The following is a 55414-nucleotide window of genomic DNA, read 5'->3' on the forward strand; positions in this document are numbered from 1 at the left end:
GTGCGAGGCATAGTCACTTCGCATCAAGGCCCATGAGACCGGGGAATTTCAAGCCCCTGCCTCCTGGGCCTTCGTGCTGGTCGCTGTTCTCTCGCCCGTGGAAACTCTTGGTCAACGAAATAAACGGAGTCCGTCTGATACCGACTCCGATTGAATGGGCTGCAAAGCCCGCTGGGTCCGGGCGGATGCGACCCGGGGCGGCGCCCGCGCTAGCCGCCGAGGTAGGCGTGCAGCACGCGCTCGTCGTTGACGAGCTGGGCGCTGTCGCCCGTGAAGGTCATCTGCCCGGCTTCCAGCACGTACGTGCGGTGCGAGGCGTTCATGGCGAGTTTGGCGTTCTGCTCGACCAGCAGGATGGTGGTGCCCTGGGCGTTCAGGTCGCGGATGATGCTGAAGATCTCGCGCACGATGATCGGGGCGAGGCCCAAGCTGGGTTCGTCCAGCAGCAGCAGCCGGGGGCGGCTCATCAGGGCGCGGGCAATGGCCAGCATCTGCTGCTCACCCCCCGAGAGCGTGCCTGCCAGCTGGTCCCTGCGTTCACCCAGTCGCGGGAACCGTTCGTACATCTCGTGCATGTCGGCCTTCACGCTGGGGCCCCGGCGGGTGTACGCGCCGAGTTCCAGGTTGTCCTGGATGCTCTGCCGGGCCAGTACCTGCCGTCCCTCGGGGCTCTGCGCGATGCCGAGTTTCACGGCCTCGTCGGCGGGCAGGCGGGTGATGTCGCGTCCCCCGAAGCGGATGGTGCCCGACAGGGGCTTCATGAGCCGCGAGACGGCGCGCAGGGTGGTGGTCTTGCCCGCGCCGTTCGCGCCGATCAGGGTGACGACCTCGCCCTCCTCGACGGTCAGGGACAGGCCCCGCACCGCCTGGATGGCGCCGTAGTTCACGTTCAGGTTCTCGATTTCCAGCAGGGCCATCATTCGCCTCCCAGGTACGCTTCGATCACTTTCGGGTCGCGTTGCACCTCGGCCGGGTTGCCCACGGCGATCAGCTGCCCGAAATTCAGGACGGCCACCCGGTCGCACAGGTTCATGACCAGCGGCACGTGGTGCTCGATGACGAGCACGGTCAGGTCGAACTGGTCGCGTACCTGCCGGATGAAGCCGGTCAGCTGCCCCTTCTCGCTGGTGTTCATGCCGGCGGCCGGTTCGTCGAGCAGCAGGACGCGCGGTTCGGTCGCCAGGGCGCGGGCGATCTCCAGTCGGCGCTGGTCGCCGTAACTGAAGTTCGCGGCCAGCTCCCCGGCGCGGTCGCCCATGCCCACGAGGTCCAGCAGCTCCCACGCGCGGGCCTCGACCTTCGCCTCCTCGGCCCTCGCGCCGCCGAACACGCCGCGCCACAGTCCGGCGTCCGTGCGGGCGTGCTGCGCGATCTTCACGTTCTCCAGCGCGGTCAGGCCGCGGAACAGGCGGATGTTCTGGAAGGTGCGGCTCAGGCCCAGCGCGGCCACGCGGTTGGGTTGCAGGCCCGTGACCGTCTGCCCGCGGTACGTCAGGGTGCCGCTCGACGGTGGGGTGAGGCCGGTCATCAGGTTGAACAGCGTGGTCTTGCCCGCGCCGTTCGGGCCGATCAGCCCGAAGATCTCGCCCTCGCGGACGTCGAAGGACACGTCGTTCACGGCGATCAGGCCACCGAAGCGGCGGGTCATGTGGCGGGCCTCGAGCACCACGCTCCCTGAAGAAGTGGCGGCGGTCATGGCGTCACCTCGGCGGGCTTGACGGGAGTGGGCCGCTGCGGCGGTCGGGGACGGCCCAGCCTCTCCAGGGCGCCCACGATGCCCTGCGGCAGGTACAGGCTCGCCACGACCAGCACCAGCCCGTTGATCACGAGGCGCCAGTCCGCGAGGAAGCGCAGCACTTCCGGCACGGCGGTCAGCAGCGCGCCGCCCACCACGGGGCCCCAGATGTTGCGGCTCCCGCCGATCAGCACGAAGGCCAGCGTGGCGATGCTGGCGTCGAAGGTGCCCTGCTTGGCGTTCCAGGTGTTCAGGAACGGGGCGCTCATGGCGCCCACGATGCCGGCCAGGACCGCGCCGATCACGAAGGCCAGCACCTTGTACTGCGTGGGCGGCACGCCCATGGCGTCGGCGGCCAGTTCGTCCTCGCGGATGGCGCGCAGCGCGCGGCCCACCCGCGAGCGTTCCAGCTGCCGCGCGAACAGCAGGGTCAGGATCAGCAGCGGCCCGAAGATGAACACGTACTGCCAGCGGTCCTGAAAGCCGAACGCCTGCGGAATGCCGAAGATGCCGACCGCGCCGCCCGTGAAAGTCAGGTTCAGGGACACGACCCGCAGGATCTCCACGAACGCGATGGTCGCCAGCGCCAGGTAGATGCCGCGCAGCCGCAGCGCCGGGACGCCCACCAGCAGCCCCAGCAGGCCCGCCAGGACCGCCGCGGCCAGCCACGTCAGCGGGAACATGGCGTTCCCCAGCGTGTCGCGCAGGCCCGCGAAGGCCGGGTTGGTCAGCAGGATGGCGGCCACGTACCCGCCCAGCGCGTAGAAACCCGGGCTGGCGAGGCTCAGTTGCCCCGCCTGCAGCGGGAAGTACAGGCTCAGGCCCAGCAGGCCCGCCTGGAGCATGGTCACGATCAGGAACCCGTACGTCGAGAGGAAATCAGTCATGCTTACACCTTCTGGATGGCCGCGCGGCCCAGCAGGCCCTGGGGCCGCACGAGCAGGATGACGAACAGCAGCGCGAACGCCACGGCGTCCTTGTACGCCGAGAATTCCGGCGGGACGAAGGCCTCGGCCAGCCCGATCACCAGGCCGCCCGCGACCGCGCCGGGAATGCTGCCCAGGCCGCCCAGCACGATCACGGCCAGGCCCTTGAGGCCGTACACCACCCCGAAGTACGGGCCGGCCACGCCGAACGCCGTGCCGACCAGCGTGCCCGCCAGGCCGCCCAGGAAGCCGGACAGGAAGAACGTGATCAGGATGAAGCGGTCCACGCTGATGCCCAGCAGGCTGGCGGTCGTGGGGCTTTCCGCCACGGCCCGCAGCGCCTTGCCGATCTTCGTGCGGCCGATCACGTACCCCAGGATGACCAGCATGACCAGACTGACCGCGAAGATGATGACCTGCACGGTGCGGATGATGACGATCTTGCCGCCCAGCGTGAACGACAGCGCGGGCGGCGTGTCCCCGTACGCGTCCGACGGGAAGTTATAGATTTCCGCGCCCACAAGCAGCTGGATCAGGTTCACGATGACCAGCGCCACGCCCAGCGAACTGACCAGCGCCAGCAGCGGATCGGCGCCGCGCGACCGCATGGGCCGGAACGCCAGCCGCTCGATCAGCACGGCGACCAGGCCCGCCAGGGTGGCGCCCAGCAGCGTGGCGAGCGCGAAGGTCAGCGGTTGCCCCGAGAAGGGCGAGCCGTCCGGGAACAGGTTCACGCCCTTGAGCAGGCCGTTGTTCTCGAACTGCCCGACGACCAGCGTGTACGTGAAGTACGCGCCCAGCGTGAACACCGCGCCGTGCGCGAAGTTGATGATGCCCAGAATCGAGAACACCAGCGTGTACCCCAGCGCGAAGATGGCGTACACGCTCCCGATCGCCAGGCCGTTCATGAGGTTCTGAATGAACTGACTCAGCTCCATGGAAGCTCCTTTCAGGAGAACGCCGTCAGCGTCCAGGGGCTGACGGCGGGGAAGGACGTGACCCGGCGGCAGCGGGCCGGCCGGGCCTGAGGCTTACTTCAGGTACACGAACGAGCCGGTCTTGGCGTCCTTCATCCTGATCTGCGCGACGTAGAACTCCTTCTGGATGACCTCGCCCTCCTTGTCGAAGGCGATGGGGCCCAGCGGCGTGTTGTACTTGCCGAGCAGGATCTGCTTGTTCAGTTCGGCACGCAGGTCGTCCAGGTCCCAGGTGTTCAGTTTCTTCTTCCGGTCGATGACCTTCAGGGCCTCGACCATGACCTGCACGCCCGCGTAGGCCTGCGCGGCGAACTGCGGCGGGGCTTTCTTGTACTGCGCGGTGTACTCCTTGACGAACACCTGGTTGGCGGCGCTGGGCTGCGCGGGGCTGTACGCCTGCGCGATGATCACGCCGTCGCAGAGTTTCTGGCAGACGGGGAACATGTTGCTGGTGTTCAGGCCGTTCCCGCCGATGATCAGGCCCTTGTACCCCAGCTGCCGGAGCTGCTTGACGAGGTTCCCGCCGTCCGCCGCGAGGCCGGAGATGATCACGAGGTCCACCTTGGCGTTCAGGACGGCCGTGACCTGCGTGGTGAAGTCCGTGTCGGTCGTCTGGAACTTCTGCACCGTGGCGACGGTCAGGCCCTGGTCCTTGGCGGTCTGCTGGAAGGTGCCGGTCTCGCTGGTCGAGAAGGCGTCGTTCTGCGCGTACAGCACGGCGACTTCCTTGATCTTGGGGTCGAGTTTCAGGGCCTGCCGCACGGCGTTCGGCGCGACGACCGACACCGGCGCGGACACCCGCGCGATGAAGTTCCCGATCTGCGGGATGCCCTTGGCGGTGTTGCTGGGTCCCAGGACCGGTACTCTGGCGCGCTCGGCGATGGGATCAGACGCGAAGGCCTGCTGCGACAGGGTCGGCCCGACGATGCCCAGCACGCGGTCCTTGGTGATCAGGTTCTGGAAGGCGTTGATGGCGCCGGCCTCGTCGCCGCCAGTGTCCTGGAAGACCAGTTTGAAGGGCGTGCCGTTGATGCCGCCGCGGCCGTTCAGGAACTTCTCGGCGAATTTCGCGCCGATCACCTGCTCCTGGCCCAGCAGGGCGGTGTTGCTGGTCTGAGCGACCGCCACCCCGATGCTGATGGTCTCGACCTTCTGCGCCTGCGCGCCGAGGCTCAGGCTGAGGGCCAGCGTGGCCCCCAGGGCGGGACGGATGAACGAGGACAGCTGGGAACGGCGTTGAGCGGGGTGACGCATGGCGACTCCTTGGTACGGGCGCGGGGGGCCGGTGTCTCCGGCCTGCGCTGGAACGCAGTCCGCTGCGGGAGCGCGGCGTCGGTGCCGGGCGCAGCGGGCTTGTGTTGTGGGACAGGGCGAGTGTAGGCTGGGCTCACCTTTCAAGTCAACTGTTCGAATGTTCAGACCATTGAACCCGGTACAAACTTCCTGTGGCCGCGCCGCCCCTTCCCACACGCCCTTCCCGCACCGACCCCCGCTCTGCCAGACTGCCCCTGCCCGCCCCCCCCACCTCGTTCCCCGCCCCCCGCACCCCCCGGAGCGCGCATGACCGCCACCCGCCCCGCCACCCCCGCAGCCCCCGCCGGCCCCCGCCGCCTCGGGCTGCGCACCAGGGCCCTGCTCATCACGGTCCTGCCCGTCCTCACGCTGGGCCTGCTCATCACCCTGATCCTCACCCTGCAGCGCCGCGCGGAACTGGGCACCATCTCCCGCGCCGTCAGCCACACCGCCGCCAGCCTGCTCGCCTCCACCCTGGACGTGCAGGACCTGAACCTCGTCGCCACGCAACTCCGCGCCGCCGTCGCCGCCCCCGACGTGGCCTTCGTGGACGTCCAACCCGCCGGGAACACCCTCCGCTTCTTCACCAGCGACACCCCCGACACCGACTGGCACCTGCGCGACCAGCTCGACACCCACCAGCGCGCCCACCCCGGCCAGACCCACCTGACCCTCCCCGACACCCGCGCCGACGCCTACCAGCGCGCCCTGAACGCCCTGCAACCCGGCACGCCCCCCAGCGTCCGCGACCACCTGCAGGCCCGCCTGGACACCCTGCAGGCCACCGGCGGGCACCCCACCACCTACGAACTGACCACCCTGGACGTGTACGAAACGCCGTTCGGCACCCGCGCCCTGCGCCTCCCCGGCGACCCCGCCCCCCCCGGCCAGCTGCTGTTCCGCCTGGGCATCGGCGTCACCCTGAACGACATGAACCTCGCCCTGCAACGGCAACTGAGCCTCGTGCTGCTCGCCTGCGCCCTGACCGCCCTGCTCGCCGCGTACGCCGCGTGGCGCGCCGTGCGCCGCCCCCTGCACGTCATCCTGGCCATCACGGACGCCGCGCAGCACGCCAGCCTCGGGCACCTGGGCGACCCCATCAGCGTCACCCCCGGCGGCCGCCCCGACGAACTCACGGACCTGGTCACCGCCATCGAACGCCTGCGCGTCAGCCTGCACCTCGCCCTGACCCGCCTGCGCCCCGGAAACCGCCCATGAGCGACCCGGCCCCCACCTTCACCGCCGACACCCTCGAGAAACGCTCCCTGGGCGAACACATCGCCGCGCACCTGCAAGAACTCCTGCTCGACGGCCGCCTGAAACCCGGCGACACCCTCCCCAGCCAGCGGGAACTCGCGCAGCAGTACGGCACCAGCGTCGCCGCCGTCCGCGAAGCGATCTCCATCCTCTCCGCCAGCGGCGTCCTCGACGCCCGCCCCGGCCGCGGCACCGTCATCCTGCCCGTCACGCAGCAGGCCCCCAGCATCAACCTCTGGCTGGGCGCCGTGCACGACGAGGCCGAAGCGCACGCCTTCCTCGACACCCGGCAGGCCCTCGAACACTACACGATTGCCCGCGCCGCCCGGCACGCCACGCCCGAACAGCACGCCGACCTGCTCTCTCACCTGCACCGCATGCGCGACGCGCAGGGCGAACCCGAAGCGTTCATCCAGGCCGACCTCGCCCTGCACATGGCCATCGCCCAGGCCGCCGGGAACCCCGTCGTGCTGCGCCTCCTGCGCGCCATCCACATGCCCCTGGCGAACCTGCTGCGCGCCATCAGCACCGACCTCATGCACGCCGGCCGCTTCCCCGCCCTGTACACCACGCACGAACAGATCATCCACGGCATCATCCGCCGCGACCCCCACGCCGCCACGCAGGCGTTCGACCACATGCTCGACCAGACCACCGAAGGCGGCACCCTGGAACGCGCCCTCGGCCACCCCGAACGGCCCGACCCCCCCCTCGGCCCCCCCTTCCTGGAAGACCTGCACTGGAACCTCACCCGCCTCATCGGCCCCATGGCCGACATCCTGATCCCCGAAGCCGCCAGCGAACTCGGCCTCGACCCCGACGCCCTGACCCGCACCCACCTGCCCCGCTACCTCGGCAACCTCGCCCGGCAACTCCCCGACGGCAAACAGGCCGAATGGGCCGCCCTGAGCGGACTATTGGAGAAGCGGTACGGGTGACCTGCCTGCCCTACGTCATCTGACGCAGGGCAGCGGGAGGGAAGCGCCCTACACTGAACCCATGATCTGGCGCGACGACACGCAGTAGGCCCCACCGGAGGGGGCCTAACATGGCCAGAAGCATCTGGAAGCGGGAGCGCCACGCTCGCCGCATTACCGCCCGTCGCCTCAACCTTCAGCTGTACGGATTCAAGTTCAGAAACTGGTCCTCGCCAGAGGTGGAGCAGGCATGGCCGCGCGCCTGCTGGACACTGATCGGCCAGTTTGATCAGCGCTGGGAGGCGCAGGTGTGCGCCTCACGACACCCGGGCTCCCGGCTGCTCACCATCCGCCGAACTCGCAAGGGTCGAACCCGGATCATCTGCCACCGGGTCGGCTACGTCCAGCGACGGGGAGCTCCCTTTCGCACGGCGGCGATGACCTGGGAACTGCAGGAAGTCCAGCGTGAGTACGAGAATCGCCTCGCGCGGCGCGTTCTTCAGCATGGTGGGCTCAGAGGCGGTGTCTCCGCCGCAACACGAAAGTATCGTCAACGCTGGCGGCGAGCCGGCCGGGAAGCCTGCCGACTGGCCCTGCTGGGCCAGATCGACCGGGCCGATGATCTCGACCCCCAGCCGCGGCGACTGGGGGTGGACTGGGAACTGTAAACGCTTCAGGTTATGAACGTCCCGCCCGCTGCTCCTGCACGAACGTCAGGAACGCCTCGCGCTCCAGCGTGTTCACCACGTGCGCCGGTGTCAGGCCGGCCTTGCGGGCGACCATCACGCCGTATTTCGCGTCTTTCAGGCCGCCCGGCACGTGGGCGTCAGTGTTGATGGCGAACGTCACGCGGTCACGCCACGTCAGGGCGATCCGCCAGTCGATGTCCAGGCGGTAGGCGTTCGCGTTGATCTCGACGACCGTGCCGCGCTCGGCGCAGGCGGCCATGACGGCGTCCATGTCGAGGGCGTAGCCGGGGCGGCGCAGCAGCAGGCGGCCCGTGGGGTGCCCGAGGATGGTGACGAGGGGGTGGCTGGCGGCCCGGATCAGGCGTTCGGTCTGCCGCTCGGGGCTCAGCGTGAACAGGCTGTGGACGCTGGCGACCACGTAATCCAGTTCGGCCAGCACGTCGTCCGGGTAGTCCAGGGTGCCGTCGTCGAGGATGTCCACCTCGGCGCCCGCCACCAGGGGCACGCCCGCCGCCTGCAACTCGCGGATTTCCTTCAGTTGCGCCTGGAGGCGTTCGATGCTCAGGCCGTTCGCGTAGTGCGCGGCGCGCGAGTGGTCGCCGGTGCCCAGGAAGCCGTGGCCCAGGCGGACGGTCTCGGCGGCCATGTCGGCAATGCTGGCCGCGCCGTCCGACCACGTGGAGTGCGTGTGCAGCATGCCGCGCAGGTCGCCCACCGTCACGAGCTGGTCCGGGTGGGGGAGGGCTTCCCACACCCCGTCATGCTCGGGCTCGCGGTACTCGGCGGGCCGCAGGGGCAGCCCCAGGGCCTTCATGACGTCGGCCTCGGTGGGCGTGTCCAGCCCCTCACCGCCGCGCTTCAGGCCCCGCCCGCTCAGGTCGAAGCCCCGCGCCGACGCCTCTGCTCGCAGCGATTCGCGGTACGCGGTGCCCCCGCCCATCATCAGGTCCAGTGCACCCCGGACGCCCGGCGTGGGCGCGTACGCCACCTCGACCGGCACGCCGTCCACGCGGCCCGCGAACAGGGGTTTCTTCTCGACCGGGTCAAGGCCCTCGACCACGCCAGCCAGCCGCTCCTGCACCCCCTCGGGCGTGGCAGTCACGGTCACGCGCGCCACCCGCACCGTGTCCAGACCCCGCCGCACATCCCCCGACACCTGCGGCTCCAGGCCGTCCAGCACCCGGCACAGGCCCTCGGCGACCTCCAGCGCCGTGCTCAGGTGCTGCCGTTCCTGCGCGCCCAGCGCGAACTCCACCGCCTCCAGGAACGACGCCGCACTCTTCGCCCCGAACCCCTTCAGGCCCGCCACGCGCCCGTCCCGGCACGCCTCCCGCAGCCCCTCCAGCGAATCGATCCCCGCATCCCACAACGCCCGGATCTTCTTCGGCCCCAGCCCCCGCACCCGGAACAGACTCAGCACACCCGCCGGAATCAGACTCGCGGCGTCCTCCAGCGGACCGAACACCCCCGTCCGCACGTACTCCAGCAGGTCCGCCGCAATCGCCTTCCCGACCTTCGGGATACCCGCGAACGCCCGCGCGGCGAGCACATCCACCTCATCCTGCACGCCCTCCAGGCTGCGCGCCGCACTCCGGAACGCCTGCGCCCGGAACGGATCATCCCCCACCCCCAGCAGATCCAGCAGATCCGCCGTGGTCTTCAGCACCCCCACCAGGGACTTCTTCGTGACTTCCATGCACCCAGAGTACGGGGGAAGCGGGAGTCGGCGGGTGCGCCGAACGCCTGACCAGCCGGGCCGGTGGGCGACCCCTCAGGCCGCTGCGCCGCCAGCTCCCCTCAAGGGGAGCCAGGAGCTTCTGCCTTACCCGTGCCGGACGCGCCCGGCATACGTGACGATCCGGCCGCCGACGTCGTGAATCTGCTTGATGGCGTCGGTGAAGCGGGAGCCGACCTCTTCAGGTCTGTGGGCGTCGCTGCCCAGCACGAAGGGGATGCCGCGCTCGGCGGCGGCGCGGGTCAGGTCCGGGGCGGGGTACGCCTCGGCGACGGGCTTACGCCACCCGGCGGTGTTGAAGTCCAGCGCGAGGCCGCGTTCGGCGATCACGTCCAGCGCGTGCAGCGCGGCGTACCCTTCGGGGTCGCGGTGCCCGAACTTCTTGGGCAGGTCCAGGTGCCCGATGGAGTCGAACAGGCCGGATTTCGCGGCGCCCTCGGCCAGCGCGTAGTAGTCGCGGTACAGGCCCGCAAGGTCGCGGCTGTCGTACTCCGCGACAAATTCCGGGTTGTCGAAGCCCCACGCGCCGATGTAGTGAATGCTGCCGATCACGTAATCCCACGGGTGCGCGCCCAGCACCTCCTCCACGAAGCGTTCCGTGCCGGGGTGGAAGTCCGCCTCCAGGCCCAGGCGCACGTCCAGCCGCCCCGCGAACTCGGCCTGCACGGCCCGCACGTCCGCCACGTACTGCGCCAGCTGATCCAGGCGCATGCGCCACGGCGCGTCGTACCACGCGGGCATCGGCATGTGATCCGTGAAGCAGATCCCCGCCAGTCCGGCGTCCAGCGCCGCCTGGGCGTACTCGCGGGGCAAGCCGCTCGCGTGCCCGCACAGGGGCGTGTGCATATGAGAATCGAACAGCGGAGCCGTCATGCCATACAGGGTACGGCAGCCCCGTAGGTTCTTCAGGCCAGCCAGCCGCCCGGGAAGCGGGTGGCGGGGTGGATGCCCTGCGCGGCGCGGAGCATGTCGGGCCACTGTTCGGGGCGGTAGCGGCGGCTCAGGTGCAGCAGCGTCAGCGCGGGCAGGCCCGCCGCGTGGGCGAGCGCAGCGACCTGCGTGACGGTGGTGTGCTCGTGCCGGGCGGCGAGGGCGTGGTCTTCGGGGGCGTACTGCGCCTCGGCGTACAGCGTCTGCACGCCGCGCAGCAGGGGAGCGAGGCGGGCCTGCTGCGCGTCGTCCAGCAGGAAGTCCGTGAGGTACGCGAGGCTCTCTCCGGTCTCCCGGTCCATCAGCGCGGCGCGGAGGGCAGCGGCGTCGTGCGACTGACCGTTCACGTCTATCTTTCCGGTCGCGCCACCTTTCAGCGCAGACAGCCAGGGGCCGGGGCGCAGGCCCAGCCCTGCCAGGGCGGCGGTGTTCACGCGCTCCCGGCTTTCCTCCCGCAGGATGAAACCCAGGCTGCGGCCGTGGTGTTCCAGTGCCACGGTCTGCACGCTGATTTGCGGGGTGGTCAGGACCGTGCCGTCGTGCGCCCGGGTGCCCGCGTCGTGGGCCACGGCGAAGGCCTCGTGCGCCTCGAAACGGAAGGACTGCACGTGCGCGTCGTGAACGTCATGCACGAACCACTGCCCGCGCAACTCCGGCGCGTGGTTCCACCAGAACCCCTGAAAGCGGTGCCCGAGGATGCGGGCCGTGCCGGGCGGCCCCCAGGCGTGCGTGGGTGCGGGCCGGTCGAAGGTCGCGCGGAAGAGATCGTCGAAGCCGCCCACGTGATCCATGTGCAGGTGCGACAGCAGCAGGTGGTCGGTGGCCTGCACCTCCGCGAACGGCAGCGTGTCCAGCACGCGCGCGCCGCAGTCCAGCAGCAGGCGCGTCTGCCCCTGCCCGCTGTCCGCCACGACCCACAGCGCGTTGTCCTCTGCTGGCCTGCCCAGCACCCGTGTCCTCAACATGCCGCGCAGCGTACCGGCCGCAGGGTGGGGCGTGCCATGCGCCGGGTGGCCTACGCCGCTGCTGCGCGTTCAGGCCGGGCTGCGTTGCTCCGCCCGGTGCCACCAGCGGCCCCCGAACACGTGCAGGATCAGCCCGGCGAACACCAGGGCCGCGCCGATGGCCTTGCCGGGCGGGAACGCCTCCTGGTACACCAGGGCGCTGGCGATCAGGCCGAACACCGGGACCAGCAGGGACAGCGGGGCGACGCGGGCCGCGCCGTGCCGCTGGATCAGCGCGGCCCACACGCCAAAACCCAGGACCGTGTTGCCCAGCCCCATGAACAGGACAGCGGCCCAGAAGCCCGCGCCGGACTGCGTGAGGGTGCGGGTCACGGCGTCCCAGCCGTCCACGAGGCCCGCCAGGATCGTCAGCGGGACAGGCGGGATCAGGGCGCTCCAGACGACCAGACTGAACATGTTCGCGCCGCCGGACGCCCGCACGATCAGATTACTGACGGCCCAGCCGAGCGCGGCGGTCAGCGTCAGGCCCAGGCTCAGCAGGGTCAGGTCCCCGCCGGACAGCGCGCCGATCACGCCCATGCCCGCGAAGGCCAGCGTGATGCCCGCCACCTGCCACGGCTGCACCCGTTCGCCCAGGAACCGCGCGGCGAGCAGCGCCGTGAAGAACGCCTGCATCTGCATGAGCAGCGAGCCCAGGCCGGCGCTCATGCCCAGCCCGATGGCGAGGTACAGCAGCCCGAACTGCACGACGCCCACCGCCAGCCCGTACCCCCACAGCAGCCGGGCGGGCAGCTGCGGGCGCGGCACGAACAGCACGGCAGGCAGCGCCGCCAGGGCGAAACGCAGCGCGGCCACCAGCAGCGGCGGGGCGCCTGCCACGCTCCACTTGATGACCACGAAGTTCACGCCCCAGATGCCCGTGATCAGCAGCGCCAGCAGCAGCGCGCGGGCATTCAGGGGCGGCAGGGCGGCGGGGGTGGGGGAGTCGCTCACTGCGCGCGAGTGTACGCCCCGGCACGCCGCGCGGCGTGCCGGGTGCGGCGCGGCATCCCGCAGGACCGGACGGCCCGGCCCACGGCCGCCGGGGGGCGGGTGTTACAGTGGACCGGTACCGACCAATTCACCTGCGCGTCACCGGCTGCCCCCACCGGGCCGTTCGTGCCGTGCCTTCACCGGAGGTTTCATGCGTCGATTCACGAATGGCCCGGCCCTGTCCCTGATCCTGAGCTCGTCCCTGCTGCTGGGCGCGTGCTCGCAGACCCCGCAACCCGTGGCGGCCGCACCGGGCGGCGGGACCGGCACCCTGGTCGCCACTGCCGACGAGTGCAGCACCTTCGCGCAGAACCCGGTCGTGGTGTCCCGCATCGAGTTCAGGACGCCGCGCGACTGGCTGGACATCGTGAAGACCTTCGAACCGGTCGGTGGCAGCCTGGAAGAGGGCTTCGTGCTGCTGGACGTCGGCAAGGAAGACTTCGAACGCCTGCGCGTGACCGGCCTGACGCGCGGCTGGACGGTGCAGATCGACGCGAAGGAAACGCAGCGGCACAGCGCCTCCCTGAAAAACCCGCTGGGCGCCCTGAGCATCAGCGGGTATACCTGCTACCGCACCGTCGAGGAGACGTACACCAGCGCCCAGAACCTCGCCGCGCAGTACCCGAACCTCGCCACCTGGAGCAGCATCGGCCCCACGTGGCTGAAAAGCAAGGCGCGCGGCGGGTACGACATGAACGTCCTGAAACTCACGAACCGCAGCGTGACCGGCACCAAGCCCCGCCTGCTGATCACCGCGTCCATCCACGCGCGCGAGTACACGCCCGCCGAACTCAGCACCCGCTTCGCGGAGTACCTGCTCGCCAACTACGGCAAGGACGCCGACGTCACCTGGATGCTCGACACGCAGGAAGTCTGGCTGGTCCTGCAGAGCAACCCGGACGGCCGCAAGAAGGCCGAGGCGGGCGCGTCGTGGCGCAAGAACGTGAACGACACCCAGCCGTGCAGCAACGGCCTGTACGGCACCGACCTCAACCGCAACTTCACCTACGCCTGGGGAACCGGCGGGTCCAGCGCCGACCCCTGCAACGAGACCTACAAGGGCGTCAGCGCCGGATCCGAGATCGAGACGCAGAACCTGCAGAACCTCATCAAGGCCGCCTTCGCCGACAACCGCGGCCCCGCCCGCACGGACGCCGCGCCCGCCAGCACGCCCGGCGTGTACATCGACGTTCACAGTTACTCCAAGCTGGTCCTGTGGCCCTGGGGGGACACGACCACCGTCGCCCCGAACGGCACCGCCCTGCAGAGCCTGGGGCGCAAACTCGCGTACTTCAACGGCTACACCCCCGAGCAGAGCGTCGGCCTGTACCCCACCAGCGGCACCACCGACGACTTCGCGTACGGCGAACTGGGTGTCGCCTCGTACACCATCGAACTGGGCACCGCGTTCTTCGAGCCGTGCAGCACCTTCACCGGCACCACCCTCCCGCAGAACCAGGCGGCGCTGCTGTACGCCCTGCGTGTGGCCCGCGCGCCCTACCAGCTGGGCAGCGGCCCGGACAGCGTGAGCGTCACGGCGCCCGCCAGCGTCGCCACGGGCGGCAGCTTCACCCTGAGCGCCAGCGCCACGAACACCCGCTTCAACACCAGTAACGGCGCCGAGCCCACCCGCACGATCAGCGGCGCCGAGTACTTCATCGACACGGCCCCCTGGGCGGGCGGCACGCCCGTCCCCATGACCGCCACCGACGGCACCTTCGATGCCGCCACCGAGAGCGTGCAGGCCACCGTCTCCGCGGCGGGCCTGAGCGCCGGGAAACACACCATCTACGTCCGCGCGAAGAACAACAGCGGCACGTACGGGCCGGTCTCCGCGCTGTTCGTCACGGTCGGCGCGGCCAGCGGCACGACCACCACGTACAGCGGCTCGGTCGCCGCCGCCGGGAACTCCTACCAGCCGTCCACCACCGGCTTCAGCTACGCCGGCGGCACCCTGAAGGGCAACCTGAGCGCCGCTGCGGGCACCGACTTCGACCTGTACCTGCAGAAACTCTCCGGCACCACCTGGACCCAGGTGGCCGCCAGCGAGGGCAGCACCAGCACCGAGGCGATCACCTACGCGGCCACCAGCGGCACGTACCGCTGGCGCGTGTACGCCTACTCCGGCAGCGGCAGCTACACCCTGACCGAAACGAAGTAAGCGAGGTTGTGGGTGGTCGGTTGTGGGAGGACAGATCTTTTCCCACCGCCCACTGCCTGCCGCCCACAACTCCCGCTGCATGTCCAGTCATCCAGAATGCATATTCATGCGCGGTGAATCCGGGGTGAAACCGACCTGATCTGAAGCGGGTATACTCCTCGCCTATGACGAAAGTCGCCCCGACGAAGAAAACCAGAACCAAGGCCGGCGCTGCCCCGAAAAACACCGGGGCGGCGCGCAAAGCTGCCGCGAAAAAAGATGCAGTTGTCGCGTCGCCCGCAGGGCCCGCACTGCTCACCCCGGACACCCTGCCCCGCCCCGTCCTGGCCGGGCGTGACTTCCTGAGCAACCTCGACATGACCTCCAGCGAACTGCGAGCCGTCATGGACACCGCGCACTCCATGAAACGCGGCGAGTGGCGCGCGGTGAAGCCGCTGGCGGGCCTCAGCATCGCGCTGGTGTTCGAGAAGGCGTCCCTGCGCACCCGCACCACCTTCGACGTCGGCATGTACCAGCTCGGCGGGCACGCCATCACCCTCAGCAACACCGAGATCGGCCTCGGCACCCGCGAACGCGTCAGTGACGTCGCCCGCAACCTGGAACGCTGGGTGGACGCCGTCATGGGCCGCGTGTACCTCCAGCAGACCCTCCAGGAACTCGCGCAGCACGCCGCCGTCCCCGTCATCAACGGCCTGTCGGACATGCTGCACCCCGCGCAACTGCTGGCGGACTACCAGACCATCGAGGAAGAATTCGGCACCGACCTGCGCGGCCGCCGCGTCGTGTACATCGGCGACGGGAACAACCTCGCCAACAGCCACATCCACATGGGCATCCTGACCGGCACCGACGTCACCGTCGTCACCCCCGTCGGCTACGAACCCAACGCCGGGGTCCTCATGGACGCCGTCCGCGCCGGCGTGAACATCACCCTCACGAACGACCTCGCCGCCGTGCAGGGCGCCGACGTCCTGTACACCGACGTGTGGATCAGCATGGGCCAGGAAGCCGAGGCCGACATCCGCCGCCGCGCCTTCCAGGGCTACCAGGTGACCCCCGAGATGCTCGACACCATCGCGCCGGACGGCATCTTCCTGCACTGCCTCCCCGCCCACTACGGCGAGGAAACCGTCCCCGAAGCCACCGAACACCCCAAGAGCCGCGTGTTCGACCAGGCCGAGAACCGCCTGCACGCGCAGAAAGCCCTGATGTACCACCTGATGGGCGACCTGAAGCCCCGCTGGTGAAGGTGCGCCGGGTGATTCATCACCCTGAGCGAAGCGAGCAGGCGCAAGGCCGTCATGACGGAAGTGCAGTCCGTTCGAGTGGTGTTCTCGGACGGACGAAACTGGAGTCATGGCGGCCCCCCGGATCAGCGCATCTGCCGTCACGCGGATGCGCGCCCGCCCGTTTCTCTGGCACGCTGACCCCATGACCATCCTGCACACGTTCCGTCTGACCCTCCGGCCCCTGACGCCGGACGACCTGCCGCGTGTTCTGGCGTACCGGAACGATCCGGAGGTCGCCCGGTATCAGGGCTGGCCGCTGCCCGCCACGCCGGACAGTGTGGCGGGCCTCGTGTCCGGCGCGCCGCTGGGCTCGCCCGGCTGGGTGCAGCGGGCCGTCACGCTGAGCGGCGGTGAACTCGTGGGGGACGTGGGCCTGAACACGCAGGGGCCGCAGGCGGAACTCGGCGTGACACTCGCCCGCCGCGCGCAGGGGCACGGGTACGCCCGCGAGGCCCTGCACGCCCTGATCAAGCACGCCTTCACCGACCTGGGCCTGCACCGCGTCCACGCCAGCATCGACCCCCGCAACCGGGCGGTCGCGGCGCTGCTGACCCGCCTGGGCTTCCGGCACGAGGGCACCAGCCTCCAGAGTTACCGGCACCGGGGCGAATGGACGGACGACGCCCTCTACGCCCTCCTGGCTGCCGAGTGGACCGCGTGACTCCGAGAGACGCGCCGTTCCTGCTGGCCCGCGTCCACCTGCCGGAGGACCGGACGACGTCGTTCATCTACCGGCGCTTCGGGGACAACGTGGGCGCGATGGACGGCAGCGTCTTCCACTTCCAGCGAGGCGGGCACGGCGTGATCCGTATCGTGCCCATGACCCCGGACCTCTGGACGCACCTGAAGCCCGGCACGTCCCTGGCTATGACATTCGAACGCCTGCACGCGCAGGTCACTCAGTCTCTGATGGAGAATCAAGCATGACAGTCCCCAGGGTATTTATTGATGGTGAGGCCGGCACGACCGGTCTGCAGATCCGCTCCCGGCTTCAGGGCCGGGCGGATATCGAGTTGCTGAGCATCGACCCGGCGCGGCGCAAGGACAGCGCGGCCCGGGCGGAACTGCTGAATGCGGCGGACGTGTCGATCCTGTGCCTGCATGACGACGCGGCGCGCGAGGCGGTCACGCTGACCACGAACCCGGCCTCAAGGTTGCTGGATGCGAGTACGGCGCACCGGGTGAATCCGGCGTGGGTGTTCGGCTTCCCGGAACTGAATGCGGGGCAGGCGGACGCGATCCGCGCGGCGCGGTTCGTGGCGAACCCCGGCTGTTACAGCACGGGCGCGATCTCGCTGCTGGCTCCGCTGACGGGCGCGGGCCTGATCCCGGCGGACTTCCCGGTGAGTATTCAGGGGTACAGCGGGTACACGGGTGGGGGCCGGGCGCTGGTGGACGCGCACGAGAGGGGCGAGGATCACCCGATGAAGGGCGGGTTCCTGAGTTACGCGCTCGGGCTGGGGCACAAGCACATTCCCGAGACGATGCGGTACGGGGGATTGAGCCGCACGCCGATCTTCACGCCGAACGTGGGCGCGTGGGCGCAGGGCATGACCGTGACCATCCCGCTGCACCTGCAGGAGCTGGGTACCACCCCGGACGCCCTGCACGCGGCGCTGAAGGCGCACTACGCGGGGCAGCGGTTCGTGCGGGTGTTCGACATGCAAGGCAACCCGGAGGTGCTGGATCCGCAGACCCTGAACGGCACGAACGACCTGGAGCTGTTCGTGTACCCGTCCGCGGACGGCGAGCGGGCGCTGCTGGTCGCGCGGCTGGACAACCTCGGGAAGGGCGCGGGCGGGGCGGCCGTGCAGAACCTGAACCTGATGCTGGGCCTGGAGGGCTGAGGTGGGCTCCGGCGCGAGCAAGCTGGACATCAACCGGGGCACGACGCTGTGCATGAGCGTGTCGGCCCGCCCGAGCAACTTCGGGACGCGTTTCCACAATCACCTGTACGCGGCGCTGGGGCTGGATTTCGTGTACAAGGCGTTCGGCGTGCAGGACATCGCGGGCGTCGTGGCGGGCATCCGGGCGCTGGGCGTGCGGGGCTGCGCGGTCAGCATGCCGTTCAAGGAGGCGGTGATTCCGCTGCTGGACGAACTGGACGCCTCGGCGGCCGCCATCGGGTCGGTGAACACCATCGTGAACACGGGCGGGCACCTGAAGGCCTTCAACACGGATTACACCGCCATCCAGATCCTGATCGAGCGGCACGCGCTGAACCGGGACGCGCGGGTGGTGCTGCGCGGCAGCGGCGGCATGGGCAAGGCCGTGGCGAGCGCCCTGCGCGACGCGGGCTTCACGCGTGGCGTGATCGTCGCCCGCAACGAGGGGGCCGGGCGGGAACTGGCAGACCGTTGCGGCTGGGACTGGCAGCCCACGACCCCTGCTGTACAGGAAGGCGACCTGCTCGTGAACGTCACGCCGATCGGCATGGCGGGCGGCCCGGACGAACACACGCTGGCCTTCACGCCTGACGCCATCGCCCGCGCGGGCACGGTGTTCGACGTGGTCGCCCTGCCCAGCGAGACGCCCCTGATCGTGGAGGCGCGGCGGCAGGGGAGGCCGGTCGTGACCGGGCTGGAGGTCGTGGCCCTGCAGGCGCTGGAGCAGTTCGTGCTGTACACCGGCGTGCGCCCCTCGGACGAGCAGGTGCGCTCAGCGGTCGAGTTCGCGCGCACCTGATCCGGACCTCCGCTGCCCCCCTTGAAATGACCGGCCGGATAAGGTGAAGTCTGCTCAGGTCCGGCCGCGCCCACCATGTGCGGCGGGTTCGGGGGAGGACAGCATGAAGCGACGGCAGCGGCGTTCGGCGTGGATGCAGGCAGCGGTGGCGGTGGCGGGCGCCTTTGGACTGGTCGGGTGCGTGCCCACCTCGTCCGTGATCCCGAACGACTTCACGGACTTCAGCGACGCGCAGCAGGCCGTGATCTGCGCCGCGTCGCCGCGCGTGGGGGCCATGGGCATCCTGGAGTACGGGACGGGCGCGGCGGCCGGAAGCGTGCCGCCGGACTACGCCCTGAACTGCCCGGACCTGCGCGTGACCGCAGAACGCTGGACCGTGACCGTCTGGGCGCCCACGCTGACCAGTGCGCTGGCCGTGTTCGCGCCGGACGCGGACTTCCTGACGTACTACGCGGACCTGCGCGTGCGCGTCACCGAGGGACAGGTAACGGCCGACCCGACCGACTCGGTCCCGGAAGCGCTGCTGGACGAGGTGCGGCGCGTGACAGTCACGGTCACGCCGCTGGGCGGGGCCGCGCAGACGGTCCTGCGGGGCGGGGTGGTCACGCCCGTCACGCTGGAACCCGGCGCGACCCACCGCATCGACATCCGCACGGACGGCACGCCGAACCCCTGGCCGTCCGTGACGCTCGACCCGGCGTCCGGGACGGTGCAGGCGCACCTGGCCCGCTGACCACCGCTCCCCGGTTCAGTCGGGGTCGCTGGCCTCGCGCAGGTGGGACTGCACCTGGATGTCCCCGAAGGTCTCGTCCTGCTGCACGCTGAAATTTCCCTCCTTGACGCCCTCCAGCAACGCGGCGAAGTAGGTGGTCTGCTCACCCCAGTCCTGCGCGGGAATCCCGCGGAACGTGAAGGTCCGCAGGCGCGTCCCGAAGGCGCGCAGGGCGCCCAGCGCGTCGGCCAGGGACAGGCGGTCACGGGCCAGCAGCGGCACCTCGACCTGACGCACGGCGTTCTGCGCGGCCTTCACGAGCCGGGCGAGGCTGCCCTGCGGGTTGCGGGGCCGTTCCCGGCGGGGCAGGTTCACGGGGACGGGGCGGGCGGGGATCAGGCCCTCGCGTTCGCGGCGGCGCGCGGCCAGGAATCCCACGAGGGCGTCCAGTTCCGCCAGGGCCTCCACGCCTCCCAGCACGTCGTCCAGCGGCTCGAACCACTCGCCGCCCTCGTCGGACCCGTCCGGTTCGGGCTGGGGCAGCAGCAGACGGGCTTTCAGGGCGATCACGGCGGCCAGGGTGGGCAGCAGGTCGGGGTGCGCGCCTTCCAGCGGGCCGCCGGTCATGGCCTGCGCCCAGGTGAGGACGTCGCGCGTGAGGGTCAGCAGCGGCACCTCGCCCGGCCCGACCCGCCCGGATCTCAGCGCCGACGCGAGGTCCGCCAGGCTGCCCGTGAACGCCGGCAGCGTGACCGTGAACCCCGCCCCGGTCACGGGCGGCGGGGTGGGGGAGGGCAGTGCAGGAGCGGCGGTCACGGGTGAAGGGGGGCGGAACTCAGAGTTTCAGGAAGCCGACCTTCTCGCGCACTTCCTCCATGATCGGCCGGGCGACGGCGCGGGCTTCCTTCGCGCCCTGCGCGAGCGCGTCACGCACGAAGTCCGGGTCGGCCTTCAGCGCCTCGGCCCGCTCGTGAATGGGGCTCAGGTGCTCGGTCATGCCGGCCAGCAGCGTCTTCTTGCAGTCGATGCAGCCGATCCCGGCGGTGCGGCACCCGGCGTCCACGGTCTGAATGGTGTCCAGGCCGCTGAACAGCTTGTGGTAGTCGAAGATCAGGCACACGTCCGGGTTGCCGGGGTCGGTGCGGCGCACGCGGGCCGGGTCGGTGGGTGCCACGCGCAGTTTCTGCCAGATGGCGTCCAGCGGCTCCAGAATCCCGATGGTGCTGCTCTCGCCCTTGCTCTTGCCCATCTTGCCGTTGCCGTCCACGCCGGGAATCCGCAGCGCCTGCTTGTTGTACACGGCCCTGGGCTCCGGGAAGGTCTCCCCGAAGGCGTGGTTGAACTTCCGGGCGATCTCGCGCGTCAGTTCGATGTGCTGCGTCTGGTCCTCACCGACCGGCACGGTGTCCGCCTTGTACAGCAGGATGTCGGCGGCCATGAGGGCCGGGTACATCAGCAGGCCCGCCGGGACGCTCTCGAGCTGCTCGGACTTGTCCTTGTACTGCGTCATGCGTTCCAGTTCACCGACCGGCGTCAGGGTCGTGAAGATCCACGACAGTTCCTGATGCTCCGGCACGTGCGACTGCACGAAGAACGTGACCCGGCTGGGGTCGAGGCCCACCGCGAAGTTCGCGACGGCCATCTCGAAGGTCCGCTGCGCCAGCAGGGCCGGCTCGAAGGACGCGGGGTTCGTGATGGCGTGCAGGTCCACCACGCAGTAGATGGAGTTCTTCCCGAACTCCTCGCCCAGCCGCACGTAATTACGCATGGCCCCGAAGTAATTCCCGATGTGAGGCTCACCGGTCGGCTGGATTCCTGAAAAGACACGCGGCATAACCCCGTGATTCTAGCGGGCGCCGCCCGCAACAGGCCGACGCGGCCACCGGCCGGCACGAAAAAGCCCCGCACGGGGCGGGGCCGGAACAGGGGAACTGCGGCACACCTGCGCGCCTCCACCCGGACGGAACGGTTCTGGTAGACCGTGGCGTCCGGGTCCGTGGGGCTTGCCGGCGTTATACGGACTGCCGTTTGTTTCGTTCACAGATCGGAACACCACCGATCTGTCAACTCCACGTCCGGAACCCGCCCAGCTCCTCCTCTGCGGAGCAGCTCTCCGAGTCCGTATTATACGGATTCCGTTTGTTTCGCCGACAATCCGGAACTTCACCGGATTGCCGACTCCACGTCCGGAACCCGTTTTGCTCCCACTCGCTCCGCTCGGATTGAACGGGCTTTGCAGCCCATTCAATCGGAGTCCGTATTACTTGTCGGCGGGGGGAGCGGCGCTGTCGCTGCTGCCTGCCGGGGTCTTGCTGTCCGTGGCGGGCGCCTTGCTGTCCTGACCGCTGCTGTCCTCGGTCTTGGGAGCGGCCTTGGGTGCGGCGGCCTCCACGCGTTTCTGCTGGGCGGCCAGGACGGTCTTGAGGTTGTCCTTCGGTTTCAGGCTGGCCACCTGGGCGTCCAGGAACTTCTGCCCTTCCCCGCTCTTCTTCTGGGCCAGGACCTGGGACTCGATCTGGGCGCGCACGGCGCTCAGCGGCTGGGTCGCGGCGGGTTTCAGGTCCGTCACGAACGCCACCGAGTAGCGCGCACCGACCTTCACCGGGTCGCTCAGGCTGCCCTCGCCCGCGTCGCGCAGGCTGCGGGCGTCGAACACGGCGGCGTTCAGTTCCTCGCTGAGCTTGCCGTCGCCGGCGGTCACGTTCCCACGCTCACTGACCGTGCCGCCCGCCTTGCCGGCCGCCGCGGCGAAGTCCGCCCTGCCGTCGTAGCTGTTGCGGAACGCCAGCGCGGCCGCCTGATCCTTGAAGCTGGCCTCGAGGACCGTGCCGCTGGCCGGCGTCTGGAACTGCGCCTTGTTCTGCGTGTAGAAGTCGCTGATGTCGGCGTCCGTGACCTTCACGTTCCGCGCGCCGTACGCCGCGATTCCGGCGGCGAGTTCCTGCCGGGTACCGGTCAGGTTCAGTTTCAGGCGTTCGGCGATGGTGGGCGCGGCGTACCCGGCGAGCAGCTGCTGCACCACCTGCGGCTTCAGGATCGAGTTCACGAGCTGCGAGGCCTGCTCGGGCTGCACCTGCTGAAGCAGGGACGTGAACTGCTGGTTGTTCACGACCTGCTCGATCACCTTCGAGTACGGGATGTTCTGCCCGGCGATGGTCGCCACGGTGGGGTCCTCGACCTTCCAGTTCAGGTCCTTGAATTCCACCTTGGCGTCTTTTTCCAGGCCGGCCACCCAGGCTTCCACGGCGGCGTTCTTCTTCTGTTCGTTCACGGCCGCCGCAATGTCGGTCCTGGCGTCCGCGAAGGCTTTCGGGGCGGGGGCCAGGTACTTCTCGACCTTCACGATGTAGAACTTCCCGCCGCTCTCGGTCACGTCGGTCAGGCCGCCGTCGGTCAGGGCGAAGGCGGCCGCGCCCACCTCGGCGGGCAGCGCCACCTGCGCCACGGGGCGCGGCACGCCGTTCTCGATGGGGCCCAGCGCGCCGCCACGGTCGGCGAACTCGCTGCTGTTGGCCTTGGCGAGCGCGGCGAAGTCCGCGCCGTCCCGCGCCTGTTTCAGCAGGGCCTGCGCCTTGGCCTTGTCGGCCACGACGATCTGGCGACCCTGAATGCGGGCGTCCGTCTGGAACTTGTCGGTGTTCAGGTCGTAGTACGCCCGGAGTTCCGCGTCGGTCGCGGCGGGAACGCCCTTCTTGATCTCGTCGACGCGGCGCTCGATGGCGAGGCTCTGGCGGACCTGCTCGCGGTACGAGCTGTCGGTCAGGCCCGCGCCCTGCAGGGCGTCCGTCCATTTCTTGTTGTCGGTCAGCTGGTTGGCCTCGCGGACCTCCTTGACCTTGGCGGCCACGTCGGCGCGGCTCACGCGGATGTCCTTCACGGCGTTCTTCACCAGCGTCTGCTGGATCTGCTGCGCCACCACGAAGGTCTTGAAGTCGTCGCCCAGCACGCCGGTATCGGTGCTGGCCAGCACGGGGTTGGCGCGGCGGGCCGCTTCGAGTTCCTCGACGGTGACGGTCGCGCCGTTCACGGTCAGGGCGGGGGTGCCGGTCTTGCGGTTGAACAGCTCCCCGACGTTCGGGGTGAACTGGTAAGCCATGCCCACGATCAGCAGCAGGGCCAGAACGCCGAGCATGACGTTCACGAATTTCTTCTTGTTCACTTGATCTCCTTCATGCGAAGTGCTAGGGTACGCGAGCTATGCACTCGTAGCTCAGGTGGATAGAGCGTTGGCCTCCGGAGCCAAAGGCCACTGGTTCGAGTCCAGTCGAGTGCACCATAAGATCCATGAACGCCACCCCTGCGGGTGGTGTTTTTGTTCAGGGGTCCGCCCGTCACGCGCAGGCGCCTTGGCGGGATTGTCTGGAGTCGCACGCGCCGGATTCTAGCACGCAAGGTTAAGCGGACGTGAAGCAGGAAACGGCGTCCACGGCACTCTTTTTCCACCTCGGCCGCCCCCGTCGCCGGCCGGTCGACCGTGGCCCGTGTTCCCACCCGTGCGCCGTGCGCCCTGTACGCTGTCACGCATGAGTGCCCCGATCAACCTCCTGACCCTGCTCGAAACGCTGCCCGGCTCGTACGCCGGTCCCGCCCGCCCCGACGAGGCCCCCTACGGCCTGGTCGGCGTGGGCGAGGGCGCCCTGGCCGCCGCCATCGCCCAGACCCTGATTGCCAGCAGTCTCACGCGCGGCGGCACGCAGTTCGTGCTCGGCAGCCCCGACGCCACGGCCCTCGCCACCGATTACGCCGACCTGGCCGTCGTGGCCGGCGCGAACGCCCGCCGCGTCGCCACCGGCGGCACCCCCGAGGAGATCGACGTGCTGGTCCCCGGCGGGCCGCTCGCCACGTATCACTTCGCGCAGTTCGTCGCGCACGCCAGCGGCCACAGCGACGAGGCCGCCGCCGCCGACGCCCTGCTGGCCGACCTCGCCGCGCGCTGCGCCCCGCACGTCACCGAGAACAACCCTGCCCGCGACCTCGCCTGGAGCCTGTGGGGCCGCACGCCCCTGCTGCTCGCCGCGCCCGAGGCCGAGGCCATGCCGCACGCCTGGCAGCAGCTGCTGGCCCGCACCGGCAAGACCCTGAGCATCCCGGTACTGGGCGACCCGCTGCCCTTCGTGACCGGCGCCTTCGAGGCGCAACACGAGAAGGGCGACGCCAAGGTCGCCCTGATCCTCGGGGACGCCGACGACACCCTGCTGCTGGCCCGCGAGATCCTCGAGAGCCGCATCGACGAGATCATTCACGTGCCGTACCCGGACGGCGCCGTCGGTTACCCCGCCGCGCTGGCCCTGTGGTACTTCGGCGCGTGGGTCGCCGCGTACCTCGCCGAACGCTACGGGCAGGAGCCCGGCGACCTGCCCGTCCTGGCCCGCGCGCAGGGCGTCATGAGCGGCGAGGACCGCGAGAACGCCCGCCTCGCCGCGCCCCGTGACGACCTGCGCCGCACCAACGTCCTGAAAGACTGGGCCGACGACCAGGACGTGGACGACGTGGAACTCGACGAGGACGACCGCGACGACGGGTAATACGGACTCCGATTGAATGGCTTACAAAGCCGTTCAATCCGGGTCCGTGTCATCCGTTTGCGGGGCGCGGCGAGGCGGGGTGGTTCTTCACCGCGCCCTGCGCCCAGTTCAGTGCAGGGGGACGTGTCCGGGGAAGCCGATGAGCAGGTCGAGCAGGTCGCCGACCATGGCGCTGGCCGTGACCATGCCGCCGGCGCCGCCCCCGGCGAAGATCAGGGTGCCGCATTCCTCGCCCTCGTACACCATGGCGTTGCGGCTGGCGCCGGCGGTGCACAGCGCGTGCGTTTCCGGCAGGGACTGCGGCGCGACGCGGGCCTGCCACTCGCCGTTCACCGCCTCGAGTTCCGCGACGAGTTTGATGCGTTCGCCGCGTGCGCGGGCGGCCTGGATGTCGGCCTGCGTGATGTGCTCGATGCCCTGCACCTGCACGCGGTCGTACCGGAAGTTCCCGTCGGCGCAGAAGCGGGCCAGGACCGTGAGTTTGTGGGCGGTGTCGAAGCCACCGACGTCCAGGGTGGGCGGGTCCTCGGCGTACCCGAGCGCCTGCGCCTCGGCGAGGGCCTGCGCGTAGTCCTTGCCGCCTTCCATCTGGGTCAGGATGTACAGGCAGGTGCCGTTCAGGACGGCCTGCAGGCGCGTGAAGGTGCTGGCGCGCAGCACGGTGCTCATGGGGCCGATGACGGGCGTGCCGGCCATCACGGACGCCTCGTAGTACAGCTTGCCGTTCAGGGCGTGGTCGCGCAGTTCGTCCCAGCATTCGGCCAGCAGCGCCTTGTTGGCCGTGATGACGGGCCGCCCGGAGCGCAGGTAGGGGCGCAGCATGGTCATGGGCAGCTGCACGCCGCCCATCGCCTCGATCACGACCTCGCACTCCTGCAGGAAGGCGGGGTCGGTGGTGAGGGGCGTCCCGGCCGGAACGCGCCGCTCGCGGGTCGTGTCGCGCACCAGGACGCCCACCACCTCGATGCGCACGCCCAGGTCCGCGAAGATCGCCTCGCGACGCTCGATCAGGTTCAGGACGTCCTGGCCCACGGTGCCACAGCCCAGCATGCCCACGGTCACGGTTCTCATGCGTCCGACTGTAGCGTCCGTCCCGCCGCGCCCGGGCCGGCCGGGATAGGTGAGGGGAGGGGCGCCGCAACGCTGAACGTGAAGCCTTTCAATCGAAATGCCCAAGGACGCCGGCGGAACGGTTCGGTGCCACAAAGGCCGGGACGCTAGACTGCGTGCATGTTTCCCGTGTTCACCTTCTGTCCGCACCGGCCCTGTCCGCCCGGACCGGCGTGTCAGGTCCGGTCCCCATGACGCCGCGTTCCGCTGTTCCGTTCACCTTTCACCACGCCGGGCGACCAACGCCAGGCCCGGACGCCGCTCCCCGGAATCAGGGCGCAGCTGAACGCGACGCGGCGCCGGGGGCCGCATGAGCGCCCGCCTGACCGAACTGGCCGCCGAGTTCGGCATGGTCGAGCGCGCCCTGGGTGACCCGGCCGCGCTGGCCGACACCCGCGAGTACGCCCGCCTGACCCGCCGCCACCGTGAACTGCTGCCGCTGGTGACGCTGCTGCGCGAACGCGACAGCGTGCAGTCCGACCTGGACGGCGCCCGCGAACTGCTGACCGACCCGGACATGCGCGAACTGGCCGCCAGCGAGATCCCGGCCCTGGAGGCCCGCCTGCAGGAGATCGAGGCCGAACTGGTCGTGCTGCTGCTGCCCACCGACCCGGACGACCCCAAGGACGTGATCCTGGAGCTGCGCGCCGGGGCGGGCGGCGCGGAGGCCGGTCTGTTCGTCATGGACCTGCTGCGCATGTACACCCGGTACGCGGAGGGTGCGGGCCTGCGCCTGAACGTCCTGGACGCCAACGAGAGCGACCTGGGCGGGGCCAGCAAGGTGGTGGCGGAAGTCACGGGGGACGGCGCGTTCCGGGCGCTGCGCTGGGAGCGCGGCGTTCACCGCGTGCAGCGCGTGCCCGCCACCGAGAGCCAGGGCCGCATCCACACGAGTACCGTCACGGTCGCCGTGCTGCCCGAGGCGGAGGCGGCCGAGGTGCAGCTCGACCTGTCCGAGGTCCGCATCGACGTGTTCCGCTCGCAGGGCGCCGGCGGGCAGGGCGTGAACACCACCGACTCGGCCGTGCGCGCCGTGTACCGCGCCGGCACGCCCGACGAGATCATGGTCGTCTGCCAGGACGGCCGCTCGCAGATCAAGAACCGCGAGAAGGCGCTGGTGGTGCTCGCGTCGCGCCTCGCGGAACGCGAACGGGCCGCCCGTGAGGAACGCGAACGCTCGCAGCGGGCCGCGCAGGTCGGCAGCGGAGACCGCAGCGAGAAGATCCGCACGTACAACTACCCGCAGAACCGCGTGACCGACCACCGGCTCGAGGGCGACGACAAGAACCACCCGCTCGACAGTGTGATCGCCGGGAACCTCGCGCCGGTCGTGGCGGCCCTGGCCCGCGCGCAGCGGGAACTGCAGCTCATGGACATGCAGGGGCAGGAGGGACAGCATGGCGCGGCGTGACCTGCTGGTCGCCGCCGGCATCCTCCGTGACCGCGCCGGGCGGGTGCTGCTGGTCGGCAACGACTGGCAGGGCCACGGCCGGGTGCGCCACACCCTGCCCGGCGGGGTGGTGGAACCCGGCGAGACCCTCCCGGAAGCGCTGTACCGCGAGATCTTCGAGGAAACCGGCCTGAAGCTCACGGGCATCAAGCACATGGCGTACACCGTGCACATCGAGGACGAGCGGCGTGGCGAGCGCGCCATCGCCGTCGCGTTCGAGGCCACCTGGGACGGCCTGCTGAACCCCGCCGACCCGGACGGTTTCATCGTGGAGGCGCGGTTCTGCACGCTGGAGGAGGCGCTGGACCTGATCGAGTCGCCGCCCATGCGTGAACCCCTGAGCGACTTCCTGAAGACAGGGGAGCCCGGACGGTTCTACGCGTTCAAGGGCTGGGACGGGCGGGGAGGACTGCGCATACCGGCGCTGAAACCCCGCCCCTGACGTCTCATACGGACTCCGATTGAATGGGCTGCAAAGCCCGTTCAATCCGAGCGAAGCGAGTGGAAGCAAAACGGGTTCCGGACGTGGAGTCGGCAATCCGGTGAAGTTCCGGATTGTAGGCGAAACAAACGGAATCCGTATCAGGCGCCGGCAGAACGCCCCGACCGGTGACGGGTCGGGGCGCACCAGACAGCCGGAGTCCTGCTCATCCGGAACGGCCACCGGATGGCCAGCGCCACGCCCGGCAGTCCGTTCTGCTTCCACGCTGCGGCGCCGCTCTCCGGGTCGCTTCGCTCGGCCTGAACGGTTCCCGCACACCGTTCAAGCGAAGCCCATCAGTAGTCGACGGCCAGGATCTCGAACTCGGCGTTGCCCTTGGGCAGCTGCACCGTGACCTTCTCACCGGCTTTGCGGCCGGCCAGGGCCTTGCCGATGGGGCTGGCGTCACTGATCTTGCCCTTGAGCACGTCCACCTCGTAGGTGCCGACCAGCTCGAACTTGTGTTCCTTGCCCTTGGCGTCTTTCACGGTGACCTTCGCGCCCAGCCCGGCGCCGCCGCTGCTGTCCTCCTCGATGATCACCGAGCGTTCCAGCTGGCTTTCCAGTTCGGCGATGCGGGCCTCGTTCTCGGACTGCTGCATGCGCGCCTCGTCGTAGGCGGCACTTTCGCGCAGGTCGCCGTCCGCGATGGCGCGGCCCATGTTCTCGGAAATTTCCTCGCGTTTGGTGGTCTTCAGGAAGTGAAGGGTTTCGAGCAGTTTGTCATACCCGCGCTGGGTCATGGTGATGCGTGCTTTCGTCATAGACAGTCAAGTATAGAGCCTGCCGCTGTGAAGGTACGTGTGAGCCGACGCGCCCGGCGTACATGAAGAAGGCCCCACGCCCGTCCCCACCTACCTTCAGCTGCCGCCGGGTACGCTGCCGGCATGACCCGCAAGAACGATTCCGACTACGCCCCGGAGGGCGAGGTCCGCGACGACGGCACCACCGGCGAGCTCCTGCAGGACAAGATGACCGCCGAGAGCCTGCTGCGCGGCGCCGCGAGCAGCGACACCACCAACCCGAACGACCAGCCGGGCTTCAATGACGGCGTGCTGGGCGGCCATGATTTCGAGGACCGGCAGGGCACCCCGAACAACGACGGCGACAGTGACCTGGGAGGCCGCGCCAGCGGGGGAGAGGGCGCGCAGCGCAGCGGCGGCGTGGACGGCGGCCCGGCCCGCACCACCCCGCTTCCCGGCACCGACCGGTAACCCGGCCCCCGGATTGAATGGTGGGCAACCCCCGTTCAGTCCGGGCGGATTCGCACTGCGGAACCAGGGGTGAGCGACACAGCGGACAGGACCCGCACCGTCCGGGCAGACCGCCGAGCCCGCCGGAGAGGGAGGCTCCTCTCCGGCCTTGCTTCAGCGGCTGTCGCTGCTCAGGCCCAGGTTCTCGGTGACGGCCTGCTGCGCCTGCTTCTGCGAGTCCATGACCTCCACCTCGACCTGCTCGCCGTTTTCCAGGTCCATCACGAAGTGGTCGCCGTCCAGCCGCACGCGCGAGAGGATCTGCTCGTCGCCCTGCGGGCGGGTGGTGGCCCGCAACTCCACGAAGCGCCGCATGGGCGTGCGGATGACCTTCGGCGCGAGGATCTCCTCGACCTGGAAGATCCCGCCGGAGTTGTTCATGGTCACGCTGATCAGCACCGGTTTGTCGCGGCCCTTCTCGATCACGACCTGATCCACCGCCAGCGCGCTGATCGAGTGGATGTCCACGCTGCCCAGGCTGAAGGCCTTTCGGCCGCGGCCCTTGGTGATGTCCGTGCCGTCCGCGACAGCCACGATGCCGCCCTCGACCGTCAGGGGCGCCGGGTTCAGGTCGTGGCAGTTGATGGCGCCCAGGATGAATGAACGCACCTTGGTGCGCTTGAACGGGTCCGGGTACAGCGGCCCCATGATGCGGTCCAGGATCGGCAGGGCCAGCGCCACGCCGTGCGCCTCGTGCCCGGCGCGGTGAATCTGGTTGCCGATGTCGTGCAGCATGGTGCCCAGGATCACCGTCAGGAACACGTCGTCCGGGTCGCCCACGCCGCTGTCCATCAGGTCGGGCTTCACGCCCCCGTCGAGCAGCAGTTCCGTGATCGCCATGCCCGCCGCGCCCGTGATGAAGGCGTGCACGCGCCCGTGGTCGTTGTATCCCAGCTTGCGCATGGTGATGTAGTTCGCCATGTCCCAGTGTGCCAGGGCCTCCGGGTCGCTGCGCAGCGCCTCGTACGCGGCGAGCGCACGGGGAAAGGCTGCCAGGTCGGCGCGGATCGCCTGGTTGGCCTCCTCGATCAGCTTGGCGCGCGGCGTGGTGAATTCCACGACGCGCTGGCCGTTCGGGAGGGCCGGCGCGGTCCCGTCACGCCCGGCCTCGTTCCGGCCGACCACGTCGCTGACCACGCCACTCTCGACGCTCAGCCGGAACTTCTGCTCGCTGCCCTTCCTGCCGGAGGGGCCGCCCTTCTCACTCACCCTGGAACTCCGCCGGGCGTTTGTTCAAGAAGGCGTCCACGCCCTCGCGGAAGTCCTTGGTCGCGACCGTCATGCCGAACAGGTCGGCCTCGATCTCCAGGCCACCTTCCAGGGTGGTGTCCATACCGCGCCGCACGGCTTCCTTGACCAGCGACACGGCGATGGGCGCGTTTTTCAGCATGGCCTCGGCCACCTCGCGCGCCTTGGTCAGGGCGTTGTCGGCCACGTAGTTCACGAGGCCCATGGCGAGCGCCTCGTCGGCCTTGACCTGCCGGGCCGTGAGGATCAGGTCCAGGGCGCGGCCCGTGCCGATCAGGCGCGGCAGGCGCTGGGTGCCGCCGAACCCCGGGATCAGGCCCAGGCCCGTCTCCGGCAGGCCCAGGCGGGCGCCCGTGGACGCCACGCGCACGTCGCAGGCCAGCGCGAGTTCCAGCCCGCCGCCGAGTGCGTAGCCGTTGATGGCCGCGATCACCGGGATGGGCAGGCTGCTGATCTGATGCATGACGTCCTGCCCGGCCAGCGCCAGTTCGCGGCCGTCGTACACGCCTTCGAGGTCCCCGAACTCGCTGATGTCCGCGCCGGCCACGAAGGCCTTCTCGCCGCCGCCCGTGATGATCAGCGCGCCGACCTCGGCGTCCTCGATGATCATGTTCACGGCCTGCGCGATCTCCGAGAGCGTGTCGGCGTTCAGGGCGTTCAGCGCCCGGGGGCGGTTGACGGTCAGCACGGCGATGGGGCCATGCTGGTCGATCTGCACGTTGTTGAATTCCAGTTCGTCGAGTTGCGTCATGGAATCATCCTGCCACAGCCCGCGCCGCCACGGCCCGCGCCGCCCCCCGCCCCCGCTGCCGCCATGCGGCGCGCCCGTCACCGCCCGCGTCCGGCTCCGGCCTGTCCCGGAACGGGGCCGGGTGATACGGACTCCGATTGAATGGGCTGCAAAGCCCGCTGGGTCCGGGCGGATGCGACTCGGAGGGCTGCCCCGCCGTGGAGGAGTGCGACGGATTCCGTTTGTTCCGTTGACACCCCGCCAGCGCAGCGGGTTGCCAGCGCCACGCCGGGGGCGGGCGTGGCGCCTGCTGGCTCTGCGGGTCCCCGTGTCAGCTGGCGTCGGCAGCGGCGAGCGTCACGATGGCGTCGAGGGCCACGCGCACCATGCGGTCCACCCCGGCGGCCAGCACGTCGTCCGGGACCAGCTGCGGGTCCCCGATGTCGTTGCTGCAGGCGGTCAGGCACGCGGCCCGCAGGCCCCGCTGCGCGGCGATCAGGAAGATGGCGCTGGCTTCCATCTCGAAGCCCAGCACGCCCCGGCCGGCCCACAGCCGGGCGTGTTCGGGGGTGCTGGCGTAGAAGGCGTCCTCGGTCATGACCAGGCCCACGTGGTGCGGCGCGCCGTGCTCGCGGGCGGCCTTCACGCTGGCCTCCACGACCTCGAAGCTGGCGGCGGGGGCGTAGGGCGCGCCGCCCAGCATCTGGCGGGTGGTGCCGTCGTTGGGGACGGCGGCCGTGGCGATCACCAGGTCGCCCGGCGCGACGCTGGGGGTCGCGCCGCCGAGCGTGCCGACGCGGATCAGGGTGTGGGCGCCCAGCCGCGCGAGTTCCTCGGTGACGATGGCGGCGCTGGGGCAGCCCATGCCGGTCGTCTGCACGCTGACCGGCACGCCCTGGTAGGTGCCGGTGAAGCCCAGCAGTTGCCGGTGGCTGGTGTACTCGCGGGCGTTCTCGAGGTAGGTGCTGGCGATGTGGCGGGCGCGGTTGGGGTCGCCGGGCAGCAGGACGTAGGGGGCGACGTCTCCGGGCTGTGCGCGGACATGAATCTGACTCATGCGGCGAGTATACGGGGGGGGGCGGTTCCGCCAGCACCCGGCGGGCTTCCGGAGCGCCCCGGTCCATGAGACTTTACTCATGAGGGGTCTGCATTGGCGTTCCGACAGGCTTCTCATCTGTCTGCCCTGCTGGACGTGACTGACGCCCAAAGCCGTTCTCACTCCAGATGACCCGTATGTCATCAGCTTCTCACAATCAAGGGAAATCCCGGAATTGTCGGAAAGGGCGCACCTGACCGCAAGGGTAACCGTACAGAAATTCACAAATCACTCACTGCTGGTGCCTACGGTGAACAGTAGGAAAGCGGGAACGGGCCAGGGCGCTGCCCCCCCTCCCCCCGCAGCCGAACGAACCAAGGAGAACATCATGCGCAAATCACTGATCATCGCGTCCACCCTGGCCCTGAGCCTCGGCGCTGCCAGCGCCCAGACGGCCACCACCACCGCCGCCCCCGCACAGGTCACCCTCAGTGACGTGCCCGCCGGCCACTGGGCCAAGGACGCCGTGGACCGGATCGTGCGGTGCGGCCTGATCCAGGGTTACCCCGACGGCACCTACCGCGGCAACCAGAACCTCACGCGTTACGAAGCGGCCCTGATCTTCTACCGCGCCCTTCAGACCGGCGCGCTCAGCAACTGCGGCCTGAGCCAGCAGGACATGACCACCGTCGCCAACGGCATGCAGGAAGTCAGCACCGAGCTGGCCGCCATCGCCAGCCGCGTGACGGACCTCGAGAAACTCACCGCCGAGCAGCAGGCCCGCATCGACGCGCTCGAGGCCAAGATCGAGAGCATGGGCACCGGCGCTGCCACCGCCGATACCGCCGCGCTGAACGCCCGCATCGACGCGCTCGAGGCGGCCATCCGCAACATCCCCGCCGGTCCCCAGGGTCCGGCTGGCCCGGCCGGTCCCCAGGGTCCCGCCGGTCCCCAGGGCCCTGCCGGCCCGGCCGGTACCAGCGCCAGCGGCACCGTGACCACCCAGCCCACCCCCACGACCGGGACGGTCGTGATCGGCGAGCCCACCCCCACCGCCACCATGGCCGAGCGCGGCCTGTACGTGGGCGTGAACGGCGGCGTGAAGGGCAGCGGCACCGGCACCCAGTGCCTGAGCGTCGACGGCAAGAAGACGCCCGTCGGCTACTGCTTCAGCGGCGGCGCCGTGATCGGCAAGAGCAACGTGATCGGCCCGGTCGGCGTGCGCGTCGCCGGTGACTACCAGCCCGGCTGGAACGCCGTGAGCGGCGACGTGAGCGCCACCTACGACGTCAGCACCGGCAGCAACCTGACCCCCTACGTCGGCGCCGGCCTGGGCCTGACCAGCAGCCAGAAGCGTGGCGACACCACCAAGAACGAATCCGACGTGTACGTCAATGCCGTTCTGGGTGCCGACTACCGCATCACGGATAGCATCTCCGCCTACGTCGAGGGCAACGGCAAGTACTACCTGAGCAACAACGGGTACGGCACCGGCCTGAACGCCGGCGACAAGAGCGGCCTGAACTTCGGCGCGAAAGCCGGCGTGAAGTTCTTCTTCTGACCCTGACTTCCCCCACCGGCTGACCCCCGGTGCCTGGCGGCCCTCCCTGGCGGAGGGCCGCCTTCACGTCTGCCCCGCCGCGGCCAGGAAGCACGCCGCGCGGCGCAGGCCACCTTCCTTTCCCGCCGCGGCCCGCGCGCTAGACTGACCCTCATGCGCCTCGTTTCCTTCCTTCAGGTGCTGCTGCTGCTCGGTACCGCCGCCTACCTGGCGCTCTTCACCCTGGAGAACCCCGCCCTGGTGCGCCTGCCCCTGCCGTTCGGGCGGGGCGAACTGACCGTGTCGGTCGGTGTGAGCGTCAGCCTGTTCCTGCTGCTGGGCGCCCTGTTCACCGCGCTGCTGCTGCTGCCCGGCCTGTGGCGCGAGCGCCTGCGCCGCCAGTGGGAAGCCCGTGAACGCCGCGCCGCCGAGGACCGCCTGACCGCTACCCTGCAGGCCCGTCTGGGCGCCATGCTTCCCGCTGCGCCCGACCCGGCCCCCGAGCAGGAGCCCGCGTGACCCGCCCTGCCACGCCCGACTGGTTGCTCGCCCCGCCTGCCAGCCGCGAGGCGCTGCTGGACACCATGCGGCAGTGGCGGGTCTCGCCGCCGCTGGCGCAGGTGCTGAGCGGCCGCGGCCTGAGCGCCGCGCTGCTCGACCCGCCCCTGACCCTCACGCCCAACCCGGCGCTGCGCGAGGCGGCCGCGCGGATCGTGCAGGCCATCCGCGAACGCAAACGCATCCGCATTCACGGGGATTACGACGCGGACGGCGTGAGCGCCACCGCCACCCTGATCCTGGGCCTGCGGGACCTGGACGCCGACGTTCACGGCTTCATCCCCCACCGCCTGAACGAGGGGTACGGCGTTCACCCGGACAGGGTCGAGGAGCACGCCGCCGCCTGCGACCTGCTCGTCACGGTGGACTGCGGCGTGACCAACCACGCCGAGATCCGCGCGCTGCTGGACCACGGCACGCAGGTCATCGTGACCGACCACCACGCGCCCGGCGACGAATTCCCGGACGCGCTGGTCGTGCACCCGCACCTGACCACCGACTTCGACCACGACCTGCACAACCTGACCGGCGCCGGCGTGGCGTACCACCTGCTGTGGGCCGTGAACGACCTGCTCGGCCTGCCGGAACCGCGGCCCTACGCGGCGCTGGCGACCCTGGGCACCGTGGCCGACGTGGCCCCCCTGATCGGTGAGAACCGCGCCCTGGTCCGCGCCGGACTGGACGCCCTGGCCGACACCCAGCTGCCGGGCCTGCGCGCCCTGCTGGACGCCGGCCGGGTCCGCCGACCCACCGCGCGGGACGTGGCGTTCATTCTCGCGCCGCGCATCAATGCCGCCGGACGCATGGGGGAGGCCGACGTCGCCCTGGACCTGCTCACGCAGCGCAGCCCGCACGAGGCCGCCCGCCTCGCCGAGTACCTGGAAATCCGCAACCTGGAACGCCGCAAGCTGCAGGACGACATGTTCGCGCAGGCCCTGACCATCGCCGACCCCGCCGACCCGGCGCTGGTCGTCACGCACCCCGACTGGCACGCCGGCGTGATGGGCATCGTGGCCAGCAAACTGCTCGAGACGTACCACAGACCCGTGTACATCATCGCGCAGGGCAAGGGCTCGGTCCGCAGCACGCCCGGCATCAGCGCCGTGCAGGGCCTGCGCCTCAGCCACGACCTGCTCAAACGCTACGGCGGGCACCCCGGCGCCGCCGGGTTCTCCATCGACCCGGCCAACATCGGCGCGTTCCGGGACCGCATCCACGCCTACACCCGGCAGTTCCCCACCCCGCACCCCCGCGTGCGGCTTGACGCGCCGCTGCCCGCCCTGGCCGCCTCACTGGACCTGCTGGCGGAGGCCGCCTCCTTCGAACCGTTCGGGGAGGGCCACCCGCTGCCGCTGTGGCACCTGCGCGACACCCTGACCGACACCCGACTGGTCGGCAAGAAAGGCAACAGCCTGCAGTTCAAGGTGGCGGGCCTGCGCGGCATCAAGTTCGGGGAGACCGACGACACGCCCGGCGAACGCGACCTGGCCGCGCAGCTGGTCAGCAGCGAGTGGCGCGGCCAGACCCGCCTGGAATTCCACGGGCAGGCGCTGCGCGCCCCGGCCCCCCTGCGGCTGGACGCGCCGCCCGCCCCGCAGCCCTACCCGCGCCTGAACCCGAAAGCGGCCATGGACCACCTGCGTGCCGGAGCGGCCGCGCACGCCACTGGCCCCATCGCCGCGTACCTGCGTGACAACGTGCCGGGCCTCACCCTGACCGGGCCGGGCGACGCGCACCCCGGCGGCGAACTGATCCTGTACGCCCTGCCGCCCGAGGACGACCTGCGCCGCTGGGTCAGCGGGGGCCGCGTGTCCTTCGCGTTCGGTCCCCGGACCCTCGCGGACCTGGAAGGCAGCCTGACCCGCCACCACCTGGGCACCCCGCCCGCCAACCCCCTGCTGGGCACCGAGGACGGCCTGGAAGCCGCTGCCGACGCCTACCGCCGCTGGCAGTGGGCGCACCACTGGCGCACCCTGGACGACGACGGCTGGAGCGCCAGCGTGCACGCCATGCTGGGCCTGCCCAGCGTGCCGGCACGCGAAGCGGTCAGCGCCGACTGATACGGACTCCGATTGAATGGGCTGCAAAGCCCGCTGGGTCCGAGCGAAGCGAGTGGGAGCTGGGCGGGTTCCGGACGTGGAGTCGGCAATCCGGTGAAGTTCCGGATGGTCGGCGAAACAAACGGCAGTCCGTATGATCCGGACGGCGGTTGAACGGTTTACCCCGACCGTTCCGTCCGGGCGGAACGCCGGGGTCCGCCTTCCCCCGGACGGCCCCCGCTGCTCCCGAGGGGCTGCGATCAGGTGCCGGTCACGCGCCGCGCCAGGGCCCAGCCGCTCAGCAGCGCGCTTTCCACGCGCGGGCCGTGCGGGTCGGGCGTGAACCAGTCGCCGCACCAGCCCAGGCTCAGCGCGGCGTCCCAGTGGCAGGGGCCGGGGGCGGTGACGGCCGGAATGGCGTAGCGCCAGCGGTGCGCGAAGGCCTGCGCCACGTCCAGCGGGCCGAGGATGGCCTGCGCGGCGGCCAGCAGGTCCGGCAGCACCTGCTCGGGCGTGCGGTCCAGGTTCGCGCGGCTCCACGCGGGCGTGGCGTGCAGCGTCAGGGCGGGGGGCGCGCCGTCCGGGCGTTTGGTGTGCTCCCGCGCGATCCATTCCAGGACCGGATGGTCGGGCCGCAGGGCGCGCCAGTCGGCAGGCACGTCCTGGTGCAGGATCACGCCGGCCGCCCAGCAGGGGTCGTAGGTGACGGCGGCGGCCCGCTGCGCCGCGCCCTCGGAATCATGGCCGCGCAGGACGGCCGGGACGGCGTCGGGGCTGCCGGGGTCCAGGGTGCCCAGCAGCGCCGTGAGTTGCGGGGCCGGGACGTTCAGGATCAGCGTTGCCGCCTCCCAGTGATGCCCCTCGCGTGAATGCACCCGCCAGCCGCCCCGGGTGGCGTTCAGGCGTTCCAGGCTGGTGACGGTCACGCCGGTGTGTACGTCCAGGCCACGCGCCAGGATGCGGCCCAGGGCGCTCATGCCCGCCGGGGGCGCGTAGCGGGGGTGGCCGTCGTCCGGCGGGGTGACCTGCCCGGCCTGCCAGCGGGCCACGCCGCGCGTCCACACGGCGTTCCAGCCGTCGCGCACGCCAGCCTCGGCCAGGGTGCGGGCGCGGTCGCTGCGGGCCGTGAAGAACCGCGCCCCGTGATCCAGGCGGACCTCCGGCCCGTCCGGGAGGGTCACGCGGCGCGTCGCGGCCCGGCCGGACACGCCTCGCGCCTTGTCCAGCAGCGTCACGCGCCGGCCCGCGCGGGCAGCGTCCTGCGCGAGGGCCAGCCCGCCCAGGCCCGCGCCGACCACCAGCACGTCCCGCCCTGTCACAGCAGCGCGCGGTGGTCCGCGAGCAGGCAGCGGTCCTGCACCACGTCAATGCCGTGACTGTTCAGCTCGGCGGCCACGGCGTCGTCCCGGATGCCCAGCTGCATCCACACGACCTTCGGGGGCGGCGTCATGGCGAGGATGTCCGGCAGGTGCAACCTGACCCGGTCGCTGCGGCGGAACACGTCCACGATGTCCACCGGCACCGGGATCTCCGCGAGGGTGGAGACCGCCTTCTGCCCGAAGTGACTCTCGCCGCGCGCCGCCAGCGCCGGGTTCACGGGAATGATGGTGTAGCCCTGGCGGTGCATGTACTCCGGGACGTAGTACGCGGGTTTCACGCTGTCATGGTGAAAGCCGACCACCGCGATGACCCTGTGGGTGTTCAGGACGTCCACGATCTGCGCCGGCTGCGTCAGGAGCGTCACGCGCCGGCTCCCAGCCCGCGGTACGCGGCCTGCGCGGCGTCCAGCGTGGCGTTCAGTTCGGTGTCGCCGTGCGCGCCGCTCACGAAGATGCTCTCGAACTGGCTGGGCGCCCAGTACACGCCGCGCGCCAGCATTCCCTGGAACCAGCGGGCGAAGGCGGCCGTGTCGCTGCGGGCCGCGTCGGTGTACGTGCGCACGCTCCCGTCCGGCACGTCCTGATGGAACGCCGTGAGCATGCTGCCCACCCGGTTCACGCTGACCGGCACGCCCGCCGCCTGCGCCGCCGCCTTCAGGCCCGAGGCGAGCTGCGCCGTGTAGGCGTCCAGCCGCGCGTACAGGCCCGGGTCGTTCTCCAGGGCCTTCAGGGTGGCGAGCCCCGCGGCCATCGCGAGCGGGTTCCCGCTGAGCGTGCCTGCCTGGTACACCGGTCCCTGCGGCGACACGAAGTCCATCACGTCGGCCCGGCCGCCGTACGCGCCGACCGGCAGGCCCCCGCCGATGATCTTGCCCCAGCAGATCAGGTCCGGCTGCAGGCCCAGCAGGCCGGTCGCGCCGTTCAGGGACAGGCGGAACCCGGTCATGACCTCATCGGCGATCAGCAGCGTCCCGTGGTCCCTGACGCGGTGCAGCGCCGCCAGGAACTCCGGCGTGGGCACCAGCACCCCGGCGTTCCCCACGACCGGCTCGAAGATCACGGCTGCCAGCTCGTGCCCCCGCTCGGCCAGCAGGGCGTCGAGCGCCTGCGGGTCGTTGTACTCGCTGACCAGCGTCAGGCGCGCGTACTCCTCGGGCACGCCCGCGCTGCTGGGGGCCGCCGCGCCCAGGTGCCCCTCGTTCGTCATCAGGCCGCTCCCGGCCTCGACGAGCAGGCCGTCGGCGTGCCCGTGGTAGTTCCCGCGGAACTTCAGGATGAACTTGCGGCCCGTCACGCCACGCGCCAGGCGCAGGGCACTCATGGTCGCCTCGGTGCCGCTGCTGACGAAACGCACGCGGTCCACGCCGGTCAGGCGCGTGACCTGCTCGGCCAGCAGCACCTCGCGCTCGCCGGGCGCGCCGAAACTCGTGCCGAACTGCAGGGCGTCCGCGACTGCCTCGCGCACCGCCGGGAGGTTGTGCCCCAGGATCATCGGTCCCCACGACCCGATGTAATCGAGGTAGCGGGTGCCGTCGGCGTCCGTCAGGTACGCGCCCTGCGCGCTGGCAATGAAGCGCGGCGTGCCGCCCACGCTGCGGAAGGCCCGCACCGGGCTGTTCACCCCGCCGGGCGTGACGGCGCGCGCCCGCGCGAACAGCGCCTCGGACTGCGCGGTCGGTGCGGGCAGGACGGCAGAAACAGGCTCAGTCTTCATGACGCTCACCTTAGCGGAGGCCCGTGAGGCAAGTGCGGACCCCGGCACACAGAAGCCCGCGGTGAGCCTGTCCACCGCCGCGATCCTGAACGAACGATGAAGCCCCGCCCCGACTGTGCGGGGGCTCGGAGGCAGGCGAGGCGGGAAGCAGAGTTCCCCGCCCCCGCGCCCTCTACAGGCCCAGCAGGCCCAGCGCGGCCGTGTCGGTCAGCTCCCGCTGGAAGGGCTGCACCAGCGCCCGCTCCTGCGCCGTGCCGGTCTGCACGTCGCGGTTCAGGTCCGGCAGCTGCCCACGCTGAAGCGATTGCGCCGCCTGCGCGAAATCGATGTTCGGCACGCCCAGCGCGCGGTTCACGCCGGCCCGCACCTGCGCGTAGCGTGCCGGGGTCATCCCCTCGGCCGCCAGCGCCGCCGCCTGCGCCTGCCGGGCCGCGCCCACACTGCTGCCCGCGTCGCGCAGGACCGTCATCACCTGCAGCAGGTTCGGGTTCTGGCCGTTCTGAATGTCGGTCCACACCTGCTGCACGCCCGTGAACGAAGTGCCCATCGCGGCACTCACCTTCCGGCGCACCCGCACGAACTGCTGCACCTCCGCCCGCGTGAGCGGCGCGGCCTGCGTGCCGGCACCGCCCCCGGCCGGCTGCCCTGTCTGCCGCTGCCCCGACTGCGGCTGGCTCTGCGCGGCCTGCGGCTGCCAGTTCGTCAGGAACGACCGCGCCGGCTGAACCACCAGGAACCACGTCAGTCCTCCCAGCAGCGCCAGCACCAGCAGCGTGCCCCCCCCGCAGCCCAGGCAGCCGCACCCCAGACCCCGTCCCTGCTTCACGCGCCCACCCCTGCATTCAGGTTGGGTGCTGTTTCCGGACCTGCGCCACTCTGTCTCATGGCTTCAGGTACGCAGGTGTCCCCCGGATAGTTCCAGCTGAAGCGGACCGTCGCCGCCCCACCCCCCACGGAGCGCGGCGGCCGAGGCGCTATCATCACCTCCGACTCAGACAATTCACATGCGCCGCGCGCGCACTTCCGGAGGCTCCACCATGATGCGTTCCCTGACCGCCAGCCTGCTCGCTGCCCTCGCCCTCTCCGCCTGCTCCCAGCAGACCGCCCCCGCCGCACTCCGCGCCCAGGACACCCGCACCTTCACGGCCGTGACCCCCACCCTGACCGCCCGTCCCGGCGCGGACCTGTACCAGGGCACCATGGACGCCCTGCGCGGCAAGGCCGCCTACGCCATCGAGGTGCCCGCCAACTGGAACAAACAGCTGATCATGTACGCCCACGGCTACGCCGGAGACGGCCCCGACCTGAAAGTCCAGGCGCCCGCCCTGCGTGACTACTGGCTGAGCCTCGGGTACGCCTGGGCCGCCAGTTCCTACAGCGCCAACTACTACGACGTGCAGGCCGGCGTGGAGGACACCAACGCCCTGGCCAACGCCTTCAGCAGCCTGACCGGCAGCAAGTACGCCCAGCCCACCAAGACCCTGATCATGGGCGTCAGCATGGGCGGGCACGTCGCCGGGGCCGCCGTCGAGAAGGAGACCGCGCAGACCGCCCGGAACAAGACGACCTACGCCGCTGCCATGCCGGTCTGCGGCGTCATGGACGAGGAATACGAGTTCCAGTGGCTGGGCGACTACACCCTGGTCGCCGCGCACCTCGCCGGCCTGGGGCCCAAGGCCTTCCCGCAGGGAACTGACACCTTCAAGGCCCTGCTGCCCGACATTCTCACCGCGAACTTCACGTCCACCAGCGGCGCGCTGTGGCAGGAGAACGCCACGCAGGGCGCCAAACTCCGTGAGATCGCCCGCAACCTCACCGGCGGCCCCCGCCCCGTGTTCGACCTGGGCTTCCGCGTGGGCGCCCTCCAGGGAGCGGTCCTGAGCACCGGCGGTTCCGACGGCACCGTCAGCGGCGTCCTGCCCCGCAACATCTACGGCAACGCCGCCACCACCTACCGCTGGACGACCGCCGCCACCCCCACCGACGCCGAGAAGGCCTTCAACGCCGGCATCCTGCGCGTCACCCCCGCCCAGGACCCCAACCCGGCCGTCAGCGGCCGCGTCCGCTCCCTGCCCCGCATGAACGGCGAGATCAGCGTCCCGGTCCTGACGCTGCACACCACCGGCGACTTCTACGTGCCGTTCAAGCACCAGCAGCTGTACCGCGCCGCCGTCACCGCCACCGGCAACGGCGACCGCCTCGTGCAGCGCGCGGTCCGCGCCGCCGGGCACTGCGAGTTCACGGCCGCCGAACTCATCGAGGGCTTCGGCGACCTCGTGAAGTGGGAAGCCGGGGGCGCCAAACCTGCCGGTGACGACGTCACCACGCCCGCCGTGATTGCCGACCCGGCCTACGGCTGCCGCTACACCCGTGGCACCCGCGCCGGCGTGGACGCCTGCCCCGCAAACTGAGGGCGGTGGGGTGGAGTAGTCATACGGACTCCGATTGAATGGGCTGGAAAGCCCGCTGGGTCCGAGCGAAGCGATTTGGAGCAACACGGGTTCCGGCCGTGGAGCCGGCAATCCGGTGAAGTTCCGGATTGTTGGCGAAACAAACGGCAGTCCGTATCGGTAGACACAGAGCAGCGGCGGGGGCATGCCGGTTCGGGGTGCTCCCGCCGCCGTCGGTTCAGTCCGGCAGGGTGGGCAGCACGGTCACCAGCGCCCGGCCCTCCCGCAGCGAGGCGGTGACCGGCCCGCCCCGCACCTCGTTGCTGACGGTCCAGCCGCTCCCCGCTGGAACATCCGCCTCCGTCAGCGGCCAGCGCACGCCGCCCAGGCTCAGGCCCCGCAGCCCGGAGACGGCCAGCACGCTCAGGGTCGCGCCGGGCGGCGCGGCCAGCGACAGGGCAGAGGCGGGCGTCAGCGGCCAGCCCCACTCGTCCCCGCTGGTCAGGGTCACGCGCAGGCCGTCGCGTTCCGTCAGGCGCAGGGCCAGCAGCGCCAGCGCCAGCGTGTGATCGAAGCGCCCGCCGAAGGCCCCCACGAACACCAGTTCCGCCGCGCCGCGCGTCCGGGCGGCCCGCACGGCCAGCTCCGCGTCCGTCTCGTCCTTCGCGGCCGGGTGAACCTCGCGCGGCGCGTCCAGGCGCAAGCCGGCCGACGAGTCGAAATCTCCCACCCAGGCGTCCACCGGCACGTTCAGCCCCCACCCGGTCAGCAGCGCCGCGTGCCGCGCCCCGCCGTCCGCCGCGATCACCACGTCCGGACGCGGCAACGCCTGCAGCAGTGGCGACTCCACCAGCCGCCCCCCCACCAGAATCCACGCGATCAAGCTGTCCTCACGCCCGGCAGTATGCCGCGCGGCGCGCGGACCCCGCCGGGACTTCGTGTGCTAGGATCAAATCCCGGAGGCCGAGCGCCCCGGTTTTTCTTTTTGGCCCCTTTGCAGTGGGGTGGCCCCGCGTGGGGCGGGCGCTCGCGGTCAGACATGAAATACATCTTCGTTACAGGCGGCGTCGTCAGCAGCCTCGGTAAAGGCGTGGCCAGCGCGTCGCTCGGGGCGCTCCTGCGCGCCCGCGGCTACCGGGTCACGGCCGTCAAGATCGACCCGTACATCAACATCGACGCCGGCACCATGCGCCCCTACGAGCACGGCGAGTGCTTCGTCACCGCCTCGGGCGCCGAGACCGACCTGGACATCGGGAACTACGAACGTTTCCTGGACCTGGACATCCCGGCCGGGAGCAACATCACGACCGGGCAGGTGTACCAGGAGGTCATCCGCAAGGAACGCGCCGGGGATTACCTCTCGCAGACCGTGCAGGTCATCCCGCACGTCACGGACGAGATCAAACGCCGGGTGCGCGCCGCCGGGGAACGCGCCGGGGCCGAGATCGTCCTGATCGAGGTGGGCGGCACCGTCGGCGACATCGAATCGCTGCCGTTCCTCGAGGCGATCCGGCAGTTCAAGTTCGACGAGGGCGACGAGAACGTCCTGTACCTGCACCTGACCCTGGTGCCGTACCTGGGCACCAGCAACGAGTTCAAGACCAAACCCACCCAGCACTCGGTCGCGGAACTGCGCTCCGTGGGCATCAGCCCCGACATCGTCATGGTCCGCAGCAAGGAGAAACTCCCGGCCGAGATCACCCGCAAGATTGCCGCGTTCACCAGCGTGCGCGAGAACCGCGTCTTCTCCAGCTTCGACGTCTCCCACGTCTACGAGGTGCCCCTCGCGCTGGAGGAACAGGGCCTGGGCAAGACCGTCGAGGACATCCTGTCCCTCGAACGCATCCACCCGAACCTCGCCGTGTGGCAGAACGCCGTCAAGACCATCAAGCAGCCGGCCCGCGAGGTCACCATCGCCATCGCCGGGAAGTACACCGCGATGCCCGACGCGTACCTGAGCCTCATGGAGTCCCTCACGCACGCCGGCATCGCCAACGACGCCCGCGTGAACATCCAGTGGGTGAACGCCGAGGACCTCGCCGACCCCAGCGTCACCGACGCCGACGTGAAGGCCAGACTCGCGCAGGCCGACGGCATCCTCGTGCCCGGCGGGTTCGGCATCCGCGGCATCGAGGGCAAGATCCGCGCCGCGCAGTACGCCCGCGAGAGCGGCACCCCGTACCTGGGCATCTGCCTGGGTATGCAGATCGCCGTGATCGAGTACGCCCGCCACAAGGCCGGCCTGGAAGGCGCGAACAGCGCCGAGTTCGACGAGTACGCCCCGCACAAGGTCATCGACCTGATGCCCGAACAGCTCGAAGTCGCCGGGATGGGCGGCACCATGCGCCTCGGCGACTGGCCCATGGACCTGCAGGCCGGCACGAAGATCGCCGAACTGTACGGCGTCCCGCAGGGCGGCACCGTCCGTGAACGCCACCGCCACCGCTTCGAGGTGAACCCCGCCTACACGCAGCAGCTCAAGGACGCCGGACTGGTCATCAGCGGCGTCACCCCCGGCGTCGAGGGACGCGGCGCGGGTCTCGTGGAGACCATCGAGATTCCCGGCCATCCCTTCTTCGTGGCCCTCCAGGCCCACCCGGAATTCAAGAGCCGCCCCATGCGCCCCAGCCCCCCCTTCGCCGCCTTCATCAAGGCCGCGCTGGACGCCCAGCAGGTGTAATCACGGTCAGGAGAGGGGGCGGCTGCGCGAGGCGTGGCCGCCCCCTGGCGGTTGGGGGTGTGGGGCCTGGGTGGGCCTCGACGTGGGCGGTCAGGTCGCGCACACGCTGCCCGCCATCAGCCATCCAGCCCCAGCCGGCGCAGCGCGGCGTCCACCTGCGCTTCCAGGTGGGCGTGGTCGCCGCTGTTGTCGACGACGACGGTCGCCCGAGCGCGTTTGTGCTCGGCGGGCATCTGGCGGGCGTCGCGGGCCAGGACCTCGGTCTCGCTCAGGCCGCTGCGTTCCATGACGCGCCGCACACGCAGGGAGAGCGGCGCGTCCACGACGATCACGGCGTCCATGCTGGCGTCCAGGCCACCCTCGAACAGCAGGGGGATGTCCTGCACGATCACACGCTCGCCCCGCGCGGCAGCCTGCGATTCCAGCGCCCCCATGCGCTCACGCACGCGCGGGTGTGTGACGCGGTTCAGGTCCGCCAGGGCTGCCGGGTTGCCGAAGACCCGCGCGGCCAGCGCGGCGCGGTCGAGGATGCCGTCCGTGACCACGCCGGGAAAGCGGGCGTCGAGCAGGGCCAGCACCTCGGGGTCCTGCGTGACCAGCCGCGCCTGCTCGTCGGCGTCCAGGACGGTCAGGCCGCGTGCGCGCAGCAGGGCCGCGACAGTGCTCTTGCCGGCGCCGATGGACCCGGTCAGGCCCACACGCCGGAGGGTGGAAAGACTCATGCTGCGGACTGTAGCAGTGCCGGCAGGCGCGGCGGGCGGGTCAGCTGCCGGTCACGTGTGGCGTGAAGACTGTCAGAATGGGTCGCCCCGCATCTCACAGCCACTTCACCCCAGCTGTGTCCGTTCTCACGTATTATCCGCTCACGCCACATGCTGGCAGGGCGTGGTCGTTCCGGTGCAGCCGCGCCGGGCGAACCCCACGGAGGTTTTTCGAGTGAATCGACGCACGACCGTTTCTGGCCTGCTGGGCCTGATGATCACCCTGGGCCTCGCCGCGGCGTCCACCGCCGCCGCCCAGACCACTCCCGCTCAGTCCGCTCCCGCCCAGACGACCCCCGCGCCCACCGCACCGGCGCCGGTCACCCCGACCCGTTCCATTCCCGCCGCGAACTACGTGGCGGTCGGGGTGTACTACTACGAGCAGGGACAGTTCGATCAGGCGTACGTGGCGTACCGCGCCGCCGCCGAGATCGACCCCCGCAACCCGGAAGCGTTGATCGGTCTGGGGCGCGCGCAGGTGAAACTGCGCCTGTACAGCGCCGGAATCGAGACCCTCAAGCGCCTGATCAGCCTGGACAGCCGCAACTTCGACGCGTACATCTCGCTGTCGCAGGCGTACGTGCAGCAGTACATCGGCGCCGGGGACCGTGCCAGCGTGGCGTCCAACCTGGGCGAGGCGCTGCGGATCCTGACCGACGCGGAAGCGGTGGCGCAGGCCAGCAGCGCGAAGAACATCGCGCTCAGCCGCGTGTGGAACGAGCGCGGGTACGTGTACAAGTTGCAGGGTGACGGCACGCGCGCCATCGAGGCGTTCCGGCAGGCGTCCACGCTGAACCCCGACAACTCGATCCTGCTGTACAACCTGGGCGACATGTACTACGCGACCGGGAACATCCCGCAGGCGCTCGATTACCTGCAGCAGGCCGTGATCGTGGACCCGCGCGACGCCTTCAACCGCGCGTACTACGCGAAACTGCTGGCCCTGAGCGGCAACCTGACGGCCGCGCGGCCCGAGGCGGCCCAGGCAGCGAGACTGGCCCCGAAGAACGCCTACGCGGTCGGGCAGTACGGGGTGGTCAGTTACCTCGCCAAGGACCCCACCACCGCCCGCGCGCAGCTGACCCAGGCGGTCAAGCTCGACCCGCTGCGCTACCCGGAGTTCTACTACTACCTGGGCCGCCTGAACCTGGACGGCGGGGAACTGAAAGCCGCGCGTGAGAACCTGACGCGCGCCGCCGCGCTCGGCAGCAACACCCCGGAGTACCTGTACTACCTGGGCCTCAGTTACGAGCGCGGGGCGGGCGCTGTCGCCCCGGACCGCCTGAAGGCCCGCGAGAACTACGAGGCGGCCCTGAAACTCAGCCCCGGGTACAAGCCCGCCCAGGAAGGCCTGAACCGCGTCCGCTGAGCGCCGGGCCTGTCACAGAATTCTGACAGCGCCTGCCCTCCCGGACAGCGGCCCCGAGTCCCCGGAACGACCAGCCCCTCGCGGCTGGTCGTTCCCTGTTTGCCCCCCCCACCACCCCCGCCCCCCGGGAGGTCACTGAGGGCAGACGCCGTCTGGCACGGGCAGAAGCCGGGCAGCGCCCGGATGGCGGGGGCGGGCGTGTTCCCCCCCGGATGGGGGTGTCGGCGTGGGTGGCCGTTCATGACCCTGCGCGTGAGCCGCCTGAAAGGGACCACTGACTAAGGTGAGGGCACTTCAACCGCTGAACCTCTCAGACAGCGAAAAAGGAACCCTCACATGCCCATCCACCTTCACCCCCTGACCCTCCTGATTCCGACCGCCTTGCTGCTCGCCTCCTGCGGCGCCGGCCCCAGCGCTCCCAGCGCCGTGGGCAGCAGCGCCGCCACCGGCACCCAGGGCAGCGCCCCGCGCGACGCGGGCAGCCAGACCATGAGCGCCGAGGAAGCCCAGATCCTGCGGGAAATCAACGAGGCGCGCGCCGTGCCCCGCAGCTGCGGCACCCAGCGCTTCGCGGCGGCCGCGCCCGTCAGCTGGAACGGCTACCTGGCCGCCGCCGCCCGCGCCCACGCCGGCGACATGGCCGCCCGCGGGTACTTCGACCACAACACCCCGGAGGGCGTCAAACCCGCCCAGCGGGCCGAGGCCGCCGGGTACACCGGCTGGCAGATGGTGGCGGAGAACATCGCGGCCGGGTACACCCTGGGGAACGTCACGCAGGGCTGGCTGGACAGCCCCAGCCACTGCAAGACCCTGATGGACCCCAGCCTGAAGGAAGTGGGCGTGGGCTACGTCTACAAGCCCGGCAGCAGGTACGGCACCTACTGGGTGCAGGACTACGGCACGCGCTGAAGCGTGACCGCACCGCGCTCCAGGGTTGAAGCTGGGCGCACGCGACAAAGAATGGGCGGGACGGTTCTGTGAGGGGAGCCGTCCCGCCCAACCTGTTGGGCGCCGGCCGCGCACCTCGGCGCGGCCCTGGACGGCGCGGCCGGTTCAGGCAGCCGGGCGCACCGGGCCGGGCCGCGCCGCTAGACTGACCGGGTATGTCCGTGCCCGCCACCCCGCCCACCAGCGCCACCAGCAGCGCCGCCGCACAGGCCCGCGCCGTGCAGTCGCGCGACACGACCCCCCAGGACCTGACGGCCGCCACCCTGGCCCGCATCGAGGCGGCCCGCGAGCTGAACGCCGTCCTGAGCGTCAACCCGCACGCCGACGGGCAGGCCGCGCAGGTGCAGGCCCGCCTGGACGCCGGTGAGGTGCTGCCGCTCGCGGGCGTGCCGGTGATCGTCAAGGACAACATCAACGTGACGGGCACCGCCACCACCAGCGGCAGCCGCATCCTGCGCGGCTACGTCAGTCCCTACGACGCCACGGCCGCCGCGCGGCTCGTGCAGGCGGGCGCCGTGATCGTCGCGAAGGCCAACATGGACGAGTTCGCCATGGGCAGCTCCACCGAGAACAGCGCCTACGGCCCGACCCTGAACCCGCACGACACGGCCCGCGTGCCCGGCGGCAGCAGCGGCGGCAGCGCCGTGGCCGTCGCCGCCGGCCTGAGCGCCGTCAGCCTGGGCAGCGACACCGGCGGCAGCGTCCGCCAGCCCGCCGCGTTCACCGGCGTGTACGGCCTGAAACCCACCTACGGCCGCGTCAGCCGTTACGGCCTGATCGCGTACGCCAGCAGCCTCGACCAGATCGGGCCGTTCGCCCGCAGCGCCGAGGACCTCGCGCTCGTCATGAACGTCATCGCGGGGCACGATCCCCTGGACGCCACCAGCCTGCACGCGCCGCCCGCCTTCACCGCCGGGACGCCCGACGACCTGCGCGGCCTGCGGGTCGGCGTGATCACCGAGAGCCTCGCCGGGAACACCGTGGGCGTGAACGCCACGCTGAACGCCACCCTGGACGCCCTGCGCGGCGCGGGCGCGACCACCGCCGAGGTCAGCCTGCCGGAACTGCGCTACGCCATCGCCGCGTACTACCTGATCGCCATGCCCGAGGCGAGCAGCAACCTCGCCCGCTTCGACGGCATGGTGTACGGACAGCGCGCGTCCGGCAGCGACGTGACCGAGGCCATGACCCTGACCCGCGAGCAGGGCTTCGGCCCGGAAGTGCAGCGCCGCATCCTGATCGGCACGTACGCCCTCTCGAGCGGCTACTACGACGCGTACTACAGCAAGGCCATGAAGGTCCGCCGCCTGATCGCCGACCGCTTCACGCAGGCCTTCGGGCAGTTCGACGTGCTCGTCACGCCCACCAGTCCCTTCCCGGCCTTCCGGCGCGGCGAGAAGACCAGCGACCCGCTGGCCATGTACGCCGCCGACGTGGACACCGTCGCCGTCAACCTCGCGGGCCTCCCGGCCCTGAGCGTCCCCGCCGGCTTCGAGACGGTGGACGGCACGCCCCTGCCGGTCGGCATCCAGTTCATTGCCCCTGCCCTGCACGACGAACGTCTCGTGCGGATCGCCGGGGCGCTGGAAGGCATCGGCCTCGCGCAGCCGCAGGTGGCACCAGGGTACTGATACGGACTGCCGTTTGTTTCGCCAACAATCCGGAACTTCACCGGATTGCCGGCTCCACGTCCGGAACCCGTTTTTCTTCCACTCGCTTCGCTCGGATTGAATGGGCTTTCCAGCCCATTCAATCGGAGTCCGTATGAGGAGGTGGTGGGTTGTCGGGTGTGGGAACGGCTGATCCTTCACCCCCCACCCCCCTCACGCCCAGGCGCGCACGACTTTCAGCTGCTCGCCGTCGCCGTCCACGACCGCCACGAGGTCGCCGTTCAGGGTGACGACGTGGCGGCCCCGGGCGGGATGGGCCGGGCGTTTGCCCTGGCGGAGTTCACGGGCCACGCGGTCGTCGGCCTCGATCACTGGGAAGTCCAGCGCGGCCAGGTCGGGAATGCCGGCCGCGCCGGGCAGGTCGTCCACCGTCACGGCGTCCCGCAGGTCGTAGCGGCCCACGCGGGTGCGGACGAGTCCGCCCAGGTGCGCGGGCACACCCAGTGCGGCGCCCACGTCGCGCGCCAGGGAGCGCAGGTACGTGCCGCTGCCCACGCTGGCGCGCACCAGCAGGGTGGGGTACTCGCCCAGCGCGGGCGGCAGCGTGAAGGTGTGTCCAGTCTCCGCCGGGGTCCAGCTCCGCGAGTCGAAGGTGCGCGGCGCGGCCTCCACGCCGGGGTACACGCCCAGCAGGTCCAGCGAGTGGATCACCACGTTGCGGGCGGGCAGGTCCAGCGCACCGCCCGCACGGGCGACCGCATAGGCCCGCTGGCCGCCCACTTGGATGGCGCTGTACTGCGGCGGCACCTGCGCCTGCGGCCCCGTGAAGGATTGCAGCAGCGTCTGCACCTGCGCCGGGTCCAGGGATGGCACGTCGCCCGTCTCCTCGACCGGGCCCTCGGCGTCCAGGGTGGGCGTCCCGGCCCCCAGGCTGATCCACGCGAGGTAGTCCTTGCTGTCGGCCTCCATGAACTGCACGACCTTCGTGCTGTCGTCCACGCACAGCACCAGCACCCCGGTCGCCAGCGGGTCCAGCGTCCCGGTGTGCCCGACGCGTTTGGTGCCGCGCGCCCGCCTCGCGCGGTTCACGACATCGTGCGAGGTGAGGTTCAGGGGTTTGTCGACAGCGATCACGGGCATACGCGCGAGGCTACCAGAGGACAGGCGCCGGCAGTGGACCGTGACGTCCGGGGATTCTCACGGTCCACGCTTCACTCACCTGTTCCCGCGTAGACTGATTCCTGTGTTGCGTGTCGCGTTCTGGCTGACCGCCCTGCTGTTCATTCCGCTGGGCCTGTACCTGTACTTCCTGTCGCCGGGCGTGGCGGCCCTGCTGGGCGTCTCGCCGCTGTGGCTGGCACGCGGCAGCGGCGCGCTGCTGCTGGCCTGGGGCGCCTTTCAGGTGGCGGCCAGTTTCCGGCCGGACGCCGTGAAGGTCGCCGGCCTGGCCGGCGGGAACCTGCTGTGCGTGGCCGCGCTGCTGCCCGCCGCGTTGCGCGGCGCGGACGCCCTGCCGCCCGCCCTGCGCTCGCTGCTGCTGGGCCTGTCGGTCTTCCTGCTCGTCCTGGCCGTGCTGGCCATTCTCTCCTTTCCATCCCGCCGGGGGCGCCTATGACCGACCGATCCGCTGACCATCCTGACTCCACTCCCGCCAGCTCCGGCGGGGAACGCCTGCAGACCAGTCCCGGCGGGGAACGCCTCCAGAAACGCCTCGCGCGCGCCGGGTTCGCCTCGCGCCGCGCCGTCGAGGACCTGATCAAGGCGGGCCGCGTGACCGTGAACGGCGAGGTCGCCGCGCTGGGCCGCACCGTCACCGACGCGGACGACATCCGCGTGGACGGGCAGCTGATCGAGACCGAGAGCGTCCCGAAGGTCACGTTCATGCTGTACAAACCGCGCGGGTACGTCACGACCGCCCGCGACGAGTACGGCCGCCGCAACGTGCTGGACGCCATGCCGCACATTCCGGGCCTGCACCCGGTCGGCCGTCTGGACCGCGACTCGGAAGGGCTGCTGCTCCTGACCACCGACGGTGACCTGACGCTGACCATGACCCACCCCCGCTACGGGCACGAGAAGGCGTACCGCGCCTGGACGGACGGCCCGCAAGAACCCACCCAGGCGGACCTGGACGCCCTGACGGACGGCACCCTGAAACTGGAGGACGGCCCGGCCCGCGCCCTGCAGGCGACCCCGGCGCGCGGCGGGGCGTTCGTGACGCTCGGCGAGGGCCGCAACCGGCAGGTGCGGCGCATGCTCGACGGCATCGGGCACCCGGTCACACGCCTGCTGCGCTACCGCGTGGGCGGCCTGTGGCTGGGCAACATGGAAGTCGGCGAGTACCAGCAACTCGACGGGCGCGACCTGCAGGACCTCCTGCACCCCGAGAAGGTCCCGGCGGCCGTCTGGGACCGCGAGTGGGAACGCATCCAGAAACGCTGGGGGTAATACGGACTCCGATTGAATGGGCTGGAAAGCCCGTTCAATCCGAGCGAAGCGAGTGGAAGAAAAACGGGTTCCGGACGTGGAGCCGGCAATCCGGTGAAGTTCCGGATTGTCGGCGAAACAAACGGCAGTCCGTATAAGGGGGCTGTGGGCTGAGAGGCAGTGCTGTTCCCGCAACCCACAGCCCACACCCCATCCTGCTATGCTCTGTCCTTGCGGGGGAATGTTCGGCCGCGCCCAGGCGTGAGTCTGGGTGAGGAAAGTCCGGGCACCGCAGGGCAGGGATGCCAGCTAACGGCTGGTCGGCGAGTCAAGTGCCCGCGGCGCGCGCCTGCGTGCGGGTGGCGGCGAAGCCGAAGGACAGTGCCACAGAAACCAGACCGCCACCTGCTGGCGTTTCAGTACGTGAAGCCCCGGCGCGGGCGGGCAGGTGGTCAGGGTGAAACGGTGCGGTAAGAGCGCACCAGGCTCCCGGGAGACCGGGAGTGTCTGGTAAACCCCATCCGGTGCAAGACCCGACAGTGCGCGAGGGTGGCCCGCCCTATGACCGCCAGGATGGTCGCTTGAGGCGCGCGGCGACGCGCGTCCCAGAGAGATGGCCGAACAGTCACGAGAGTGGCGGACAGAACCCGGCTTACAGTTCCCCCGCACCACACGAGCAGGCCGCCTCCGAGCAACCGGGGCGGCCTGCTTCGGGCTGCTGGCTGGAGGGGTGGGCTGTGGGAACGGCTCCTGCCGCCCGCAGCCCACGGCCTACAGCCCCTTCTTCGCGTCCAGCGCGGCCAGCACGAACGCGGCGATCATCAGGACGCCGCCGATGGGCGTGACGGCACCCAGGATCTTCACGCCGGTCAGGGTCAGGAGGTACAGGCTGCCGCTGAAGATCACGGCGCCCGCCAGCAGCGGCCAGGGCGCGCGGGTCTGGGTGGGCTGGGTGCCCAGCACCAGCAGGGCCAGCGCGGCGTACATCTGGTAGCGCACGCCGGTCTCGAAGGTGCCCAGGGCTTCGGGCGTCAGCTGGGCTTTCAGGGCGTGGGCGCCGAACGCGCCGAGCGCGACACCCGCGGCGGCCAGGACGGCGCCGGTACGGAAGGAGTTCAGGGCGGGCATGCGGGCATGCTAGGCGGGACCGGCGGGGAAAGTGTCCTGGGAGACCGCGGGGGGGGGAAACGGCCGGGTGGGGGAGACCGGTGGGAAAACAGAGGCGTTCGGGACGACTTTGTGGGTTCTGGTGGGGATTGGTGGTAATTCGTGGGGAGGACTGTTACACTCGCCGCATCAACCTAAATACGTTTAGTTCGTGTTCATGGTTGAACGTTGCCTGACGTTCCGCCGGGCGTGCCGGTGGGAACGGGTGGGGAAAAGGGGAGACGTTGCCGTTCGGAGAGTACCCGTACACCATCGACGACAAGGGGCGTGTGGTCATCCCACCGCCTTTTCGTGAGTTCGTGGAGGACGGCATGATCCTGACGCGCGGCATGGAAGGCTGCCTGTACGTGTTTCCGCTCTCCAGCTGGAAGCGGGTGGAAGAGCAGCTTGAAGGGTTGCCCCTCACGGACGCCGGGTCACGGGCGTTCGTGCGTTTCTTTTACTCCGGCGCGAACAAGGCGCGGCTGGACAACCAGAGCCGCGTGTCGGTCCCGCAGACGCTGCGGGCCTTCGCGGGGCTGGACAGTGACGTGATCGTGGCGGGCGCGCCCGGTCGCCTGGAACTGTGGAACCCGGACCGCTGGGAGTCGGCCATCACGGCCGTGCAGGACAACCCACCCAACCCCGACCTTCTCGTGAACTTCGTGGCGTGAACAGCATGAATGCAGATACCGAACAGCCCAACCACATGATCCCGGAGCCCTCCACTCCGTCTGAAACCGTTCCGACCGCGCCCAGCTCCCCCGAATCCGCGGACGCCGACGGCGCCGAGGGAGCCGGCGTCCTCACGCACGTCCCGGTGCTTGCCGACGAGGTCGTCGCGGCCCTGGCCCCCGCGCCGGGCAAGGTGTTCGTGGACGGCACGCTGGGCGGCGCCGGTCACACCGGGCTGCTGCTGGCGGCCGGCGCGACCGTGTACGGCATCGACCAGGACCCCTTCGCGCTCGACCGGGCGCGCGCCGCGAACCACCCGGGCCTGCACGTCCTGCAGGGCAACTACCGTGACATGGTGTCGCTGCTGGCGGGCGCGGGCGTCACGCAGGTGGACGGCATCCTGCTGGACATCGGCGTGAGTTCCTTCCAGCTGGACGACACCGGGCGCGGGTTCTCCTACCACACCGAGGCGCCGCTGGACATGCGCATGAGTCAGTCCGGCGAGAGTGCGGCCGACGTGGTGAACGGGTACGACGAGGAGGACCTCGCGGCGATCATCTACGAGTACGGCGAGGACCGCCTGTCGCGCCGCATCGCGCGGGGCATCGTGTACGCCCGCGAGAAGGCGCCCATCGAGACGACCGTGCAGCTGGCCGACATCGTCAAGCGGGCGTACCCTGGCTTCAGCAAGGGCATCCACCCGGCCCGGCGGACCTTCCAGGCGCTGCGCATCCACGTGAACGACGAACTGGGCGCACTGCGCGACGGTCTTCAGGCGGCCGAGACGCTGCTGGCACCGGGGGGCCGGCTGGCGGTCATCAGTTTCCACTCGCTGGAGGACCGCATCGTGAAGCGCTTCCTGCTGGGCAGCCAGGTCCTGTCGCCACTCACCAAGCGCCCCGTGGTGGCCTCGGAGGCCGAGCAGGCCCTCAACCCCCGGGCGCGCAGCGCGAAACTCCGTTCGGCCGAACGGGTGGGGCGCGCGTGATCCTGCCGTTCCGGAAGGGTGCGGGGCTGCGGGAGGTCCGGCTGGGCCGCCTGACGGTCGACACCAGCCTGCCCACCTGGCGGGGCCGGGCGGTGCGGTACGTGCTGATCTACCTGCTGATGGTGGTGACGCTGGTGACGGTCCGCGCCGCGACGCAGCAGGTCCGCCCGGCGCTGCGGGAAGCGCAGGCGCGTGAGGCGGTCCTGACCACCCGCCGGGACGATCTGGCGATCGAGCTGCAGACGCTGGAGAACCCGCAGCGGCTGAGGGACTGGGCCTTCGCGAACGGCATGCAGCGCCTGACGGACGCCGCCAAGGTGACGGAGAAGATCGGGGGCGTGCGCCCGGTCCCGGCGCCGGCCGCGCCGGAACGCAGGGTGGAGGTGAGCGTTCAGTGGAAGTGAAGATCCGTAACCGTTCGGTGCTGATGCGCGTGCTGGCGCTGTGCATGTTCCTGACGCTGGTGTGGGCGTACGCCCAGCTGGAGTGGGGGGTACCGCAGACCGTGAAGAGTTCCGTGGTGCAGGCGCGCGGGCAGATCGTGGCGTCGGACGGCAAGGTGCTGGCCATGAGCCGGGACGGCAAGCGCGTGTACCCGCAGGGGCACATCGCGGGGCAGCTGCTGGGCATGATGGGCGCCACCGAGGGGCTCGAGGGACTCGAAGCGGCGTACAACGGCTCGCTGGCGGCCGGGCAGACCCTGAAACTCACCCTGGACACCGAGGTTCAGGCGTCTGCCGAGGCGGCGCTGGCCAAGGCCGTGCCGGAGCACCGTGGGGAGTTCGGGTCGGTGGTGGTGCTCGAGACCCGCACGGGCCGCGTGCTGGCGGCCGCGACGTACCCGCCGTTCAATCCGAACGTGTGGCGCCGGTTCAAGGAAACCGATTGGCTGAACCGTCCGTTCGTGACGCGCTTCGAGCCGGGGTCGACCATCAAGGCGCTGGTGGTGGCGGCCGCGATCAACGAGGGCCTGACCACCCCGGACACCGTGTACAACACACCCATGCGCCGTTTCGTGGGGGGGCGCTGGGGCAGCACCATCGGGGACGCCGTG

The 55414-nt window shown here is 70.5% G+C and carries 53 protein-coding genes, 1 tRNA gene and 1 other RNA gene (1 of these 55 cut by a window edge); 30 read left to right on the forward strand and 25 right to left on the reverse strand.

The window, feature by feature from the left end; translation table 11 throughout:
* Positions 1-209: 209 nt before the first annotated feature.
* The 5 genes from ABDZ66_RS12595 to ABDZ66_RS12615 form a co-directional block, all read right to left on the reverse strand.
* Positions 210-917 (reverse strand): ABC transporter ATP-binding protein, encoded by a 708-nt coding sequence (locus tag ABDZ66_RS12595; protein WP_425544436.1) that lies wholly within the window; start codon positions 915-917, stop codon positions 210-212.
* A complete protein-coding gene (locus ABDZ66_RS12600; RefSeq protein ID WP_343759472.1) occupies positions 917-1696 on the reverse strand; it encodes an ABC transporter ATP-binding protein in 780 nt (259 codons plus the stop codon). The genes ABDZ66_RS12595 and ABDZ66_RS12600 overlap by 1 nt, the downstream gene beginning before the upstream one ends.
* Entirely contained in the window at positions 1693-2622 is a 930-nt protein-coding gene (locus ABDZ66_RS12605; RefSeq protein ID WP_343759474.1) for a branched-chain amino acid ABC transporter permease, read from the reverse strand. Before ABDZ66_RS12605 ends, ABDZ66_RS12600 begins: the two co-directional genes overlap by 4 nt.
* 2 nt (positions 2623-2624) lie before the next feature.
* Complete coding sequence (locus tag ABDZ66_RS12610; protein ID WP_343759476.1) at positions 2625-3599, reverse strand: branched-chain amino acid ABC transporter permease; 975 nt, start codon at positions 3597-3599, stop codon at positions 2625-2627.
* A gap of 93 nt (positions 3600-3692) precedes the next feature.
* Positions 3693-4892, reverse strand: coding sequence for an ABC transporter substrate-binding protein (locus ABDZ66_RS12615; protein ID WP_343759478.1), 1200 nt, complete (start codon positions 4890-4892; stop codon positions 3693-3695).
* 306 nt (positions 4893-5198) lie between these two features.
* On the opposite strand from ABDZ66_RS12615, the gene ABDZ66_RS12620 reads away from it, so the two are divergent.
* From ABDZ66_RS12620 to ABDZ66_RS12630, 3 genes are all read left to right on the forward strand, one after another.
* Positions 5199-6149: a hypothetical protein gene (locus tag ABDZ66_RS12620; RefSeq protein ID WP_343759480.1), complete on the forward strand. Its 951-nt coding sequence runs from the start codon at positions 5199-5201 to the stop codon at positions 6147-6149.
* The gene (locus ABDZ66_RS12625) at positions 6146-7126 is read left to right on the forward strand and encodes a FadR/GntR family transcriptional regulator (protein WP_343759482.1); all 981 of its coding nucleotides are present in this window, start codon (positions 6146-6148) and stop codon (positions 7124-7126) included. Before ABDZ66_RS12620 ends, ABDZ66_RS12625 begins: the two co-directional genes overlap by 4 nt.
* 110 nt (positions 7127-7236) lie before the next feature.
* The gene (locus tag ABDZ66_RS12630; protein ID WP_343759484.1) at positions 7237-7773 is read left to right on the forward strand and encodes a hypothetical protein; all 537 of its coding nucleotides are present in this window, start codon (positions 7237-7239) and stop codon (positions 7771-7773) included.
* A 10-nt stretch (positions 7774-7783) separates the two neighbouring features.
* Here the strand turns inward: ABDZ66_RS12630 and ABDZ66_RS12635 are convergent, their stop codons facing one another.
* The 4 genes from ABDZ66_RS12635 to ABDZ66_RS12650 form a co-directional block, all read right to left on the reverse strand.
* The gene (locus ABDZ66_RS12635; protein WP_343759486.1) at positions 7784-9490 is read right to left on the reverse strand and encodes a helix-hairpin-helix domain-containing protein; all 1707 of its coding nucleotides are present in this window, start codon (positions 9488-9490) and stop codon (positions 7784-7786) included.
* A 126-nt stretch (positions 9491-9616) separates the two neighbouring features.
* Positions 9617-10402 (reverse strand): histidinol-phosphatase, encoded by a 786-nt coding sequence (locus ABDZ66_RS12640; RefSeq protein WP_343759488.1) that lies wholly within the window; start codon positions 10400-10402, stop codon positions 9617-9619.
* Between the two features lie 32 nt (positions 10403-10434).
* The gene (locus ABDZ66_RS12645; RefSeq protein WP_343759490.1) at positions 10435-11424 is read right to left on the reverse strand and encodes an MBL fold metallo-hydrolase; all 990 of its coding nucleotides are present in this window, start codon (positions 11422-11424) and stop codon (positions 10435-10437) included.
* 69 nt (positions 11425-11493) lie between these two features.
* Positions 11494-12381: an EamA family transporter gene (locus ABDZ66_RS12650; RefSeq protein WP_425544437.1), complete on the reverse strand. Its 888-nt coding sequence runs from the start codon at positions 12379-12381 to the stop codon at positions 11494-11496.
* A gap of 226 nt (positions 12382-12607) precedes the next feature.
* On the opposite strand from ABDZ66_RS12650, the gene ABDZ66_RS12655 reads away from it, so the two are divergent.
* From ABDZ66_RS12655 to ABDZ66_RS12685, 7 genes are all read left to right on the forward strand, one after another.
* Positions 12608-14617, forward strand: a complete 2010-nt coding sequence (locus ABDZ66_RS12655) for a M14 family zinc carboxypeptidase (RefSeq protein WP_343759495.1) — start codon at positions 12608-12610, stop codon at positions 14615-14617.
* Between the two features lie 164 nt (positions 14618-14781).
* Positions 14782-15864 (forward strand): ornithine carbamoyltransferase, encoded by a 1083-nt coding sequence (gene argF / locus ABDZ66_RS12660; RefSeq protein WP_343759497.1) that lies wholly within the window; start codon positions 14782-14784, stop codon positions 15862-15864.
* A gap of 184 nt (positions 15865-16048) precedes the next feature.
* Positions 16049-16567 carry a GNAT family N-acetyltransferase gene (locus ABDZ66_RS12665; RefSeq protein WP_343759498.1) on the forward strand — a complete coding sequence of 173 codons (519 nt, stop codon included), beginning with the start codon at positions 16049-16051 and terminating at the stop codon, positions 16565-16567.
* Positions 16564-16833, forward strand: coding sequence for a hypothetical protein (locus ABDZ66_RS12670; protein ID WP_343759500.1), 270 nt, complete (start codon positions 16564-16566; stop codon positions 16831-16833). The genes ABDZ66_RS12665 and ABDZ66_RS12670 overlap by 4 nt, the downstream gene beginning before the upstream one ends.
* Positions 16830-17753, forward strand: a complete 924-nt coding sequence (argC, locus tag ABDZ66_RS12675; protein ID WP_343759502.1) for an N-acetyl-gamma-glutamyl-phosphate reductase — start codon at positions 16830-16832, stop codon at positions 17751-17753. Before ABDZ66_RS12670 ends, argC begins: the two co-directional genes overlap by 4 nt.
* 1 nt (position 17754) lies before the next feature.
* Positions 17755-18591 (forward strand): shikimate 5-dehydrogenase, encoded by an 837-nt coding sequence (locus ABDZ66_RS12680; protein WP_343759504.1) that lies wholly within the window; start codon positions 17755-17757, stop codon positions 18589-18591.
* Between the two features lie 103 nt (positions 18592-18694).
* A complete protein-coding gene (locus ABDZ66_RS12685) occupies positions 18695-19324 on the forward strand; it encodes a hypothetical protein (RefSeq protein ID WP_343759506.1) in 630 nt (209 codons plus the stop codon).
* Positions 19325-19339: 15 nt separating this feature from the next.
* Here the strand turns inward: ABDZ66_RS12685 and ABDZ66_RS12690 are convergent, their stop codons facing one another.
* The 3 genes from ABDZ66_RS12690 to ABDZ66_RS12700 all read right to left on the reverse strand — a co-directional run bounded on the left by ABDZ66_RS12690 (position 19340) and on the right by ABDZ66_RS12700 (position 23462).
* Positions 19340-20119, reverse strand: a complete 780-nt coding sequence (locus ABDZ66_RS12690) for a segregation and condensation protein A (RefSeq protein WP_343759508.1) — start codon at positions 20117-20119, stop codon at positions 19340-19342.
* 19 nt (positions 20120-20138) lie between these two features.
* Positions 20139-21137 (reverse strand): tryptophan--tRNA ligase, encoded by a 999-nt coding sequence (trpS, locus tag ABDZ66_RS12695; RefSeq protein WP_343759510.1) that lies wholly within the window; start codon positions 21135-21137, stop codon positions 20139-20141.
* Positions 21138-21563: 426 nt separating this feature from the next.
* Positions 21564-23462 (reverse strand): peptidylprolyl isomerase, encoded by a 1899-nt coding sequence (locus ABDZ66_RS12700; protein WP_343759512.1) that lies wholly within the window; start codon positions 23460-23462, stop codon positions 21564-21566.
* A 40-nt stretch (positions 23463-23502) separates the two neighbouring features.
* On the opposite strand from ABDZ66_RS12700, the gene ABDZ66_RS12705 reads away from it, so the two are divergent.
* Positions 23503-23579: transfer RNA gene (locus tag ABDZ66_RS12705), tRNA-Arg, on the forward strand.
* A gap of 247 nt (positions 23580-23826) precedes the next feature.
* Positions 23827-24828: an SIS domain-containing protein gene (locus ABDZ66_RS12710; RefSeq protein ID WP_343759514.1), complete on the forward strand. Its 1002-nt coding sequence runs from the start codon at positions 23827-23829 to the stop codon at positions 24826-24828.
* Between the two features lie 108 nt (positions 24829-24936).
* Here ABDZ66_RS12710 and ABDZ66_RS12715 read toward each other — a convergent pair whose 3' ends face one another.
* Positions 24937-25899 carry a homoserine dehydrogenase gene (locus ABDZ66_RS12715; protein ID WP_343759516.1) on the reverse strand — a complete coding sequence of 321 codons (963 nt, stop codon included), beginning with the start codon at positions 25897-25899 and terminating at the stop codon, positions 24937-24939.
* Between the two features lie 349 nt (positions 25900-26248).
* Here ABDZ66_RS12715 and prfA point away from each other — a divergent pair, with 349 nt between their 5' ends.
* Both prfA and ABDZ66_RS12725 read left to right on the forward strand, forming a co-directional pair.
* On the forward strand, positions 26249-27349 hold the full coding sequence (gene prfA, locus ABDZ66_RS12720) for a peptide chain release factor 1 (protein ID WP_343759519.1): 1101 nt from the start codon (positions 26249-26251) through the stop codon (positions 27347-27349).
* Entirely contained in the window at positions 27336-27830 is a 495-nt protein-coding gene (locus tag ABDZ66_RS12725; protein ID WP_343759523.1) for an NUDIX hydrolase, read from the forward strand. The genes prfA and ABDZ66_RS12725 overlap by 14 nt, the downstream gene beginning before the upstream one ends.
* A gap of 335 nt (positions 27831-28165) precedes the next feature.
* Here ABDZ66_RS12725 and greA read toward each other — a convergent pair whose 3' ends face one another.
* A complete protein-coding gene (gene greA / locus ABDZ66_RS12730) occupies positions 28166-28633 on the reverse strand; it encodes a transcription elongation factor GreA (protein ID WP_343759526.1) in 468 nt (155 codons plus the stop codon).
* Between the two features lie 123 nt (positions 28634-28756).
* Here greA and ABDZ66_RS12735 point away from each other — a divergent pair, with 123 nt between their 5' ends.
* The gene (locus ABDZ66_RS12735) at positions 28757-29083 is read left to right on the forward strand and encodes a hypothetical protein (RefSeq protein WP_343759528.1); all 327 of its coding nucleotides are present in this window, start codon (positions 28757-28759) and stop codon (positions 29081-29083) included.
* Positions 29084-29236: 153 nt separating this feature from the next.
* Here ABDZ66_RS12735 and ABDZ66_RS12740 read toward each other — a convergent pair whose 3' ends face one another.
* From ABDZ66_RS12740 to ABDZ66_RS12750, 3 genes are all read right to left on the reverse strand, one after another.
* Positions 29237-30331 carry a phosphohydrolase gene (locus ABDZ66_RS12740; protein WP_343759530.1) on the reverse strand — a complete coding sequence of 365 codons (1095 nt, stop codon included), beginning with the start codon at positions 30329-30331 and terminating at the stop codon, positions 29237-29239.
* Positions 30324-31121 (reverse strand): enoyl-CoA hydratase-related protein, encoded by a 798-nt coding sequence (locus ABDZ66_RS12745; RefSeq protein WP_343759532.1) that lies wholly within the window; start codon positions 31119-31121, stop codon positions 30324-30326. Before ABDZ66_RS12745 ends, ABDZ66_RS12740 begins: the two co-directional genes overlap by 8 nt.
* A gap of 310 nt (positions 31122-31431) precedes the next feature.
* Positions 31432-32157 carry a phosphorylase family protein gene (locus ABDZ66_RS12750; protein WP_343759536.1) on the reverse strand — a complete coding sequence of 242 codons (726 nt, stop codon included), beginning with the start codon at positions 32155-32157 and terminating at the stop codon, positions 31432-31434.
* A gap of 367 nt (positions 32158-32524) precedes the next feature.
* On the opposite strand from ABDZ66_RS12750, the gene ABDZ66_RS12755 reads away from it, so the two are divergent.
* The 3 genes from ABDZ66_RS12755 (at position 32525) to ABDZ66_RS12765 (ending at position 36294) form a co-directional block, all read left to right on the forward strand.
* Positions 32525-33697: an S-layer homology domain-containing protein gene (locus tag ABDZ66_RS12755; RefSeq protein WP_343759537.1), complete on the forward strand. Its 1173-nt coding sequence runs from the start codon at positions 32525-32527 to the stop codon at positions 33695-33697.
* A gap of 153 nt (positions 33698-33850) precedes the next feature.
* Complete coding sequence (locus tag ABDZ66_RS12760; protein WP_343759539.1) at positions 33851-34195, forward strand: hypothetical protein; 345 nt, start codon at positions 33851-33853, stop codon at positions 34193-34195.
* Positions 34196-34260: 65 nt separating this feature from the next.
* Complete coding sequence (locus tag ABDZ66_RS12765) at positions 34261-36294, forward strand: single-stranded-DNA-specific exonuclease RecJ (RefSeq protein WP_343760316.1); 2034 nt, start codon at positions 34261-34263, stop codon at positions 36292-36294.
* 239 nt (positions 36295-36533) lie between these two features.
* Here ABDZ66_RS12765 and ABDZ66_RS12770 read toward each other — a convergent pair whose 3' ends face one another.
* The 4 genes from ABDZ66_RS12770 to ABDZ66_RS12785 all read right to left on the reverse strand — a co-directional run bounded on the left by ABDZ66_RS12770 (position 36534) and on the right by ABDZ66_RS12785 (position 40192).
* The gene (locus ABDZ66_RS12770; RefSeq protein WP_343759542.1) at positions 36534-37592 is read right to left on the reverse strand and encodes an NAD(P)/FAD-dependent oxidoreductase; all 1059 of its coding nucleotides are present in this window, start codon (positions 37590-37592) and stop codon (positions 36534-36536) included.
* Positions 37589-38017: a CoA-binding protein gene (locus tag ABDZ66_RS12775; protein WP_343759544.1), complete on the reverse strand. Its 429-nt coding sequence runs from the start codon at positions 38015-38017 to the stop codon at positions 37589-37591. Before ABDZ66_RS12775 ends, ABDZ66_RS12770 begins: the two co-directional genes overlap by 4 nt.
* A complete protein-coding gene (gene hemL, locus ABDZ66_RS12780) occupies positions 38014-39366 on the reverse strand; it encodes a glutamate-1-semialdehyde 2,1-aminomutase (protein ID WP_343759546.1) in 1353 nt (450 codons plus the stop codon). The genes ABDZ66_RS12775 and hemL overlap by 4 nt, the downstream gene beginning before the upstream one ends.
* Before the next feature lie 172 nt (positions 39367-39538).
* Positions 39539-40192 carry a hypothetical protein gene (locus ABDZ66_RS12785; RefSeq protein ID WP_343759548.1) on the reverse strand — a complete coding sequence of 218 codons (654 nt, stop codon included), beginning with the start codon at positions 40190-40192 and terminating at the stop codon, positions 39539-39541.
* A 211-nt stretch (positions 40193-40403) separates the two neighbouring features.
* On the opposite strand from ABDZ66_RS12785, the gene ABDZ66_RS12790 reads away from it, so the two are divergent.
* Positions 40404-41777, forward strand: coding sequence for an alpha/beta hydrolase family protein (locus tag ABDZ66_RS12790; RefSeq protein ID WP_343759550.1), 1374 nt, complete (start codon positions 40404-40406; stop codon positions 41775-41777).
* A 217-nt stretch (positions 41778-41994) separates the two neighbouring features.
* Here the strand turns inward: ABDZ66_RS12790 and ABDZ66_RS12795 are convergent, their stop codons facing one another.
* Positions 41995-42639, reverse strand: coding sequence for a thiamine diphosphokinase (locus tag ABDZ66_RS12795; RefSeq protein WP_343759552.1), 645 nt, complete (start codon positions 42637-42639; stop codon positions 41995-41997).
* Between the two features lie 156 nt (positions 42640-42795).
* On the opposite strand from ABDZ66_RS12795, the gene pyrG reads away from it, so the two are divergent.
* A complete protein-coding gene (gene pyrG, locus ABDZ66_RS12800; protein WP_343759554.1) occupies positions 42796-44436 on the forward strand; it encodes a CTP synthase in 1641 nt (546 codons plus the stop codon).
* 116 nt (positions 44437-44552) lie between these two features.
* Here pyrG and coaE read toward each other — a convergent pair whose 3' ends face one another.
* A complete protein-coding gene (coaE, locus tag ABDZ66_RS12805) occupies positions 44553-45158 on the reverse strand; it encodes a dephospho-CoA kinase (RefSeq protein WP_343759556.1) in 606 nt (201 codons plus the stop codon).
* 214 nt (positions 45159-45372) lie between these two features.
* Here coaE and ABDZ66_RS12810 point away from each other — a divergent pair, with 214 nt between their 5' ends.
* The 3 genes from ABDZ66_RS12810 (at position 45373) to gatA (ending at position 49145) form a co-directional block, all read left to right on the forward strand.
* Positions 45373-46566, forward strand: a complete 1194-nt coding sequence (locus ABDZ66_RS12810) for a tetratricopeptide repeat protein (RefSeq protein WP_425544433.1) — start codon at positions 45373-45375, stop codon at positions 46564-46566.
* A gap of 336 nt (positions 46567-46902) precedes the next feature.
* Entirely contained in the window at positions 46903-47475 is a 573-nt protein-coding gene (locus ABDZ66_RS12815) for a CAP domain-containing protein (RefSeq protein WP_343759559.1), read from the forward strand.
* Between the two features lie 194 nt (positions 47476-47669).
* Complete coding sequence (gene gatA / locus ABDZ66_RS12820) at positions 47670-49145, forward strand: Asp-tRNA(Asn)/Glu-tRNA(Gln) amidotransferase subunit GatA (protein ID WP_343759561.1); 1476 nt, start codon at positions 47670-47672, stop codon at positions 49143-49145.
* A 192-nt stretch (positions 49146-49337) separates the two neighbouring features.
* On the opposite strand, the gene truB is transcribed toward gatA, so the two are convergent.
* Positions 49338-50264, reverse strand: coding sequence for a tRNA pseudouridine(55) synthase TruB (gene truB, locus ABDZ66_RS12825; protein WP_343759563.1), 927 nt, complete (start codon positions 50262-50264; stop codon positions 49338-49340).
* A 103-nt stretch (positions 50265-50367) separates the two neighbouring features.
* On the opposite strand from truB, the gene ABDZ66_RS12830 reads away from it, so the two are divergent.
* The 3 genes from ABDZ66_RS12830 (at position 50368) to rnpB (ending at position 52222) form a co-directional block, all read left to right on the forward strand.
* A complete protein-coding gene (locus tag ABDZ66_RS12830) occupies positions 50368-50739 on the forward strand; it encodes a hypothetical protein (RefSeq protein ID WP_343759566.1) in 372 nt (123 codons plus the stop codon).
* Complete coding sequence (locus ABDZ66_RS12835; RefSeq protein ID WP_343759571.1) at positions 50736-51572, forward strand: pseudouridine synthase; 837 nt, start codon at positions 50736-50738, stop codon at positions 51570-51572. Before ABDZ66_RS12830 ends, ABDZ66_RS12835 begins: the two co-directional genes overlap by 4 nt.
* Before the next feature lie 212 nt (positions 51573-51784).
* An RNA gene (gene rnpB / locus ABDZ66_RS12840) (RNase P RNA component class A) lies at positions 51785-52222 on the forward strand.
* A gap of 100 nt (positions 52223-52322) precedes the next feature.
* Here the strand turns inward: rnpB and ABDZ66_RS12845 are convergent.
* Positions 52323-52679: a DUF423 domain-containing protein gene (locus ABDZ66_RS12845; protein ID WP_343759574.1), complete on the reverse strand. Its 357-nt coding sequence runs from the start codon at positions 52677-52679 to the stop codon at positions 52323-52325.
* 263 nt (positions 52680-52942) lie between these two features.
* Between ABDZ66_RS12845 and mraZ the strand changes: the two genes are divergently transcribed.
* The 4 genes in view from mraZ to ABDZ66_RS12865 are tightly spaced (each overlapping or abutting the next) and all read left to right on the forward strand, a layout consistent with a single transcriptional unit that may run on beyond the window.
* Positions 52943-53371 carry a division/cell wall cluster transcriptional repressor MraZ gene (mraZ, locus tag ABDZ66_RS12850; protein WP_343759576.1) on the forward strand — a complete coding sequence of 143 codons (429 nt, stop codon included), beginning with the start codon at positions 52943-52945 and terminating at the stop codon, positions 53369-53371.
* On the forward strand, positions 53368-54360 hold the full coding sequence (rsmH, locus tag ABDZ66_RS12855; RefSeq protein WP_343759578.1) for a 16S rRNA (cytosine(1402)-N(4))-methyltransferase RsmH: 993 nt from the start codon (positions 53368-53370) through the stop codon (positions 54358-54360). Before mraZ ends, rsmH begins: the two co-directional genes overlap by 4 nt.
* The gene (locus ABDZ66_RS12860) at positions 54357-54764 is read left to right on the forward strand and encodes a hypothetical protein (protein WP_343759580.1); all 408 of its coding nucleotides are present in this window, start codon (positions 54357-54359) and stop codon (positions 54762-54764) included. The genes rsmH and ABDZ66_RS12860 overlap by 4 nt, the downstream gene beginning before the upstream one ends.
* A protein-coding gene (locus ABDZ66_RS12865) for a peptidoglycan D,D-transpeptidase FtsI family protein (protein WP_343759582.1) crosses the window boundary here: on the forward strand, positions 54755-55414 show its 5' portion. It continues 687 nt past the right edge of the window; only the first 660 of its 1347 coding nucleotides appear in the window; it begins with the start codon at positions 54755-54757; its stop codon lies off the right edge, out of view. The genes ABDZ66_RS12860 and ABDZ66_RS12865 overlap by 10 nt, the downstream gene beginning before the upstream one ends.

Source organism: Deinococcus depolymerans, assembly GCF_039522025.1.
In the GTDB taxonomy this organism is placed as follows: Bacteria; Deinococcota; Deinococci; order Deinococcales; family Deinococcaceae; genus Deinococcus; species Deinococcus depolymerans.

Excerpts from the sequence above, each read along its gene's own strand:
- ABDZ66_RS12595 (WP_425544436.1), bottom strand. The coding sequence starts at position 917 with ATGGCCCTGCTGGAAATCGAGAACCTGAACGTGAACTACGGCGCCATC.
- ABDZ66_RS12600 (WP_343759472.1), bottom strand. The coding sequence starts at position 1,696 with ATGACCGCCGCCACTTCTTCAGGGAGCGTGGTGCTCGAGGCCCGCCAC.
- ABDZ66_RS12605 (WP_343759474.1), bottom strand. The coding sequence starts at position 2,622 with ATGACTGATTTCCTCTCGACGTACGGGTTCCTGATCGTGACCATGCTC.
- ABDZ66_RS12610 (WP_343759476.1), bottom strand. The coding sequence starts at position 3,599 with ATGGAGCTGAGTCAGTTCATTCAGAACCTCATGAACGGCCTGGCGATC.
- ABDZ66_RS12615 (WP_343759478.1), bottom strand. The coding sequence starts at position 4,892 with ATGCGTCACCCCGCTCAACGCCGTTCCCAGCTGTCCTCGTTCATCCGT.
- ABDZ66_RS12620 (WP_343759480.1), top strand. The coding sequence starts at position 5,199 with ATGACCGCCACCCGCCCCGCCACCCCCGCAGCCCCCGCCGGCCCCCGC.
- ABDZ66_RS12625 (WP_343759482.1), top strand. The coding sequence starts at position 6,146 with ATGAGCGACCCGGCCCCCACCTTCACCGCCGACACCCTCGAGAAACGC.
- ABDZ66_RS12630 (WP_343759484.1), top strand. The coding sequence starts at position 7,237 with ATGGCCAGAAGCATCTGGAAGCGGGAGCGCCACGCTCGCCGCATTACC.
- ABDZ66_RS12635 (WP_343759486.1), bottom strand. The coding sequence starts at position 9,490 with ATGGAAGTCACGAAGAAGTCCCTGGTGGGGGTGCTGAAGACCACGGCG.
- ABDZ66_RS12640 (WP_343759488.1), bottom strand. The coding sequence starts at position 10,402 with ATGACGGCTCCGCTGTTCGATTCTCATATGCACACGCCCCTGTGCGGG.
- ABDZ66_RS12645 (WP_343759490.1), bottom strand. The coding sequence starts at position 11,424 with ATGTTGAGGACACGGGTGCTGGGCAGGCCAGCAGAGGACAACGCGCTG.
- ABDZ66_RS12655 (WP_343759495.1), top strand. The coding sequence starts at position 12,608 with ATGCGTCGATTCACGAATGGCCCGGCCCTGTCCCTGATCCTGAGCTCG.
- argF (WP_343759497.1), top strand. The coding sequence starts at position 14,782 with ATGACGAAAGTCGCCCCGACGAAGAAAACCAGAACCAAGGCCGGCGCT.
- ABDZ66_RS12665 (WP_343759498.1), top strand. The coding sequence starts at position 16,049 with ATGACCATCCTGCACACGTTCCGTCTGACCCTCCGGCCCCTGACGCCG.
- argC (WP_343759502.1), top strand. The coding sequence starts at position 16,830 with ATGACAGTCCCCAGGGTATTTATTGATGGTGAGGCCGGCACGACCGGT.
- ABDZ66_RS12685 (WP_343759506.1), top strand. The coding sequence starts at position 18,695 with ATGAAGCGACGGCAGCGGCGTTCGGCGTGGATGCAGGCAGCGGTGGCG.
- trpS (WP_343759510.1), bottom strand. The coding sequence starts at position 21,137 with ATGCCGCGTGTCTTTTCAGGAATCCAGCCGACCGGTGAGCCTCACATC.
- ABDZ66_RS12710 (WP_343759514.1), top strand. The coding sequence starts at position 23,827 with ATGAGTGCCCCGATCAACCTCCTGACCCTGCTCGAAACGCTGCCCGGC.
- ABDZ66_RS12715 (WP_343759516.1), bottom strand. The coding sequence starts at position 25,899 with ATGAGAACCGTGACCGTGGGCATGCTGGGCTGTGGCACCGTGGGCCAG.
- prfA (WP_343759519.1), top strand. The coding sequence starts at position 26,249 with ATGAGCGCCCGCCTGACCGAACTGGCCGCCGAGTTCGGCATGGTCGAG.
- ABDZ66_RS12725 (WP_343759523.1), top strand. The coding sequence starts at position 27,336 with ATGGCGCGGCGTGACCTGCTGGTCGCCGCCGGCATCCTCCGTGACCGC.
- greA (WP_343759526.1), bottom strand. The coding sequence starts at position 28,633 with ATGACGAAAGCACGCATCACCATGACCCAGCGCGGGTATGACAAACTG.
- ABDZ66_RS12735 (WP_343759528.1), top strand. The coding sequence starts at position 28,757 with ATGACCCGCAAGAACGATTCCGACTACGCCCCGGAGGGCGAGGTCCGC.
- ABDZ66_RS12745 (WP_343759532.1), bottom strand. The coding sequence starts at position 31,121 with ATGACGCAACTCGACGAACTGGAATTCAACAACGTGCAGATCGACCAG.
- ABDZ66_RS12750 (WP_343759536.1), bottom strand. The coding sequence starts at position 32,157 with ATGAGTCAGATTCATGTCCGCGCACAGCCCGGAGACGTCGCCCCCTAC.
- ABDZ66_RS12755 (WP_343759537.1), top strand. The coding sequence starts at position 32,525 with ATGCGCAAATCACTGATCATCGCGTCCACCCTGGCCCTGAGCCTCGGC.
- ABDZ66_RS12760 (WP_343759539.1), top strand. The coding sequence starts at position 33,851 with ATGCGCCTCGTTTCCTTCCTTCAGGTGCTGCTGCTGCTCGGTACCGCC.
- ABDZ66_RS12765 (WP_343760316.1), top strand. The coding sequence starts at position 34,261 with ATGCGGCAGTGGCGGGTCTCGCCGCCGCTGGCGCAGGTGCTGAGCGGC.
- hemL (WP_343759546.1), bottom strand. The coding sequence starts at position 39,366 with ATGAAGACTGAGCCTGTTTCTGCCGTCCTGCCCGCACCGACCGCGCAG.
- ABDZ66_RS12790 (WP_343759550.1), top strand. The coding sequence starts at position 40,404 with ATGATGCGTTCCCTGACCGCCAGCCTGCTCGCTGCCCTCGCCCTCTCC.
- pyrG (WP_343759554.1), top strand. The coding sequence starts at position 42,796 with ATGAAATACATCTTCGTTACAGGCGGCGTCGTCAGCAGCCTCGGTAAA.
- coaE (WP_343759556.1), bottom strand. The coding sequence starts at position 45,158 with ATGAGTCTTTCCACCCTCCGGCGTGTGGGCCTGACCGGGTCCATCGGC.
- ABDZ66_RS12815 (WP_343759559.1), top strand. The coding sequence starts at position 46,903 with ATGCCCATCCACCTTCACCCCCTGACCCTCCTGATTCCGACCGCCTTG.
- gatA (WP_343759561.1), top strand. The coding sequence starts at position 47,670 with ATGTCCGTGCCCGCCACCCCGCCCACCAGCGCCACCAGCAGCGCCGCC.
- truB (WP_343759563.1), bottom strand. The coding sequence starts at position 50,264 with ATGCCCGTGATCGCTGTCGACAAACCCCTGAACCTCACCTCGCACGAT.
- ABDZ66_RS12835 (WP_343759571.1), top strand. The coding sequence starts at position 50,736 with ATGACCGACCGATCCGCTGACCATCCTGACTCCACTCCCGCCAGCTCC.
- ABDZ66_RS12845 (WP_343759574.1), bottom strand. The coding sequence starts at position 52,679 with ATGCCCGCCCTGAACTCCTTCCGTACCGGCGCCGTCCTGGCCGCCGCG.